Source organism: Pseudomonas fluorescens (assembly GCF_000967965.1).
Classification (GTDB): Bacteria; Pseudomonadota; Gammaproteobacteria; order Pseudomonadales; family Pseudomonadaceae; genus Aquipseudomonas; species Aquipseudomonas grandcourensis.
Genome location: NZ_LACC01000022.1, coordinates 170463 through 227949, shown reverse-complemented (window position 1 = coordinate 227949; position 57487 = coordinate 170463). Strand labels below are relative to the sequence as shown.

The window sequence follows — 57487 nt, the reverse complement described above, 5'->3', positions numbered from 1 at the left end:
TGCCTTCAGCCTTGAGGTAGCGTTTGACGAACGAGAACCGGCCAGTGCCGGGCTCGCCCATGACGAATACGTTGTAACCGGGGCGTGGCATGGCCACACCGAACTGCAAGGCTTCAACCGCACGTTCCTGGCCAAGCACACCGCGAAAGGGCTCCAGATCATTGGTGGTAGAGAAGCTGAACTGTTCAGCGGAAAACGGACGGGTCAGCGCTTCGGGCGCTAGACGCAAGCTGGCAGCAACAGGATCAGGCATCGGGCTTCCTTAACAATCAGGCGGGGCAGATGGCAGCATTCTGGCGCTGCCCATGCCCGACTGGCAAGGAGCGCCGCAGGCCTGAGCATAGTCAATGTGCCAACCCCAGGCGGGCCGGGCTTGCGCCGCCGTTTCCCATGAATGTTTTGCAAAAAATCACGGAACCCCGTGATCGTGCCTAAACTCCAAACTGCGCGGCTGGGCTAATGCCCGGCCCACTGGCACCGGAACGGGCCAGACTCCCTTGTTTATTGGTACGCACACAAAGAGAACAAAGCTATGAAACGGATTCTTCTTGGTACTCTCTTCACCGCTGTATCCATCAATGCCATGGCGCAAGCGCCTGGCGGCCCGGATTGCGGTTGGGGCAACATGCTGTTCGAAGGCCAGCGTGGTACTCCAGCTCACTTCCTGGCATCCACCACCAACGGCACCTCCGGCAACGCAACCTTCGGCATGACCTCCGGCACCAACGGTTGCGCAACCAATGCGTCGCTGACCTATGGCGGTAAATCCTGGTTTGCCATGAATGGCATGATGAACGAGCTGTCCGAAGACATGGCCAAGGGTCAGGGCGAAGCGCTGACCACCTATGCCGTGGTACTGGGCGTGGCGCCGGAAGACCGTGCGCACTTCGCCGCCGTTACTCACGAGCACTTCCAGCAGATCTTCAGCAAGGCTGACGTGACCGCAGAAGACGTGCATACCAATACCCTGGCCGTGCTCAAAGCCGATCCTCGTCTGGCCAAGTACGCGACTCAGGCTTAAGCTCGACCCGTCCCGCTTCTTACGGGAAGCGGGTTTTTTTTTTTGGACCTGCCCCTCTTTGGGTCTTTTTCTCAAGTATTTAAGTTGCCTTCTATGCTCAAACGCCTTGCCTGGCTGGCGCTGTGTGTCTGCGCCCCGCTGTTCGCCGCGCCTCAGATCGACCCACAACGTTTGCAGCAATTGGCCAACGACCCTTTCTGGATATCCCTGGGCCATTACGAAAGCGCCAAGCTCGGCGGCTGGCGCAGCTATGTCAGTGACCGGAAATTCTTCCTCGCCCCTGACGGCAATGAACATCCGGACCATGAACTGGCGGCGACTGTACAAGCCTTGTACGCCCCGGCCAGTGCCGGTGAAACACATGCTCAATGCGTCTACCCGGCCCGCACCCGCTGGCTGAAAGAACAACTCGGCCTGACCGGCCTGCCGACACCGGACTGCGCCGGGTTCAAGCAATGGTTCAAGGACGTCTCGCCCGACAGCACGGTGATGATCTTCCCGGCGGCTTACCTGAACAGTCCGTCCTCGATGTTCGGCCATACCCTGCTGCGTATCGACCAGGCCGAAGTGAAGAGCGACAAGACTTCGCTGCTCAGTTACGCGATCAACTTCGGCGCCTACATCGAGGGCTCGGACAACAGCATCCTCTATGCCTGGAAAGGCCTGATGGGCGGCTATCCCGGCCTGTTCGCGATGGTGCCCTACCAGGAAAAACTCTCGGAATACCGCAGCCTTGAAAACCGCGACCTGTGGGAGTACCGCCTGAACCTGACCCAACAGGAAACCGCGCGCATGGTCGAGCACGTCTGGGAGCTGAAGCAGATCAAGTTCGACTATTTCTTCTTCGACGAAAACTGCTCATACCGCTTGCTGGAACTGCTGCAAGTTGCCCGCCCGGGCCTGCGCCTGACCGCGCAATTCCCGCTCACCGCCATCCCGACCGACACCGTCAAAGCCGTGAAAAATGCCGGCTTGGTGGAGTCCATCCAGTATCGTCCGTCCCGGGAGCGCGAACTGCTCAGCCGCGCCGAGCCGTTAAATCCTGAAGAACAGCAATGGGTGCTGAAAGTCAGCGCCGATCAGAAACAATTGCAGGACCCGGCGTTCAAGGCGCAATCGCGCGACCGTCAGGCGCTGATCATCGATGCCGCCTATCGTCTGGAGCGTTACCGCGCCAACGGCCAGGAACGCGACCCGGCGCGCGCCCAGCGCAGCTTCGAACTGCTGCGGGCAATCAACCAGAACCCGGCGCCGGAGCTGGATATCCCGCAACCGGGCCTGCCTGAAGACGGTCACGAGTCCCGCACCTGGCAGCTCGGCGTCGGCACCCGTGGCGATAAAGCCTTTGGCGAGTACGGCTTGCGCATGGCTTATCACGACCTCAATGACAACAACGAAAGCTTTCCCCTTGGCGCGCAGATCGAAATCCTGCAGTTGAAACTGCGCCAGTACGAAGGCAATGAATGGCAAGTGCAGCAACTGGACCTGGCAACCATTCGCTCCCTGACCCCGCGAAACGAGCTGCTGCAACCGCTGTCATGGCAAGTCACCGGCGGTCTGGAGCGGGTGCCGGGCAAGCACGATGACCAGACCCTGGTCAGCCACGTCAACGGCGGTGGTGGTGGCACCTGGCAACTGGGTGATGACACGCTCGGCTTTGCCCTGGGCACCGTGCGGATCGAGCACAACAACGACTTCGCCGCGTTCATTGCCCCGGCTGCCGGGTTCAACAGCGGTGTGTTGTGGAAAAACCCGCTGGGCAATTTGAGCCTGGAAGCCAAGGGCGACTTTTTCACCAATGGCGAAGTACGCCGTAGCCTAAGCCTGAATCAGCAATGGGAAATATCCCGCAATCTCGGACTGCGCTTGAGCGCCCAGCGCGAGTTCAGCCATTTGGCGACGGCCGAGAACGAAGTGATGCTGGAGCTGAAGTGGTATCACTACTGACCTGACACACCACTCGCTCCCACAGGGGCTGTGTGGTGTTCGACGAAATGCCTGCACACCTTTCACAACCACCCGACGAATCCACTTCTAGACTTTATCTATGGGCCGCGTATCGGCTTGGGAGAGTGAGATGTGGTGGTATGCGGGATGGCTGGGTGTAAAGCCTGGCAGCAGCAGAAAGATCAGGACGCCGCCCGGGCCTATCGCTCGCCATAAGTCGCTTTCAGACATCCAGTGAAACCAAATGCCTGAGACCATGGCCCAAACCCTATACCGGGAGAATTCCATGAGCCGTGCCTTCGTCAATGAAGATAACGCCGCCGCGCAAGCCGATCAGCCTGTCGAACGGCAAGTCAGCGCGCAGCCCAATTACGTCACGCCGCAAGGCCTGAACCTTTTGCAGGGAAAAGTCGCCGAACTGCAAACCCTGCACGCCGAACAATCGGCAAAAGGCGAGCAGGCCGACAAGCAGCGCCTGGCGGATCTCGAACGTGATTTGCGTTACTTCAAGCAGCGCCTGGGCAGCGCTCAGGTGGTACCCGCCGCGACTTCGACCGAGAAAGTGCAGATCGGCAGTTGGGTGACCTACGCCGATGAACACGCCACCGAACGCCGGGTACAACTGGTGGGCGAAGATCAGGCCGATGCCGCCCACGGCCTGATCAATTGGGGTTCACCGCTGGGGCGGGCACTGCTCGGTGCACGACTCAACGATGAAGTGCTGTGGCAGCGTCCCGCCGGGGATCAACTGATTGAGGTGATCCGTATCGAACCGGCTTAGACAATGCCTTGGGCGAGCATGGCATCGGCGACTTTGACGAAGCCGGCGATGTTGGCGCCCTTGACGTAGTTGACCCGGCCGTTCTCCTCACCGTAATGCACGCAAGCGTGGTGAATCGACTGCATGATCGCGTGCAGCTTGCTGTCCACTTCGCCGCCGGTCCATGCCAGGCGCATGGCGTTCTGCGACATCTCCAGCCCGCTCACCGCCACACCACCCGCGTTGGACGCCTTGCCCGGCGCAAACATAATGTCGGCTTCGATGAACAAGTCCACCGCCTCAAGGGTGGTCGGCATGTTCGCGCCTTCGGCCACGCAGTTGCAGCCATTGCGCAGCAAGGTGCGAGCGGCTTCGGCATCCAGTTCGTTTTGCGTCGCGCACGGCAAGGCGATGTCGCAGCTCAGGCTCCATGGCAGCTCACCTGCGCGGAACTCCAGGCCAAAACGGCCAGCCAGTTCACGGATGCGCCCGCGCTGTACATTTTTCAGTTCCAACACCGCTAGCCATTGCTCCTCGGTCAAGCCGCTTTCGCAATACAGCGTGCCTTCGGAGTCGGACAGCGAAATCACTTTGCCGCCCAGGTCCATGACCTTGCGCGCCGCGTATTGCGCGACGTTGCCGGAGCCGGAGATCGCTACGCGCTTACCTTCCACGGCCAGGCCGCGGCGCTTGAGCATTTCTTCGGCGAAGTACACGCAACCGAAACCGGTGGCTTCCGGGCGAATCAGGCTGCCGCCGTAGCTTGGGCCTTTGCCGGTCAGCACGCTGGTGAACTGGTTGCTCAGGCGCTTGTACTGGCCGAACAGGAAACCGATTTCCCGTGCACCGACACCGATGTCCCCGGCCGGCACGTCAACGTCGGCACCAATGTGGCGGTACAACTCGCTCATGAAGGCCTGGCAGAAGCGCATGACTTCCGCGTCGCTTTTGCCTTTGGGGTCGAAGTCCGAACCACCCTTGCCGCCGCCCATGGGCAATGAAGTCAGGGAGTTTTTGAAGGTCTGTTCGAAGGCGAGGAATTTCAGGACGCCCATGTTCACCGACGGGTGAAAACGCAGGCCACCCTTGTACGGGCCGATCGCGCTGTTCATCTGGATGCGGAAACCACGATTGACCTGGACCTTGCCTTGGTCGTCGACCCACGACACACGAAACACCACAGCCCGCTCCGGCTCGCAGATGCGCTCCAGAATGCCCGAGGTCAGGTAATGCGGATTGGCTTCAAGAAACGGCCACAGGGTACGCAGGACTTCTTCGACAGCCTGGTGAAATTCGGGTTGATCCGGGTCGCGTTTTTTCAGGCGCGCAAGGAAGCATTCGACGGATTCGATCATGGAAAAGTCTCGGCAAATTTATTGTCGTTGGAGGAGATTGAGCCGGACTGTAACAAACGATTCGCGCACAGGAACAGCGCAAAATGTCGCACTTATGAAATTAAATGGTGCACAGGATATAAATAATCCTGTTTTTTGAGCATTTTTTGCACCTGAACAGGGATTCGCAATTCAAGTTATGCACCATTAGAAACACCGCTTTCGCGAGCAGGCTCGCTCCCACAGGGGATCTTCTGCTGAATTGAGATTTGTGCCTTTCACAAAACCCTGTGGGAGCGGGCTTGCTCGCGAATGGCGCGACTCGGTGTCATTGAAAAAACGCAAAAAAACGGAGCCCGAAGGCTCCGCTCTTTATGCAACCAACCCGAAATCAGGCCAGTTTCTTGTGCCGTACACGATGCGGCTGGGCAGCCGCTTCGCCGAGGCGCTTTCTACGGTCGGCTTCGTACTCGGTGTAGTTACCTTCGAAGAACACCGCTTGCGAGTCGTCTTCGTACGCCAGGATGTGAGTCGCGACGCGGTCAAGGAACCACCGGTCGTGGGAGATCACAATGGCGGCGCCCGGGAAGTCCAGCAGGGCTTCTTCCAGGGAACGCAGGGTTTCAACGTCGAGGTCGTTGGACGGTTCGTCGAGCAGCAGGACGTTGCCGCCCTCCTTCAGGGTCAGGGCCAGGTGCAAGCGACCGCGCTCACCACCGGACAGGTCCTTAACGAACTTCTGCTGATCGCCACCCTTGAAGTTGAAGCGACCGACGTAGGTACGCGACGGGATCTCGTAGTTGCCGATGCGGATCTGGTCGGAACCGTCGGAAATCTGCTGGAACACGGTCTTGCTGCCGTCCAGGTCTTCGCGGCTCTGATCCACGCAAGCAAGCTGCACGGTTTCACCGACTTCGATGCTGCCCGAATCCGGCGTTTCCTTGCCCATCAGCATGCGGAACAGGGTCGACTTACCGGCACCGTTACCGCCGATCACGCCAACGATGGCGCCTTTAGGCATGGAGAACGACAGGTTGTCGATCAACACGCGATCGCCGTAGCCCTTGGTGACGTTCTTGAATTCGATGACCTTGTCGCCCAGGCGTGGACCAGCCGGGATGTAGATCTCGTTGGTTTCGCTGCGCTTCTGGAATTCCTGCGACTGCATTTCTTCGAAGCGTTGCAGACGAGCCTTGGATTTCGACTGGCGGGCCTTGGCACCTTTGCGCACCCACTCCAGTTCTTCCTTCATGGCTTTTTCGTGGGCCGACTGCTGCTTGGATTCGGCAGCCAGACGATCGGACTTGGCTTCCAGCCAACCCGAATAGTTGCCCTCGTAAGGAATACCCGCGCCGCGGTCGAGTTCCAGGATCCAGCCGGCAACGTTGTCCAGGAAGTAACGGTCGTGCGTGATCGCGACCACGGTACCCGGGAAGTCGTGCAGGAAGTGCTCAAGCCAAGCAACGGAATCGGCATCCAGGTGGTTGGTCGGTTCGTCGAGCAGCAGCATATCCGGAGCGGACAGCAGCAGGCGGCACAGGGCCACGCGACGCTTCTCACCACCGGACAGGAATTCAACCTTGGCATCCCAGGCCGGCAGACGCAGTGCATCGGCGGCGACTTCCAGCTGGCGATCGAGGTTGTGACCGTCGCTGGCTTGCAGGATCGCTTCGAGCTTGGCCTGTTCGGCAGCCAGTTTGTCGAAGTCGGCGTCTTCTTCAGCGTAAGCCGCATAGACCTCGTCCAGGCGCGCCTGGGCGTTCTTGATCACGCTGACCGCTTCCTCGACCACTTCACGCACGGTTTTGGTCGGGTCCAGGATCGGCTCTTGCGGCAGATAACCGATGTTCAGCTCCGGCATCGGGCGGGCTTCGCCGTCGAATTCGGTGTCAACGCCAGCCATGATTTTCAGCAGCGTGGACTTACCCGAACCGTTGAGGCCGAGTACGCCAATCTTGGCGCCAGGGAAGAAGGACAGAGAAATGTTTTTCAGGATTTCCCGCTTCGGCGGAACAACTTTGCCCAGCCGATGCATGGTGAATACGTATTGAGCCATGGAGAACCTAGGGTCAGTGACTGATGAATGATTGGAGCGCAGGCAATGCCCGGCCAGACCGTGCGCGTCGTCCATAAGAGGCGACGCTGAAAAAGTCTGAGTCTAGGAGCTGGAACGCTCCCGCGTAACCGGCAAAGCTACCTTAATGACCGGTGGCAGTCCAGCCGACGGACAGGGGCTGGCACTTCGCCACAACTCAAGGCATGCTAGCCGCCCTTCGGGCGTCCGGCTTATAGTGCACGTCGCGCCAGTCCAGCCAAACCGCAGGATTACAGCTTGTCCATTGTCCCTCCGCCTCTGACTTCCAGTGCGCCGGCCACAGCGCCCGGCTCCCCCCTGCGCGGAACCTTGAAGGGCACCTTGGCGACACTCGTATTATTGCTGCTGGCCCTGCTGTTCTGGCAGTTGCTCGACCAGTTGCGGGAAACCCAGAAGAACCAGCGTCAGTACACCATCGACTACACCGCCGATCTGGCCGCGCAGGTCAGCCTGAACATGGCGCTCAACGCGCAGATCGCCCTCAACCTGTTGCCGATCGTCGAGCAACCGCAGGGCGCCGATGAATTGCAGGCCCTGTTGCGCAAGCTGCAACAATCGCTGCCAGACCTGCGCAGCCTGGCGTTGCTCAGCCCCTCGGGAAGAGTCATCAGTGACAGCGCTCCCGACAGCGATGACAGCGACTACCTGGGTGAACTGGTACGCCGCAGCCACGCCCAGGCGCACTACTTCAGCAATGCCACCGACGGTTCCGTGGTGCATTTATTGTTGCATCAGGCCAGCGGCAGTTCCCGAGGCTATTGGGTCTTGCGCCTGACACCCTCCTTCTTTTCGTCCCTGACCAAGCAACGCGAGGCCGACGGCCGCCCGTTTTGGCTGGTGGAAAACCGCATCAATCATCAGATCATCAGCCGCGACGAAGCGCAGCCCTCGGTCAATCCGGGCACGCTGACCGAGGACGATGTCGCCAACAGCGTGCTGACCGTTCCGCTGAGCAGCAGCGATTGGCAACTGCGCGGTTTGTTCGACCGTCAGCGCGTGCTGGAAGAGCTGCTGCCGGCGTTCATCGGCAAATGCCTGCTTGGCCTGGCGTTTTCCATGCTGCCGTTCCTCGCCTTGCTGAACATGCGCCGGCGTCAGCGTCAGTTGAATGAAGGCCGTCGGCGTTATCAGGACATTTTCGAAGGCACCGGCGTGGCCTTGTGCGTCCTCGACATGTCCGGACTCAAGGTCTTTTTCGACAAGGCGCAACTGCAGGGCAGCGAGCAACTGCAAGCGTGTCTGGCGATCCCGGAGCAACGCCGGTCATTGCTCAAGGAACTGCGGATCACCGAGGTCAACCAGGTAGCGTTGCAACTGCTTAATGTCGATAGCGCCGACAAAGTTTGGAAACTGCTGATCGACGGTAAACCGCAGGACGGCACCGCCATCGGCAACCAGGTGCTCGACGCGATGCTCAACCAGCAGCAACAGCTTGAGCTGGAAATCAAGCTGCAGGACGCCAGCGGCCGCGACCAGCACCTGTGGCTGATGCTGCGCCTGCCGCAAACCCCGGACGACTATAAAGCGGTGATCCTGAGCATCACCGACATCACCAGCCGCAAGCTCATCGAACTGTCGCTGCAGGAGCGCGAAGGGTTTTGGTCGGACGTGGTGCGCACCGTGCCGGATCACCTGTATGTGCAGGATGTGATCAGCCAGCGCATGATCTACAGCAACCACCATCTGGGCCAGACCCTGGGTTACAACCGCACCGAACTGCACCAGATGGGCGAATACTTCTGGGAAATCCTCCTGCATCCCGAAGACGCCGACTATTACCATCGCTCCCGTCAGATCCAGCGCCAGGCCGGTTATCGCCAGTTGATGCAGTGCCAGTTGCGCTTCCGCCATCGGGACGGCCAATGGCGACGCTTCGAGATTCGCGAGCAGGCACTGGCACGGGACAAGAACGACCAGGTCACTCGGATCATCGGCGTGGCCAAGGACATCACCGACCAGATCGAAGCCAGCGAATCCCTGCGCGACAGCGAGCAGCGCTACCGGATGCTGGCCGAAAGCATCAGCGACGTGATCTTCTCCACCGACAGCCGCCTTAACCTCAATTACGTCAGCCCTTCGGTACAAGCGGTGCTGGGTTACGACGCCGAGTGGATTTTCCAGAACGGCTGGCAATCGACCATCGCCAACCCGCAACAGCTGACCGGCATCTACCAACTGATGGACCGGGTCAGCAAAGCACTGGATCAACCGGACCGACTGGCGCTGCTGCGCAGCCAGGTGCAAACCCAACTGTTCCTGTTCGATTGCCTGCGGGCCGACGGGCGCAAGATCCCGATCGAACTGCGCCTGGTATTGGTCTGGGACGAACACGGTACGTTCGAAGGCGTGCTCGGCGTCGGCCGCGACATCAGCCAGCAACGCCGGGCCGAAAAAGACTTGCGCATGGCCGCCACGGTATTCGAACACTCGACCTCGGCGATCCTGATCACCGACCCGGCCGGCTACATCGTCCAGGCCAACGAAGCCTTCAGTCGTGTCAGCGGTTACGCCGTGGAACAGGTCCTCGACCAGTTGCCGAACATGCTGACGGTCGACAACCAGCAGGAAGCCCATCTGCGTTACGTACTCAAGCAATTGGGCCAGCACAGCACCTGGGAAGGCGAAGTCTGGCTCAAGCGTCGCAACGGCGAGCATTACCCGGCCTGGGTCGGCATCACCGCCGTGCTCGACGACGAAGGCGACCTGGCCAGCTATGTGTGTTTCTTCAGCGACATCAGCGAGCGCAAGGCCAGCGAGCAGCGGATTCACCGCCTCGCCTACTACGACGCCCTGACCCACTTGCCCAACCGTTCGCTGTTCCAGGACCGCCTGCACACGGCACTGCAATCGGCCGAACGGCAGAAGTCGTGGGTGGTGCTGATGTTCCTCGACCTCGACCGTTTCAAGCCGATCAACGACTCCCTGGGCCACGCCGCCGGCGACCGCATGCTCAAGGAAATGGCCACGCGCCTGCTCGGTTGCGTCGCCGATGACGACACGGTGGCGCGCATGGGCGGTGACGAATTCACCTTGCTCCTGCAACCGCGAGCCAACCGTGAAATCGCCTTGAACCGGGCGATCCATGTGGCCGAACAGATTCTTGCCAGTCTGGTGAAACCCTTCGTGCTCGAAGGCCGCGAGTTCTTCGTCACGGCCAGTATCGGCATCGCCCTGAGTCCGCAGGACGGCAACGAACTCAGCCAGTTGATGAAGAATGCCGACACGGCGATGTACCACGCCAAGGAGCGTGGCAAGAACAACTTCCAGTTCTATCAGGCGGACATGAACGCCAGTGCGCTTGAACGTCTGGAGCTGGAAAGCGATTTGCGCCATGCCTTGGAACAGAACGAATTCGTGCTGTATTACCAGCCGCAATTCAGCGGCGACGGCAAGCGCCTGACCGGCGCCGAGGCACTGTTGCGCTGGCGCCATCCACGCCGCGGGCTGGTGCCGCCGGGGGATTTCATTCCGGTGCTCGAAGAGCTCGGGCTGGTGGTGGATGTCGGCGACTGGGTGATCAGCGAAGCCTGCCGTCAACTCAAGGCCTGGCATCAGGCCAGGGTACGGGTGCCGAAGGTGTCGGTGAACATCTCGGCGCGGCAGTTCTCCGACGGCCAGCTCGGTACACGGATCGCTACCATCCTCAAGGAAACCGGCCTGCCGCCGGCATGCCTGGAACTGGAACTGACCGAAAGTATCCTGATGCGCGAAGTCAGCGAGGCGATGCAGATCCTCGACGGACTGAAAAACCTCGGACTGAGCATTGCGGTCGACGATTTCGGTACCGGTTACTCATCGCTCAACTACCTCAAGCAGTTCCCGATCGACGTGCTGAAGATCGACCGCACCTTTGTCGATGGCCTGCCCAGCGGTGAACAGGATGCACAAATTGCCCGGGCAATCATCGCCATGGCCCACAGCCTGAACCTGGCGGTGATCGCCGAAGGCGTGGAAACCCATGAGCAGCTCGACTTCCTGCGTGAGCATGGTTGCGATGAGGTTCAGGGGTATCTGTTCGGCCGACCGATGCCGGCGAGTCGGTTTGAGGCGCAGTTCAGTAATGATGCGTTGTTCATGCTTGACTAAGCGCTCTTGTGGCGAGGGAGCTTGCTCCCGCTCGAGTGCGTAGCGCTCGCAAGATTTGGGGCCGCTTCGCAGCCCAGCGGGAGCAAGCTCCCTCGCCACAAACACTAAAAATCCCACGCATGAACACCACTTGTCTGCGACATGATGCCGTTTCATATGCCATCTAAAACCCATTGGGTTAGAATGCCCCCCTTTTCCGCCCCCGATCCCTGAGGACCGCCATGTTCAGCCGTGATTTGACTATTGCCAAGTACGACGCCGATCTCTTTGCCGCCATGGAGCAAGAAGCTCAGCGCCAGGAAGAGCACATTGAGCTGATCGCTTCGGAAAACTACACCAGCCCTGCGGTGATGGAAGCTCAAGGCTCGGTACTGACCAACAAGTACGCCGAAGGCTACCCGGGCAAGCGCTACTACGGTGGTTGCGAGTACGTAGACATCGTCGAGCAGCTGGCTATCGACCGCGCCAAAGAACTGTTCGGCGCCGATTACGCCAACGTTCAGCCGCACGCCGGTTCGCAAGCCAACAGCGCCGTTTACCTGGCCCTGCTGTCGGCCGGCGACACCCTCCTGGGCATGAGCCTGGCCCACGGTGGTCACCTGACCCACGGTGCAAGCGTCTCGTCTTCGGGCAAGCTGTACAACGCTATCCAGTACGGCATCGACGCCAATGGACTGATCGACTACGACGAAGTCGAGCGCCTGGCCGTTGAGCACAAGCCAAAAATGATCGTGGCCGGTTTCTCTGCCTACTCGCAGATCCTCGACTTTCCGCGCTTTCGCGCAATCGCCGACAAGGTAGGTGCTTACCTGTTCGTCGACATGGCCCACGTGGCCGGTCTGGTCGCCGCTGGCGTCTACCCGAACCCGGTTCCATTCGCTGACGTGGTGACCACCACCACCCACAAGACCCTGCGCGGTCCACGTGGCGGCCTGATCCTGGCTCGCGCCAACGCCGACATCGAGAAGAAGCTGAACTCCGCGGTATTCCCGGGCGCCCAGGGCGGCCCGCTGGAGCACGTGATCGCGGCCAAGGCGATCTGCTTCAAGGAAGCGCTGCAGCCTGAGTTCAAGGTTTACCAGCAGCAAGTGGTGAAGAACGCCCAGGCCATGGCCAGCGTGTTCATCGAGCGCGGTTTCGACGTGGTTTCCGGCGGTACTGAGAACCACCTGTTCCTGTTGTCGCTGATCAAGCAGGAAATCTCCGGTAAAGACGCAGATGCCGCTCTGGGCAAAGCGTTCATCACCGTGAACAAGAACTCCGTGCCAAACGACCCACGCTCCCCGTTCGTCACCTCCGGCCTGCGCTTCGGCACCCCGGCTGTGACCACTCGCGGCTTCAAGGAAGCAGAGTGCAAGGAACTGGCCGGCTGGATCTGCGACATCCTGGCTGACCTGAACAACGAAGCGGTGATCGATGCCGTTCGTGAGAAGGTCAAGGCCATCTGCAAGAAGCTGCCGGTGTACGGCGCTTAATCAGCCCGCTAGACCGCAACTATAAAAACCGGCCAGAGATGGCCGGTTTTTTTTCGCCCGTTTAATTATTCAACCGGGGGGAAAGGCTCTATATCGGGCTTATCAATCAACTGGTAAGACCGGTCATGCCAATTTTCTAATTTTTACTTGCGAACACCCAAAAACAGCGCCTAGACTGCGCCTGCACTGGACATACCGGTAAGACCACAATAATTAAGTCCTGAATCTGATGTGCTCCGCACACGGCAGCCAGGACACCGACCAGGATTCCTCCCATGCTCAGATGGTGCTCGCGTTCAATCTTCCTCCAAGTGGTTCTCGGACTGGTGCTCGGCATCGTCTGCGGGCTGACCCTTCCCGAATACTCCGCTCAGCTCAAACCGCTCGGTGACGGTTTTATCAAGCTGATCAAAATGCTCATTGGCTTGATTGTGTTTTGCGTAGTGGTCAGCGGTATCAGCGGTGCCGGCGACCTGAAGAAGGTCGGCCGTATCGGCCTCAAATCGGTGATCTACTTCGAAGTGCTGACCACCATCGCCCTGGTGATCGGCCTGGTGTTCGCCTTCAGCACCGGCATCGGCAGCGGCGCAAACATTCACCTGGAGCAGCTTTCCGCAGCCGACATGGGCGACATTGCCCAGCGCGGCCAGCACATGCACACCACCACACAGTTCCTGATGGACTTGATTCCGACTTCGGTGATTGGTGCCTTTGCCGATAACAATATCCTGCAGGTCCTGCTGTTTTCAGTGTTGTTCGGCAGCGCACTGAATCTGGTGGGCGAGGCGGCGTCGGGTATTTCACGGCTGATCAATGAACTCAGCCATGTGATCTTCCGCATCATGGGCATGATCGTGCGCCTGGCGCCGATCGGTGTGTTCGGTGCGATCGCCTTCACCACCAGCAAATACGGCCTGGACTCGCTGCAGCACCTGGGCAGCCTGGTCGGCCTGTTCTACCTGACCTGTACTGCCTTCGTGGCCTTGATTCTCGGCCTGGTGATGCGCCTCTCCGGCTTGAAGATGTGGCCGTTGCTCAAGTACCTGCGCGAAGAACTGCTGATCGTCATGGGCACCGCTTCGTCCGACGCTGTGCTGCCACAAATCATGCGCAAGCTTGAGCACCTGGGCATCGGCAGTTCGACGGTCGGGCTGGTGATTCCAACGGGTTACTCGTTCAACCTCGACGGTTTCTCGATCTACCTGACCCTGGCCATCGTGTTCATCGCCAATGCCACCGGCACGCCGCTGGCGATGACCGACCTGCTGACGATTCTGTTGGTATCGTTGATCACCTCCAAAGGTGCCCACGGCATTCCGGGCTCGGCGCTGGTGATTCTGGCGGCCACCCTGACAGCCATTCCGGCCATTCCGGTGGTGGGTCTGGTGCTGGTGCTGGCCGTGGACTGGTTCATGGGCATCGGCCGGGCGCTGACCAACCTGATCGGCAACTGTGTGGCGACCGTCGCCATTGCGCGATGGGAAAAGGACATCGATGTGGAGCGGGCGAACAAGGTACTTTCGGGTCAGGCGGGTTATACCTTCCAGCCGAGAAAACCGGTTGCTCAAGCGGCAGCCAAAGAATTCTGAATGACCGCCGTGCCTGCCGACCGCAGGCACGGCTCATGGAGCGAACAAGTGATTACCTCATCAACCGTCGTCAACTCAGTGGTAGAAAAACTTCGGGCCGCTTTGGCCCGTGGTCAGTGGCGCTCCGGCGAAATGCTGCCGGGGCAACGCGATCTGGCCGAACAATTGGGCATCAGCCGCCCGAGCCTGCGTGAAGCAGTCATCGTTCTGGAAACCCTCGGTCTGGTGCGCTCGATGCCAGGCAAAGGCGTCGTCGTACTAGAGGCCAATCTCAGCGATGGCCAGTCCCACGACAGCGCGGTGGCCGCAGCGAGCCTGGAAGACGTGCTGCAACTGCGCTACACCCTGGAGCCATTCATCGTCGGCCTCGTGGCCCAATCCATCAGCAGCAAGGAAGTCGGGCAACTGCGCCTGACCCTGATGGACATGCGCGAAGCCCTGGAGGCCAATGACAGTGAAGCCGGCGTAAGCGCCTACATCGCGTTCCACGAAGAGCTGTTCACGCTGACGTCGAACCCGATCTTCCAGAGCGTGGTCCAGCAAACCAGCAATGCCCTCAAGCAAAGCGCCGAAGTGTTGCGCAACTCCCCGGAGCATTTGGCTGAACGCCTTGAAGAAAACGAAGCCGTGGTGCGGGCGATCCGCAACAAGAACAGCGCCCAGGCCAGCGCCGAGATGCGTCGGCACATTTTGCGCGAAGGCCAGCGCATGGGCATCGAACTGAACATCCCGGAAGACAACCTCGGCAGTTGAAACCTCTTCGAACTGGAGATTGGCCATGAACAGCTTCGCCTCGCCACAAACGCTCGCCACCCTGCCCGCCCGCCCGTCGGTGGATGATCTGTATTCGCGGGTCCTCGACGCCATTTTCGAACAGCGCATCCATTCGGCCAGTCGCTTTACCGAAGAAAGCCTGGCGCAGATGTTCGGTGCAAGGCGCAGCGACATGCGTGATGTGCTGACGCGACTGTCCCATCAGCAGGTCATCATCCTTCGGGTCAACCATCGTCCCCGCGTCGCCGAGCTTGATGTCGAGCAGACCCGGCAGACACTGCATGCCCGGCGCCTGGCCGAGATCATGTTGGTGCGGCTGGCCTGTCAACGACCCTGCGCGCAAGACCTGAAGCACCTGCGGACACTGGTCGAAAACGAGCGTCAATGCGTCGAGCGTGGCCGGGCGATTCGATTGTCGGGAGAGTTTCATCTGCAGTTGGCACAAATGGCGGGGAATGCACCGCTAGCGCATTTTCTTGAGAGCCTGGTTCCGCTGACTTCCTTGGCGATTGCGCAGTTTGATCTGCAGCAGAAGGATTATTGCGTGGAGCACATGGAGATTCTGGATGCGCTGGAACGAGGAGATGCCGCGACGGCGCAAGTCGCGCTCAACCGGCATCTGGATTATCTGGAAGATTTGTTGCTGAGCCCTGCATCGGCAATGGGCCAAAACTGTGCCGCAGGTTAGATCGCTTTCGCGAGCAGGCTCGCTCCCACGGAGGACTGCATTTCAAATGTGGGAGCGAGCCTGCTCGCGATGACGGCTTAAGGCTCGCTGCAGTTTCTGAATTTAATCCGCCGCCACCCGCGCAAAACCCTCGCGAATCTTTTCTTCCGGCAAATCATCGGCAATGAACACGATCACGCTCTCGCGCACGTCGTCCTCCGCCCACTCGGTATCCCAGTCGAAACCATAAAGCTTCAGCACCCCCTGAAACACCATGCGACGGGATTCGCCGAGGATATTCAACACGCCTTTGTAGCGCAGCAATTGCTTGCCATGCTCCTCCAGCAGCTCGTTCATGAACTCACTGAGCTTGTCGATATCCAGCGGTTTTTCAGTGCGCAGCACCAGGCTGGAAATGCGGTCCATGGATGGAGCTGCCTGGCTGACCGGGCGCAAACTCACGCCACCACCGAGGTCGGCGTTGAGGTTGAAGCCGCGCACATCGAGCAACTCGGCCAGGTCGATCTTGCCGTGGTCAACCACGCGGATCGGGGCGCGGCGGTTGATGCGGGTCAGGCGCTCGCTCAACGCGGTGAAGGTCGCTTCGTCCACCAGGTCACGCTTGCTCACCAGCAAGCGGTCGGCGAATCCGATCTGCGCCTGGGCGATGGTCTGGGTCAGGTGCAAGTCGGCATGCGCGGCGTCGACCAGCGTGATGATGCCGTCGAGGATATAGCGCTCACGCAACTCTTCGTCGATGAAAAAGGTTTGTGCCACGGGCGCCGGATCGGCCAGGCCGGTGCATTCGATCACCAGGCGGTCGAAGGCGATGTCGCCCTGGTCCAGACGCTCGAGCAACAGATAAAGCGCTTTGGTCAGGTCGGTGTGGATGGTGCAGCAGACGCAGCCATTGGACAGTGTCATCACCTGTACCGGCTCATCGCCCAACAACTGGGTATCGATACCGGCGTCGCTGAATTCGTTTTCGATCACGGCGATTTTCAGACCGTGCTCGGCCTTGAGCAGGTGACGCAACAGGGTGGTCTTGCCAGCGCCGAGGAAGCCGCTGAGGATCGTGACCGGGATGGGAGAGGACAAACTGGATCTCCTTTTTCACACAGTGAAAAAACAACACAAAACAAATGTGGGAGCGAGCCTGCTCGCGAAGGGGCCGTCAGCTTCAACAAATATGCTGACTGATACACCGCTTTCGCGAGCAGGCTCGCTCCCACAGGTTTTGCTGTTAACCCGCAATCCGGATCAACAGCACTTCGGCCCACCCTTGCCACCGTAACGGGCTTCCTGACGCTCCCGGAAGAACATCTCATAGCTCATCACCGGTTTGTCCGGGTGCTTGGTCTGCATATGCTCGACGTAGTTGTCGTAGTCGGGCATGCCAACCATCAGGCGCGCGGCCTGACCGAGGTATTTACCGAGGCGACTCAAGTCATTGAACATGCTGCAATCCTCTGGTCACGCTTCCGGCAGCGCCTGGAATGGCGATTCTTTATCCGTACGTTCTTTGCTGCCCCAGGCGGAAATACCGACCTTGAGCGCATAGAACAGGATGCTGAACACCACGAACAGGAACAGTGCGGTCAGCGTTGCGTTGGTGTAGGCGTTGAAGATCACGTGCTGCATCTGGGTGATGTCCTTGGCCGGGGCGAGGATCTGGCCGTTGGCCAAGGCATCGCTGTATTTCTTGGCCAGCGACAGGAAGCCGATCGCCGGGTTGGCATCGAACAGCTTGATGAAGCCAGCTGTCGTGGTGCAGATCAACAGCCACACCGCCGGCAACATGGTGACCCAGACATAACGCTGGCGTTTCATCTTGATCAACACGACGGTGCCGAGCATCAGCGCGATACCGGCCAGCATCTGGTTGGAGATGCCGAACAGCGGCCACAGGGTGTTGATGCCACCCAATGGATCGATCACGCCCTGGTACAGCAACCAGCCCCACATGGCCACACAACCGCCAGTGGCGATCAGGTTGGCAGTCCAGGATTCGGTGCGACGCAGGGCCGGCACGAACGAGCCGAGCAAGTCCTGAAGCATGAAGCGACCGGCACGGGTACCGGCGTCGACTGCGGTCAGGATGAACAGTGCTTCGAACAGGATCGCGAAGTGGTACCAGAACGCCATGGTGTTTTCACCCGGCAGAACACTGTGCAGGATCTGCGCGATACCGACCGCCAGGGTTGGCGCGCCGCCAGCACGGGCCAGGATGGTGGTTTCACCGATGTCGTGGGCCACCGCTTGCAGGGCTTCCGGGGTAATGGCGAAGCCCCAGTTGCTGACGGCTGTCGCAACGGCCACCACATCACCGCCGACCACGGCCGCCGGGCTGTTCATGGCGAAGTACACGCCCGGCTCGATCACGGAAGCGGCAACCATGGCCATGATCGCCACGAACGATTCCATCAGCATGCCGCCGTAACCGATGTAGCGGGCGTTGGTTTCGTTATCCAGCAGTTTCGGCGTGGTGCCGGAGGAAATCAGTGCGTGGAATCCCGAGACCGCGCCACAGGCGATGGTGATGAACAGGAACGGGAACAGACCGCCCTTCCATACTGGGCCGGTGCCGTCGATGAACTGGGTCAGCGCCGGCATTTTCAGCTCGGGCATGGTCACCAGAATGCCGATGGCCAAAGCGACGATGGTGCCGATTTTCAGGAAGGTCGACAGATAGTCGCGGGGCGCCAGGATCAGCCACACCGGCAATACCGCTGCGACAAAACCGTAACCGATCAGCATCCAGGTGATCTGGATACCGGTAAAGCTGAATGCCTTGGCCCACACCGGATCAGCAGCGATCTGCCCGCCGAGCCAGATAGAACCCAGCAACAGCAGCACACCGATCACCGAAATCTCACCGATGCGACCCGGGCGGATGTAGCGCATGTAGATGCCCATGAACATCGCGATCGGGATGGTCGCCATCACCGTGAAAATCCCCCATGGGCTCTCGGCCAGGGCTTTCACCACGATCAGCGCCAGCACCGCGAGGATGATGATCATGATCAGGAAACAGCCGAACAGCGCGATAGTCCCTGGAATACGACCCATTTCCTCGCGGACCATGTCGCCCAGGGAGCGGCCGTTGCGGCGGGTGGACATGAACAGGACCATGAAGTCCTGAACCGCACCGGCCAGCACCACGCCGGCGATCAGCCACAGCGTGCCGGGCAGGTAGCCCATCTGCGCCGCCAATACCGGACCGACCAGAGGACCTGCACCAGCGATGGCGGCGAAGTGGTGACCAAAAAGAATGTGTTTGTTGGTTGGAACGTAGTCCAGACCGTCATTGTTGAGCACAGCGGGAGTGGCCCGTCGCGCATCGAGTTGCATGACATTGTTAGCGATGAACAGACTGTAGTAGCGGTAGGCGACCAAATAGATGGCCACGGCAGCGACCACAATCCACAAGGCGTTGATTGCCTCGCCTCGGCGCAATGCCACGACACCCAGGGCGCACGCACCTACGATTGCCAGCACCAGCCAAGGCAAATGGCGTAGCGGGCTATTATTATTTTTCATTTTATTATTCCAGCCAGAGTGGACAAGAAAGACAGCCACCCCGAGTTTAGCGCTCCTGACGGCAAAGACCATACCCCGACATTGGTCTAGACACCTGCACGCGCTGGCAGCCCTTGATCATGCGGGTCTATAGTCAGCGTACATTTCCGAGGATCGCGCCATGAGCGAGCACCCTGCCGAACGTCGCCGCTTCAAACGTATTGCGTTCGATGCCCGAACCGAGCTGAGTCAGGGCGAGTCCACTTGGCCGGTGAAGTTGATTGACCTTTCACTGAAGGGCTTGCTGATCGAGCGACCCGATCCGTGGCTGGGCAATCCGCAGCAGGACTTTCTGGTCGACATTCATCTGAGCGAAGAGGCCGACATCACCATGGATGTGCAACTGGCCCACGACGACCATGGCCAACTCGGCTTTGTCTGCCTGCACATCAGCCTGGAGTCCATCGAGCGCCTGCGGCGATTGATTGAACTCAACCTCGCTGATCCGCAGGAGCTGGAGCGAGAATTGGGGGCGCTGATCGAAATCTAGAAGCCGCCGGCTCCCACAGGGTTGTGTATTAACCTGAAATTATTCGAACAACGCATCCAGCGCCTGCTCCAGACGCGTGACGGCAATAATCTGCAACCCGGCCGGCGCCTCCTTCGGCGCATTGCCCTTGGGCACGATGGCCCGCTTGAAGCCGTGCTTGGCGGCTTCCTTCAATCGCTCCTGACCGCTCGGCACCGGACGCACCTCACCGGAAAGCCCGACCTCGCCGAACACCAGCAGATCGTGGGGTAACGGCCGGTTGCGCAAACTGGACATCACAGCCGCCATCAACGCCAGGTCGGACGCCGTTTCCAGCACCTTGACCCCGCCGACCACGTTGAGAAACACGTCCTGGTCGTGGGTCGGAATGCCGCCGTGACGGTGCAGCACCGCCAGCAACATCGCCAGCCGGTTCTGATCCAGCCCAAGCGTGACTCGACGGGGGTTGGCCAGGTGACTGTCGTCCACCAACGCTTGTACCTCGACCAGCATCGGCCGCGTGCCTTCCCAGGTTGCCATCACCACGCTGCCCGGGACTTCTTCCTGGGCACGGGTCAGAAAAATCGCCGAGGGGTTGGAGACTTCTTTCAGACCCTTGTCGGTCATGCCGAACACGCCCAGTTCATTGACGGCACCGAAACGGTTCTTCACCGCCCGCAGCAGACGCAGGCGCCCGTCGGACTCGCCTTCGAAATACAGCACGGTATCGACCATGTGTTCCAGCACTCGAGGGCCAGCCAGCGCGCCTTCCTTGGTGACGTGGCCGACCAGGAAAATCGCCGTACCGCTCTGTTTGGCATAACGCACCAGCAACGCCGCGCTTTCACGCACCTGGGACACACCGCCCGGTGCCGATTGCAGTTGCTCGGTAAAGATCGTCTGGATCGAGTCGATCACCATCACCTTGGGCTTTTCCTGACGGGCCGTGGCAATGATGGCTTCGATGCAGGTTTCGGTCATGACCCGCAGTTGATCCTGAGGCAACCCCAGGCGCCGCGCACGCATGGCCACTTGTTGCTGGGATTCTTCACCAGTGACGTACAGCGCCGGCATGCTCTTGGCAAGGTTGCACAAGGTTTGCAACAGAATGGTCGACTTGCCGATGCCGGGGTCGCCACCGATCAGCACCACCGAGCCATCCACCAGACCACCACCCAGAACCCGGTCGAGCTCGCTGGAAGCGGTGGAGAAACGCGGAATTTCCTCGACACTGACTTCGGCCAGGGTCCTGATCTGCGCCTGCTGGCCTGCCCACCCGGTACGACCGCTGGGGGCCGCTGCCCCGCCGCTTTCCACCATGGTTTCGGTGAGTGTGTTCCAGGCTCCGCACTCACCGCATTGGCCGGCCCATTTGGGGAAGGTTGAGCCGCACTCGGTGCAGCCGTACATGCGCTTGGCCTTGGCCATCGGAACTCCCGGAAAAAAACGCGATGATAGCTCAGCTGAAGCGCGCGAGTGCGACCAGATACTTCGCAGCCCTTTTGATAATTTTAAACAGCCCCATTAAACTCAGACATATTGATACACACTCACTTACAGGCCTTGTATAAGTTTTTTGTTCCACATAACCAATAAACTCTAGAGACAGACCTTACTATACAACTTGAAAACCTATACACACCTTATTCATTTACACGTTTAAAACTCAACCCCGAAAACACTTACACAACGCACGGTCATCAACCCAGAGAAGCACGTAACTTGCCACCCCCGAAACTAACCAAATAGTCCACATCACTACAACTCCAATAGACTTTCAGTACCGCACGCTGACCACTAACTGCCCGATCAACGTTCAACGTCCCGATTCAGGGATAGTCCCTCAACCTTGCTCGCTCACACAAACGAAGCCATATCGCTGAAAAAACATCGTATACAAAACACCGCAGAAGGCCTGGCCGCCCCACAATTGAAATCCATCGGTGAATTTTTCAACACCACCCGCTGTCGATTGCTGGCAAGCACGGCAGGCAGTTGATTCGAGCAGAATGTGATTTGCTGATTTACACTGCGTTCATCAATCTCATCTGTAACAAGGAAATAACCTATGGGCGTGCTAAATGAGTTCAAGGCCTTCGCGGTCAAAGGCAACGTGGTCGACATGGCAGTCGGCATCATCATCGGTGCGGCCTTCGGCAAGATCGTTACCTCGTTTGTCGGTGACCTGATCATGCCGCCAATCGGCATGCTGATCGGTGGCGTGGACTTCAGTGATCTGGTCATAACCCTCAAGGCAGCGGAAGGCGCGACGCCGGCGGTGGTGCTGGCTTATGGCAAATTCTTCCAGACCATCATCGACTTTGTCATTGTCGCCTTCGCGATTTTCATGGGCGTCAAGGCCATCAACCGCCTGAAGCGCGAAGAGGCCGTGGCCCCTAGCCTGCCGCCGGTTCCAACCAAGGAAGAAGAGTTGCTGGGCGAGATCCGCGACTTGCTCAAGGCCCAGAACAACCGATCTTGATGGCATTAGCAAAAAAACGGCGCCTTCTTAGCGCCGTTTTTTTACCAGAAGTTTTCCACCGCCACCTGACCAGGTCGTCGGCTGAGGCTCAAGTGCATGCCCCGCTGTTTAAGCAGCTTGCGCGTGTCATCGATCATCTGCGGATTGCCGCACAGCATGACCCGAGAATGCTCAGGGGTCAGCGCAACACCCGCGGCGCGCTCCAGTTCGCCGTTTTCAATCAGCGTGGTGATCCGCCCATTCAATGACCCAGGATGCTGTTCACGAGTGACCGTGGTAATGAATTGAAGTTTATGGGCGTACTCCGCCAGATACTCACGTTTCGCCAACCCTGCGATCAACTCCTGATAAGCCAGTTCCCGGGCTTCGCGAACGCTGTAGACCAGGATGATCCGCTCGAATCGCTCCCAGACTTCGAAATCCTGAAGTATCGACAGGAACGGCGCGATGCCCGTGCCTGTGGATAACAGCCACAGATCGCGCCCATCGACAAACCGGTCCAGCGTCAGGTAACCGAACGCCTGGCGGTCGACCAGCAATGCATCGCCAACCCCCAGGCGACTCAGCTCGCTGGTGAACTCACCACCCGGTACGACAATGGAAAAGAACTCGAGGAACTCGTCAAAGGGCGAGGACACCATGGAGTAGGCGCGCCATACCGTGCTGCCGTCAGCCTTGGTGACGCCCAACCGGGCAAACTGCCCCGCCCGAAAACGAAACCCTGCGTCCCGGGTGGCCCGCAAGGTAAACAGGTTCGGGGTCAGCGGATGAACCTCGAGCAAGGTCTGACGGGTAAATTTTTCTTCACTGACGGACATGGAAGGCTCCAATCGAAAGATACCCCAGTGTCCCGCAAAGAAAGCAGCGTAACCACCGACAATTTGTAGTGGCATTAACGAGCACTACTGATCAAATATTAAACGTGACATACAACCATGATTGTAAAATGACATATGGCATTTCATAACTCATATATTGCCTAAGAACCTGAAACACACGTTTACAACAGTCAAAAGAGCAAAATTGTCGAACCATTGCCGTAAGAACTGTCCTACACTGCATGACGTGCCGCATTTCGGATCCAATCTTGTATCTGAACAAAAAACATGGAGATCACCCTATGGAGATCTGGAAGGAGTCACAGCTCAATCATTTGGCGCACACGCAAGAGATCAATACGGCCTATCGAATCGCGCTCAACTTTGCTAGAAACCTTGGATATAAATTTTGTGGTTTTTCAATTACTTCGAACTCAGTCGCGGCCGACGCCAATACGGTGAACCTGAACAATTTTCCCCATGAGTGGAACGATCAATATGAAAAAAACAACGCCACGCAAATAGATCCGGTAATAGCGCATTGCAATCACTCAACGTTGCCGGTTCTCTGGAGCGAAGAGCTTTTTTCCAGGACGCCATGGCTATGGCAGTTGCTACAGCAACAAGGTTTGCAGCATGGCTGGTCCCAGGCGATCCACGATGAGGAAAGCGGTCTGCGCAGTATTCTCAGCCTGGCCAGAAGCCATTGCCCGATTTCAGCCTATGAGCTGTACGAGCATCTTGGATTCTCGGTGTTCATCAGCCGCCATTTGCACGCTCTGGCGATCGCAATGCAACCGAGAAAACCGGCTCGCCCCCAGGCTCCCCCCTTGTCACGGCGGGAACTCGAGGTATTGAAACTGTCAGCCGATGGCAAGACGGCCTATGAAATTGCCAGGATCCTCAGTTTGAGTGAACGCACGGTCAATTTTCATGTGCACAGGGCTATCGAGAAGTTCGGCGTCAATAACAAGATTGCGGCAGTCATCGCCGCGGCCCGGTCCGGAGCCATCTGAAAGCGCCCGACTGCGGGAAAACCTGCGGGTAATCCAGGCAAAAAAAACGTACCATTTGCGGTCCTTCCTGAGTGATGGCGTGTAGACCTTCACGACGCATTACACTCGGACGGCTCCGCCCGCTCCAACGCCTTCGGGCAGCGGGACATCCGTTGATTACCCAGAGCCCCGCCCCATGCCTTTGCTCGAAACACCCTTCGCCAGCCTCGACCTGATCCGCCAGCCCGAACAGCAGAACGAACCGCTGCAAGCTTTCGATGCGGCCGATGAATACCTGCTCAATCATCTGGCCGAACAGCAGCCGGCGTCGGACACCCGGGTATTGGTGCTCAATGACAGTTTCGGCGCGCTGGCGGCCAGCCTGGCGGGCAAGGTGCAGGTGGTCAGCAGCGGTGATTCGTTCCTGGCCTTGCAGGGTCTGGAAAAGAACCTGGTGCGCAACGGCCTGGCCTTTGATGCGGTGCCGAGCGTACCCGCCAGCGAAACCCCAGCCGGGCCGTTCGACTGCGTGCTGATCCGTGTACCGAAAACCCTGGCCCTGCTGGAAGAACAACTGATCCGCCTGCAAGGCCAACTGGCACCTGGCGCCCAAGTGGTTGCCGCAGCCATGATCAAGCATCTGCCCCGGGCGGCGGGCGACTTGCTGGAGCGTTACATCGGTCCCGTGCAAGCCTCGTTGGCGGTGAAGAAGGCGCGGCTATTGATTGCCACGGCTCAGGACAAAACGCCAGCGGTGTCGCCTTACCCAACGCGATACAGACTCGACGAACCGGCCATCGAACTGCTCAACCACGCCAATGTGTTTTGCCGCGAAGGCCTGGACATCGGTACCCGGGCATTTTTGCCACACCTGCCAAAAAGCCTTGGCTCGGCGCGGGTCGCCGATCTCGGTTGTGGCAACGGCGTTCTGGCCATCGCCAGCGCCTTGCAAAACCCCGAGGCCCACTACACGCTGGTGGACGAGTCGTTCATGGCCGTGCAATCGGCCGCCGACAACTGGCGCGCAGCGCTGGGTGAACGGGAAGTGATCGTGCGCGCCGGTGATGGCCTGGCCGGCCAGGAACCGCAATCGCTTGACGTCGTGCTGTGCAATCCACCCTTTCACCAGCAACAGGTGGTGGGCGACTTCCTGGCCTGGAGGATGTTCCAGCAGGCCCGCGAAGCGCTGGTCGTGGGCGGCGCACTGTACATCGTCGGCAATCGTCACTTGGGTTACCACAGCAAGCTGGCGCGATTGTTCCGTGGTGTCGAGCAAGTGGCGGCCAATCCAAAGTTCGTGATCCTCAAGGCGCGCAAGTAACAGGCAAAAAAAACCCTCCGGTCGGAGGGTCGTAAAACCGTGCCCTGAGGCCACGGGAGAGATGTCAGTGCGTGGTCAGGCCGGCCGCGTTCATGAACAGACGCATCAGGCTGGCGACGATGAACAAGGCGCCCACGCTGCCGACCCAGATCAGGGCCAACCAGCCGAGCCGCTGCCACAGCGGCTTTTTTTCGGCTTCTTCAATGTCGTGCAGGGTGTGTTTGCCAGGCATGGCTCATTACTCCATTTAAGGTGGATGGCGTCTGTGAGGACGCCATCGCGAGCAAGCTCGCTCCTACAAAGGTTCGCGGTGCACAGGGCTAGTGGTAGCCGTCTTCATGGGTGACCTTGCCGCGGAACACGTAGTAGCTCCAGAAGGTGTAGCCCAGGATGAACGGGATGATGAACAGCGTGCCCACCAGCATGAAGCCCTGGCTTTGCGGCGGCGCGGCGGCGTCCCAGATCGAGATCGACGGCGGGATGATGTTCGGCCACAGGCTGATGCCCAACCCGCTGTAACCGAGGAAGATCAGCACCAGGGTCAGCAGGAACGGCGTGTAGTGCGCGTTGCGGGCCACGGCGCGGATCAGGCCGTACATCGTCACCAGCACCAGTATCGGCACCGGCATGAACCAGAACAGATTCGGCATGGTGAACCAGCGTGCGGCGATTTCCGTGTGGGCCAACGGGGTCCAGATGCTGACGATGCCGATCACCGCCAACAGCACGAAGGCCAATGGCCGTGCCAGGTCATGCATCTGCTCCTGCAACTTGCCTTCGGTCTTCATGATCAGCCAGGTGCAACCGAGCAACGCATACGCCACCACCAGCGCCGCACCACAGAACATCGTGAACGGTGTCAGCCAGTCCAGTGAACCACCGGCGAACTGCCGGTTGACCACTGGCAGCCCATCGATGAACGCGCCAAGCGCGACGCCCTGGAAGAACGTCGCAGTGACCGAGCCACCGATGAACGCCTTGTCCCACAGATGGCGCTTGTCGTCCCTGGCCTTGAAGCGGAACTCGAAGGCCACACCGCGGAAGATCAACCCGATCAACATCAGTATCAGCGGCAGGTACAACGCCGAGAGCACCACTGAATAGGCCAGTGGAAACGCGCCGAACAACGCCGCGCCACCCAACACCAGCCAGGTCTCGTTGCCGTCCCAGACAGGGGCGACGGTGTTCATCATCACATCGCGATCCGTCTTGCCCGGAATGAACGGGAAGAGAATGCCGATGCCAAGGTCAAAACCGTCCATGACCACGTACATCATGACGCCGAAGATGATGATCACGGCCCAGATCAGCGGAAGATCAATACCCATGATTCAAATCTCCTTGGTCAGGCTGTGGCCGGTATCGGTGTGATCGTCGTCGGCTGCGGACAGCGGACGGGCCGGTGTGCGTTTCTGGCCGGGGCCACCGTCGTTGGTTTCCTTGCCTTCGTCGATCTTCGGCCCCTTGCGCACCAGGCGCATCATGTAGCCAAGACCGGCGCCAAACAGCGCGAAATAAACCACGACAAACAGGATCAGGGTGATGCTCATCTGCACGAAGCTATGGTTGGACGACGCATCCGCCGTACGCATCAGGCCATAGACCACCCATGGCTGACGGCCGATTTCAGTGGTGAACCAGCCGGCGAGGATCGCGATCAGGCCAGACGGCCCCATCCACAATGCCAGGTACAGGAACGGCCGCGACGTGTAGAGGGTGTCGCGCTTGCGCAGCCACAGGCTCCACAAACCGGTGAAGATCATCAGGAAGCCCAGGCCGACCATGATCCGGAACGACCAGAACACGATGGTTGAATTCGGCCAGTCTTCAGGCGGGAACTCCTTGAGCGCCGGCACCTGTTTGTCCAGGGTGTGCGTGAGGATCAGGCTGCCCAGGTACGGGATCTCGACGGCGAATTTGGTTTTTTCCTCCTTCATGTCCGGCCAGCCGAACAGGATCAGCGGGGTCGCCTCGTTGCCCTTGTTTTCCCAGTGACCCTCGATTGCGGCGATTTTTGCCGGCTGATGCTCAAGCGTATTGAGACCGTGGAAGTCACCGATGACAGCCTGGATCGGCGCAACGATCAATGCCATCCACATGGCCATCGAGAGCATTTTGCGGATCGCCGGGTTGTCCTTGCCCCGCAGCAAATGCCAGGCCGCAGAGGAACCGACGAAGAAGGCCGTGGCGACGAACGCCGCCGTGGCCATGTGCATCAGGCGATACGGGAACGACGGGTTGAAGATAACCGCCAGCCAGTCGGTGGGTATGACCTGACCGTTGACGATTTCGAAGCCCTGCGGGGTCTGCATCCAGCTATTGGAAGCGAGAATCCAGAACGTGGAGATCAACGTACCGATGGCCACCATCACGGTGGCAAAGAAGTGCAGGCCACGCCCGACCTTGTTCCAGCCAAACAGCATGACGCCCAGGAACCCGGCTTCGAGGAAGAATGCCGTGAGCACTTCATAGGTCAGCAACGGCCCGGTCACGGAGCCGGCGAAGTCCGAGAAGCGGCTCCAGTTGGTGCCGAACTGATAGGCCATTACCAGGCCGGAAACCACCCCCATGCCGAAGTTGACCGCAAAGATCTTCGACCAGAAATGGTAGAGGTCACGGTAGGTGTCGTTATGGGTTTTCAGCCACAGGCCTTCGAGTACCGCCAGGTAACTCGCCAGGCCGATGGTGATGGCCGGAAACAGGATGTGGAACGAGATGGTGAACGCGAACTGAATTCGGGCGAGATCAAGTGCCTCTAAACCGAACATAAGTCTTCCTCTGTCAGGTAGTACGGCTGCCGGCTTAAAGCCTGCACCCACGGCCCCCACGGATATGGAGTGTGGCGAATCTCTGTTTGTTCTTTTTTTTGCACGCATCACAACGCAGGGAGTCTGGCCTTGCGGCCGCCGGATCAATTCCTTTTGTGGGTTTTGATCTGGATCAATCAACGTTGAAAGAGTAGTCCCAATTTCGGGGAGGAACCGCGTGGTCTTTTGCCGCGTGACAAGTTGCCTCACAGTTGGCGAAATGGCCTGAAACAGATTTTGGATGAAGCAATATCGATGTGGTGAGGGGGCTTGCCCCCGTCAGGTTGCGAAGCGACCTCAGCCCCCGGCAAAAATTCGTTTTGGCAGTTACCCCCTGATCGATCGTTTTTACGGCTGCTGCGCAGCCGAACGGGGGCAAGCCCCCTCACCACAAGGTTTTCGGCGTTTGAAAAATCGATGTCTGGCTAACTAAATCTTTTGTCATGGCAACTTTCTGTTACAGGTTGGTGATAATCTCGTCGTTCCCCTCTCCCCAGATTTTCCCGCAGATGCCCAGCCAAGAGCCCTTGCTGTTACGTCACCATCGCCCTTTTCTCGCGTTCTGGCTGGCCCGGGTATTTACCGCCAGCGGCTTCCAGATGCTCACCGTGGCCATCGGTTGGAACCTGTACCAACTGACCGGCAACGTGCTCGACCTGGGGCTGGTCGGCCTGGTCGAGTTCGCCCCGCGCGTGCTGTTCATGCTGCACACCGGGCACGTCGCCGACCGCTATGACCGGCGCAAGGTCGCTGCGATCTGCCAGTCCCTGCAGGCATTGATCGCCCTGTCGCTGGCCATCGGCAGCGCCACCGACCATGTCACCCGGGAATTGATCTTTATCCTGGCCTTCCTGCTCGGTGCCGCTCGCTCCTTTGAAATGCCCACCACCCAGGCCCTGCTGCCCAGTATCGTGCCGAGCGCGTTGTTTCCCCGCGCAGTGGCCGCCGCGCAATCGGCCCAGCAATCGGCAACCATCGTCGCCCCGGCCCTCGGTGGTTTGCTCTACGCCTTCGGCAGCGTCTGGGTGTATGGCCCGACGGTGCTTTTGTATGTCATCGCCTGTTCGCTGATGCTCAACCTACCGGCCCGGCAAACCCCGTTGAACAAGGGCAAGGCCACTCTGGATTCGCTGCTGGCGGGCATTCGCTTCATCCGCAGTCGTCCGGACATTCTCGGGGCGATCTCCCTCGATCTGTTCGCGGTGCTATTGGGTGGCGCCACGGCGCTGCTGCCGGTGTTCGCCAAGGACATTCTGCTGACCGGCCCGTGGGGGCTGGGCCTGCTGCGCTCGGCACCGGCGGTGGGCGCGCTACTGATGTCGCTGTTCCTGGCGCGCTTTGCCGTGGAGTGCAACGTCGGGCGGGTGATGTTCACCGCCGTAGGCATCTTCGGCGTGGCAACCATCGCCTTCGGCCTGTCGACCTCGTTCTGGTTTTCCCTGGCGGTGTTGGTGGTGTTGGGCGCGGCAGACATGATCAGCATGGTGATTCGCGCATCTTTCGTACAACTGGAAACCCCGGACGAAATGCGTGGCCGGGTCAGCGCCGTGAATGGTCTGTTCATCGGTGCTTCGAATCAGTTGGGCGAATTCGAATCGGGCCTGACTGCCCACTGGTTCGGCACCGTGCCCGCCGTGGTCATGGGCGGGATCGGCACGCTGGTGGTGACCGGGGTGTGGGTCAAACTGTTCCCGACTCTGGCCAGCCGCGATCGTATGCACGTGGCTAAAGATGACGAGAAGGAAGAGGCGAAAGTCTGACACTCTCTAAACCTAAACGAGCAACTCCCCCGCCACTGCCATGCGAGTGGCTTTACCGCAGAGTTGCTCCACCAGCGCCAGGGCAAACGCCAAAGCCGCGCCTGAGCCTTGGGCCGTGATGCAGTTGCCATCGACCACAACCGGTTGATCGACGAAGGTACAACCCGACAGTTGATGGCTGGCCGAGGGCAGGCAGGTCATGCGCCTTTGACGCAATACGCCAAAGGCTTGCAGCGCCACGGCGGGCGCTTCGGCGATGGCGGCGAACAGGCGACCGGCCGCTGCCTGATCCTTGATCAATTGTTGCAGAGGCTGGTGGGCTGACAGGTGCTGCGAACCCACCGCACCACCGGGCAAGGCAATCAGGTCGAAGGGTTGCGCCAGCAAGTCCACCAGCATCGCATCGGACGTCAGGCGAGTGCCGCGAGCGCAGGTGAGCATGCGTCTCCCTTCGATACTGGCCACCACCACTTCTACTTTGGCGCGACGCAGTACGTCGATCAGGGTGACGGTTTGCAGGTCATCGGTGCCCTCGGCGAGGGCAATCAAGGCTCTAAAGGTCATCAGGGACTGTCCACGGAATGATCTTTTAAGCGTAGTCAGCTTTCCCGACCCTTGTTCGAGACCTGTGGTTACTTGATGTAAAGCTGCGTCGACATCGTGTTACCGGGCGCGTTGATCGAGGTATTGCTGAAGGTCAGCGTGCCTTCCTGTTTGCCCGCCAGATCGAGGGCATACAAATAGCCGACGGTTTTTTCCCCGGGGGTGCAACTGGTCAGGTTGCCGTTCTTGAACGCGCAGACCGGTGTCCGTGTGCCGTTCACTTCGAAACCGTCGAGGGCAACATGGGCCTCACGCCCGTAACCCACTTCCAGCACGTACACCATGATGTTCGGGCCATTGTGATCGCAGCGCGTCCGGGTTTGCCCTTCGTCGATGTTTTCGACACCACAGGACGGCGACGCGACCTTGAGCACTTTCAATTGCGTCAGCGGCGCAGCAGAGGCCGCCACGGCCACTTGAGCCCCGAGAAACAACGCCATCCATACTCCGAAGACGGCAACCAGACGCTTTTTCATGCAGGACCCATCCACCCCAGAAAACCAGCGCGCAGTATGGCGCACTTGGCTTTGTCGCAAAACTTCGACGACGATCACCGCCAAAGCAGCCATATTCCCAAGCTACTGGTATGATGCGCGGCTTTTTCCGGCCCACAGTAATTTCCAGGCGCGTTCTGCTGCCTGTGCTTTGCTGTTGAGGTCGATACATTCACGGCGCCCGGCGCGCCACGGGGAGCAGACATGCTGGAAAGGCTGTTTCAACTCAAGGCACACAACACCAACGTGCGGACCGAGATTCTGGCGGGCGTCACGACCTTTTTGGCCATGGCCTACATTCTATTCGTCAACCCGAGCATCCTCGGCGAAACCGGCATGGACAAGGGCGCGGTGTTCGTCGCCACCTGCCTGGCTGCCGCCATCGGCTCGACGACCATGGGCCTGATCGCCAACTACCCGATCGCCCTCGCGCCGGGCATGGGCCTGAACGCCTTCTTCACCTACACCGTGGTCCTGCACATGGGCCATACCTGGCAAGTGGCGCTGGGTGCGGTGTTCATCTCGGCGGTGTGCTTCTTCCTGCTGTCGATCTTCCGCATCCGTGAATGGATCATCAACAGCATCCCGCTGCCGCTGCGCTCGGCGATTGCCGCCGGCATCGGCTTGTTCCTGGCACTGATCGCCCTGCACAACGCCGGTATCGTGGTCAGCAACCCGGCGACCATGGTCGGCCTCGGTGACCTGAAACAACCGGCTCCGATCCTCGCCACCCTCGGTTTTGCCCTGATCGTCGCCCTCGAAGCCCTTGCCGTGCGCGGCGCGGTGCTGATCGGCATTCTGGTGGTGACCATCGTTTCGATCGTCATGGGCTTCACCCCGTTCGGCGGCGTGATGTCGATGCCGCCGTCCCTCGCCCCGACCTTCCTGCAACTGGACATCAAAGGCGCACTGGACATCGGTCTGGTCAGCGTGATCTTCGCCTTCCTGTTCGTCGACCTGTTCGACAACTCCGGCACCCTGATCGGCGTGGCCAAGCGCGCCGGCCTGATGGGCAAAGACGGCCATATGCCGAAAATGGGCCGCGCGCTGATCGCCGACAGCACCGCCGCCATGGCCGGTTCCCTGCTGGGCACCTCGACCACCACCAGCTACATCGAATCTGCTGCTGGCGTGAGTGCCGGCGGCCGCACCGGCCTGACCGCCGTCGTGGTGGCGATCCTGTTCTTGCTGGCGCTGTTCTTCTCGCCACTGGCCGCCAGCGTTCCGGCCTTCGCCACTGCACCGGCACTGCTGTTCGTCGCCGTGCTGATGACATCCGGCCTGGCCGAAATAGACTGGGACGACATTACAGTCGCCGCGCCTGTGGTGATCACCGCGCTGGCAATGCCGTTCACTTACTCCATCGCCAATGGCATCGCCTTCGGTTTCATTTCCTGGACCGCCATCAAGCTGATGTCCGGTCGCGGCCGTGAGCTGAACCCGGCGCTGGTGATCCTGTCGATTCTGTTCGTGATCAAGCTGGGTTGGTTCAACGCATGACTTTTGATTCCCAGGCCTATGCCGTTCAGCTCGAAGAAAAGGTCACGCGTCTGCGTGACCTGCTGGCCCCGTTCGATGCATCGGAGCCAGCCGTTTTCGATTCGCCGCTGAAAAACTTCCGCCTGCGCGCCGAGTTCCGCCTGTGGCGCGAGGCCGGCGAGCGTCACTACGCGATGTTTTCCCAGGAAGACAAACGCACGCCAATCCTGATCGAAGAATTCCCGATTGCCAGCCTGCGCATCAATCAGTTGATGCCGCAGCTGAAGGCAGCCTGGCAAGCGAGTGCGCCCCTGAGCCACAAGCTGTTCCAGGTGGAGTTCCTGACCACTCTGGCCGGCGATGCGATGATCACCCTGTGCTATCACCGCCCGCTGGACGAGCACTGGCATGCGGCGGCGTCGAAACTCGCGGCCGACTTGAACGTCAGCATCATCGGCCGCTCCAAGGGCAAACGCGAAGTCATCGGTCACGATTACGTGGTCGAGAAGCTGGAAGTCGGCGGCCGCACCTTCAGCTATCGCCAGCCCGAAGGCGCGTTCACCCAGCCCAACGGCACGGTGAACCAGAAGATGCTCAACTGGGCATACGATGCGCTTGGCGATCGCTCCGATGATTTGCTGGAGCTGTATTGCGGCAACGGCAACTTCACCCTGCCGCTCGCCACCCGCGTGCGCAAGGTGCTGGCCACCGAAATCAGCAAGACTTCGGTCAACGCGGCCTTGAGCAACCTCAGCGAAAACGCAGTGGATAACGTCACCCTGGTGCGTTTGTCCGCCGAAGAGCTGACCGAAGCCCTGAACGAAGTGCGTCCGTTCCGGCGCCTGCACGGCATCGACCTCAAGAGCTACGAGTTCGGCAGCGTGTTCGTCGACCCGCCCCGCGCCGGCATGGACCCGGACACCTGCGAGCTGACCCGGCGCTTCGACAACATCCTGTACATCTCCTGCAACCCGGAGACCCTGGCGGCCAACATCGCCCAACTGCACGACACCCACCGCATCTCCCGATGCGCAATGTTCGACCAGTTCCCGTGGACCCATCACATGGAATCCGGGGTGATGCTGACCCGGCGTTGATGGCGCCTGCCAGGCACAAAAAAGCCGTCTTCACGACGGCTTTTTTGTGGGCGTTTACAAGACAACATCGACCTTGCGCGGGCGCCCGCCTTTCCTGCCGTTGGCCCGCGCGGCTTCAGACTTTGCGGCGCTGCTCTGACGACCATTGCGCGAAGCGACGACCGAGGCCGCCATGGCCATCAGCGACTTGCTCGCAGAAATCATCCCGGCGATGGATACATGCAGGTCCTTGCCTTCATGGCATAGGGCAGTACCCGCATAGCCGACAGTCAGACTGGCGAAGTCCCCGCCCTCAAAATCATCGAACTCCGGATAGTTGGCCACGGGCAACAATACGCCGCTGCCGTCTTCGAAGCTGACAGCCAGGCAGGGGGGCTGGTAGGTAACCGCTGTCGCCTGCAGGCTATTTTTTCTACGTAATTCGCCACGTTCAATGGCTTTGTCCAGGCTACTTTCCGTTACGGGATTATCGGCCTGAACCTTGGCTTTTATCGTTTTCATAACTCGATCTCCACACCTTCCTGTGTGCCTATCAGGGACAGCAACGTCTTGTTCGATTCGGGTTCGTAGCAAGCCGATCCAATCATGTTGGTGGTACTGACAACCCTTTTCACCACAACGACTTCGTTGCTTTGCCAGTCCCACAATTGATTATCAAGACAGGCCGTTTGTAACTTTCGCCACCAGATGCCCCGGGCGCGCCGCAAATGGGCAGGTTGCTGGAGCGATTGGCGCAATCCCTCAAGCACCGCCAACGGTGGCCGACGCGAAAGCGGAACTACATCCCAGAGCTCGACACCGTTGTGCCAAAAGCAGAACCTGAATCTCGCACTCCACGTACCGGCCTCCACATGCGCATGAGGCGGACAATGCTCGTCTCGCAACATGATCACTACCGACAGTCCTTTGTAATTGCATACCTTCATGCTAACCCATCCGTTAGGTTAATGAATCCGAGGATTCGACATTCTCTGGAAAATCCGACCGTTGGCAATGGCCGTCGAATCACTTCTTCCGTCCTCAGACTAGTGTCCTGCCGTTACCCAGCCCTGCGGAACACCGCGCGCAATGGTAAGGAATCCTTTCATTACGGCGCTGGCACCTGATAAATACTAATCCAGGTACTTCATCTGATCCCCGGTGTAATCAATCATGCAGCGACAATTCGAAGATCTTCAGTTGGGCAGCATTGAGCTGTTTTGCCTGGCCGCCGAGGCCGGCAGTTTTACTGCCGCGGCGCTGGTGGCGGGTGTCACCCCAGCTGCCGTGAGCCGTTCGGTGTCGCGCATGGAGGAGCGCCTGGGCGTGCGTCTGTTTGCGCGCACCACCCGCAGCGTGAAGCTGACCGACAGTGGTCGTCGCTATTACGAGGAGTGCCGCCTGGCCCTGGCGCAACTGATCGAGGCCCAGCGCGAGGTGATGGGCCAGCAGCAAGTGCCGTCCGGCACCTTGCGCATCAGTATTCCGACCACCTACGCGCATCATCGAATCCTGCCTTTGTTGCCCGAATTTCGGGCGCGCTATCCGGCGGTGAAGGTCGAGTCGCACATCAGCAATCGCAACATCGATTTCGTCGGCGAAGGCTACGACATGGCGATTCGCGTGCGAGCCATCCCGGATTCCGGCCTGATCGCCCGCCCGTTGGAAGATGCTGCCCTGGTGATGATCGCCAGCCCCGACTACCTGAAACGGGCCGGCACTCCGCAAACCCTCGACGACCTCGAAAACCACGAGTGCATTCAGTACGAATTGCCCAGCAGCGGCCGGCGTATTGCCTGGTTGTTCAACGATGAAGGCGTACCCCGGGAAATTCTCGCCGAGGGCAGCCTCAGTTGTTCCGACGATGTACTGGGCGGTGTCACCTTGGCCAAACACGGGGCGGGGTTGTTTCAGACCTATCGTTTTATCGTGGAAAAGGAACTGGCCGACGGCTCGCTGGTGGAAGTGCTCAAGCCCTATGGCGGGCGCTCCCGGCCGTTTACCTTGCTGTACCCGCAAAGTCGCCATGTACCGCTACGCTTGAGGGCGTTCATTGATTTTCTGGTGGAGCATTTGCCGCGCTGAACACCGAAAGTGTCCGATCACCGCCCACAACCCGTCAGCGTGCCTTCACTCCAATTGACCAAATTAACTAGTTAGTACAATTTATCTCCACAGGCCGGGATCCTCGGCCGATTCCAAAAATAATAAGTGGAGAGATTCCGATGTCCCCTATCGTTCTGGTGCTCAACGGCCCGAACCTGAACCTGCTCGGCACCCGTGAACCGGCGACTTACGGCCACGAAACCCTGGCAGACATTTCGACCCTGTGCGCACGTAGCGCCGAAGAATTTGGCCTGGCAGTGGAGTTTCGCCAGACCAACCATGAAGGCGAATTGCTCGACTGGATTCACGCCGCCCGCGGTCGCTGCGCCGGGATCGTCATCAATCCTGCCGCGTGGACTCATACCTCGGTCGCCATCCGCGACGCCCTGGTCGCCAGCGAACTGCCGGTGATCGAAGTCCACCTGTCCAACGTGCACGCCCGCGAGCCCTTCCGCCACCACTCGTTCGTATCCGCCATTGCAACGGCGGTGATGGCCGGTTTTGGCAGTCATGGCTATCGCCTGGCGCTGGAACACTTCAGTCATCGTTTGAAGGGGTGCTCGCCGTGACTCAGACCCACGTGATACTGGCCGGGCTGATTGGCGCCGGCATCCAGGCTTCCCGCACACCAGCCATGCACGAGCATGAAGGCGATGCCCAGGGACTGCGCTACCTCTATCGCCTGATCGATCTTGATCAGTTGAAGCTCGACAGCAACGCCCTGCCCGACCTGTTGATGGCTGCCGAGCGCATGAACTACACCGGGCTGAACATCACCTTTCCATGCAAGCAAGCGATCATCCCGCTGCTCGACGAACTCTCGCCGGAGGCCCGCGGTATTGGTGCGGTCAACACGGTGGTGCTCAAGGATGGCAAACGCATCGGCCACAACACCGATTGCCTGGGCTTTGCCGAGGGTTTTCGCCGGGGCTTGAAGGGCGTTGCCGTTGAACGTGTCGTACAAATGGGCGCCGGCGGCGCAGGTGCAGCGGTGGCCCACGCGTTGTTGAGCGAAGGCGTACAACAGCTAAGCATTTTTGACGTGGACATCCGCCGCGCCCAGGATCTGGCTGACAATCTCAATCAGCATTTCGGCGTCGCTCGAGCGGTGGCCGGGTATGACCTGCCCAACGCCATGGCCCAAGCTGACGGCCTGGTGAACACCACGCCGATGGGTATGAAAAAGCTGCCAGGCATGCCAGTGCCGGTGGAGCTGCTGCGGGCCGAACTGTGGGTAGCGGAGATCGTCTACTTCCCGCTGGAAACCGAACTGCTGCGCAACGCCCGCGCCCTCGGTTGCCGGACGCTGGACGGCGGCAACATGGCGGTGTTTCAGGCGGTGAAGGCGTTCGAGTTGTTCAGCGGCGTGGTGCCGGATGCCCAGCGGATGCTTGAACATTTCCAGAGCATGAATGACTGAATGACTGAGGTGAGGGGGCAACCCCCTCACCACGCCTCAGGCTTGCAGGTACCGCAGAACCGACTCGCAAATCATCTCCCGATGACGCTGCTTGATGCATTCATCCGGCAGGTCGATCTGAAAAATCTCACCAAAGGTGTGGCGGTTCGAGACGCGATAGAAGCAGAACGAACTGATCAGCAGATGCACATCCAGCGGATCAAGACCGGTACGGAACAGCCCTTGCTCGGCGCCGCGGCGCAGAATCTCGCCCAGTGAATCGAGGATAGTGTTGTTCATCGCCTTGATCGCATCGGAGCGCTTCACGTACTCGGCGTTGTGAATGTTCTCGATACTGACGATGCGCACAAAATCCACGTTGCGATCATGGTGATCGAAGGTGAACTCCACCAGCCGCCGAATGGCTTCGACCGGCGCCAGTTCCGCCAGGTGCAGGCGATTTTCGGTGTTGCGGATATCGCCGTAGAGTTTCTCCAGCACCTCGACGTAGAGCTGCTCCTTACTGCCGAAGTAGTAATAGATCATGCGCTTGGAGGTGTGGATGCGCTCGGCGATGGCATCGACGCGCGCCCCGGAAAGCCCCTGTTGGACGAACTCGACGATCGCCTCCTGCAGGATGTTTTCGCGGGTCTTTTCCGGGTTGTTCTTGCGACTCTTGCGCGGCTCGATACCAGGTTCTACGGAGGCTGCGGGGAGTTCTGAAGTCATTGTCATTGCGGGCTCACGGCCATCACTGCACAGGCTGGCGATTATGGGCTGCGCGGCACGGCGAAGGAAGCCGCGCGGCCCACGTTTAATCCCGCGTTTACGAATTTCCTACAACTTCGCCTGGCGCAATGCGCCGCTACGGGATTTGGCCATGGCCGCCAGGCGCACCGCGACGTTGGCCGCGCCGTAGCCGGCATAACCGTTTTTACGCTGGATGATCTCGAAGAAGAATCGCCCCTCGAACGGCTCGGTGTACACATGAAACAGCTCACCGCCCTGAGCATCGCGGTCGTACAACACATTGTAGTAGGCCAGTTCGCTGAGGAACTCGTCGTCGAAATCGAACCGCGCCGCCAGGTCATCGTAGTAGTTGAGCGGGATATCCAACAGCGGCACGCCCGCCTCTTTTGCACGGCTGACCTGGGCAAAGATGTCATCACAATCAAACGCGATGTGATGCACACCGGAACCGCGATAACTCGACAGCGCATGTGAGATCGCGGTGTTGCGGTTCTCGGAAATGTTCAGTGGCAGGCGGATCGAACTGTCGCGACTGCGCAAGGCACGGCTCTTCACCAGGCCATAAGGATCCGGCAGCACGACTTCATCGTCCGCCTCGAAATCCAGCAGGCTCTTATAGAACAGTACCCAACTGTCGAGGCTGTCGGCCGGCAGCGCCATGGCCATGTGGTCGATGCGCTTGAGGCCACCGCTGACCGGCGCATCCGCCAGCAGATTGAAGTCGGTGCCGTAGACGTCGGCATCCTGGTCCACCAGATAGATCAGGCTGCCATCCGGCGCACGCACCGCCGCCAGTTCCAGTTCATTGGGGCCCACCAGCCCGCGATAGGGCTGGCCCTTGTAGGCCACGGCGCGGGCCAGCGCGCTGGCGCTGTCCTTGACCCGCACGGCGGTAGCGCACAACGAAGGGCCGTGGGCTTCGAAAAAGCTGTGGCCGAACGAGTAAGGCTCGGAGTTGAGGATCAGGTTGATATCGCCTTGGCGCATCAGACTGACGCTCTTGGAGCGATGCTGCCCGGCCTTGACGAAGCCCAGTCGCTCCAGCCAATGGGCGAGCTTGGCGCCGAGGCTTTCGTCCACGGCAAACTCCAGGAACTCGATGCCGTTGTACTCACTGGCCTTGGGCGTTTCGAACAGAATCTCGGAGTTGGCCGCAGGCGTGGCCTCCTGCGCCAGACGCTCGCGGGTTTTCTCTTCCAGGTACAGCAACGAACGTAAGCCGTCGGCGGCGTTGGCCCGTGGCGGTGCGGCGCGGAAACCGTCGTTGAAGATCTCCAGCGACAGCGGCCCGGTGTAGCCGCTCTTGATGATCGGCGCGAGGAACCCCGGCAAGTCGAATTCACCCTGGCCCGGGAAGCAGCGAAAATGCCGGCTCCACTCCAGCACGTCCATGGCCAGGATCGGCGCGTCAGCCATTTGCACGAAGAAAATCTTGTCGCCTGGAATCTCGGCGATAGCGCTTGGATCGCCCTTGAGCGACAAGGTGTGAAAGCTGTCCAGCAACACGCCGAGGCTTGGGTGATCGGCCTGACGCACGATGTTCCACACCTGTTGCCAGGTGTTCACATGCCGGCCCCAGGCCAGCGCTTCGTAACCGATGCGCAGGCCGCGTGCCCCGGCGTGCTCAGCCAGCAGTCGCAAGTCGTCGACCAGAATCTGTTCATCACCGATGGACTCGGCCGAGGCATTGCTGCACACCAGCACCAGGTCAGTGCCCAGCTCCTGCATCAGGTCGAACTTGCGCTCGGCACGTTCCAGGTTGCGCGACAGGCGATCGCGGCGGCAACCTTCGAAATCGCGGAACGGTTGAAACAGGGTGATGGCGATCCCGAGATCGGCGCACATCTGTTTAATTTCCCGCGGACTACCGTCGTAGTAGAGAAGGTCGTTCTCGAAAATCTCGACGCCGTCGAACCCGGCGGCGGCAATGGCTTCGAGCTTTTCCGGCAGGGTACCGCTCAAGGATACGGTGGCAATGGAACGCTGCATGTTTTCGGCTCCCGGTGGAGGCTTCGGCTACAGGGAATTTGCGCCGCTTTTAAAAGAGTGAGCGGATTATTGAGCTGGGCGATGCATTGAGCAATTTAAAGTGTACTACCCAGTTAGTTTTGTGTTCGATTATCGAACAAAATGGTGATTGGCGAATTGACGATTTTTTGTCCACTGCCCAACATCGTCCTCACATTAAGTCCGGACACGCAGCACCGGCCGCGATGTCCAAAACACCAAATAACAAATTCAAAAAAACGGGTGGTACACATGATTCCTTCCCAAAGCTCACGCATGGCTCCGGCCATGAACGTCACTGCCGGTGGCATCGGCAACAAAATCCGCGGCGCCATGGCAGTCGGCAAAACCCGTTGGGGCATGCTGGCACTGGTGTTTTTCGCCACTACCCTTAACTACATCGACCGCGCCGCCCTGGGCGTGATGCAGCCTATCCTGGCCAAGGAGATGAGCTGGACGGCGATGGACTACGCCAACATCAACTTCTGGTTCCAGGTCGGCTACGCCATCGGCTTCGTGCTGCAAGGCCGCTTGATCGACCGGGTCGGCGTCAAGCGCGTGTTCTTCTGCGCGGTGCTGCTCTGGAGCCTGGCGACCGGTGCCCACGGCCTGGCCACTTCGGCGGTCGGTTTCATGGTTTGCCGCTTCATCCTCGGCCTCACCGAAGCAGCGAACTATCCGGCTTGCGTGAAAACCACCCGCCTGTGGTTCCCGGCCGGCGAGCGCGCCGTGGCCACCGGCATTTTCAACGCCGGCACCAACGTTGGTGCGATGTTCACCCCCATGCTACTGCCACTGATCCTGCACGTCTGGGGCTGGCAGGCCGCGTTCCTGTGCATGTCGGCACTGGGCGGGATCTGGTTGCTGTTCTGGGGCCTGAAGTACTTCAATCCGGAAGACCACCCGAGCGTCAAACAGTCGGAACTGGACTACATCCAGAACGAAGTCGAACCGGAACAAACCCGCGTGCCGTTCTCGAAAATCCTGCGCATGCGCGGCACCTGGGCCTTCGCCCTCGCCTACTCGATGACGGCGCCTGTGTTCTGGTTCTACCTGTACTGGCTGCCGCCGTTCCTCAACCAGCAATACAACCTGGGCATCAACGTCACCCAGATGGGTATCCCGCTGATCATCATCTACCTCACTGCCGACTTCGGTAGCGTTGGTGGCGGCATCCTTTCCTCGTTCCTGATCGGTCGCGGCGTCAACCCGATCAAGGCGCGACTGATGTCCATGTTCCTGTTCGCCTGCTGCATCATCGGCGTGATCATGGCGGCCGGCTCCAGCAACCTGTGGGTCGCGGTGGCCGCCATCTCCCTGGCCATCGGTGCGCACCAGGCCTGGACCGCGAACATCTGGAGCCTGGTAATGGACTACACGCCCAAGCACATGATGAGTACGGTGTTCGGTTTCGGCGGCATGTGTGCGGCGATTGGCGGGATGTTCATGACCCAGTTGGTCGGCCACATCCTGACCGTCACCAACAACAACTACACCGTGCTGTTCACCATGATTCCGGCGATGTACTTCATTGCGCTGACCTGGATGTACTTCATGGCACCGCGCAAGATTCCGAAAATAGAAGACTGATGTTCCCTCGACGCAGGCCCGATCTCGGGTCTGCGCTTTTTTTTGCCTGCGTTTTACCGCAGCTTAGCGGCGGCTTTGTTGCCACGCGGCCACCAACCCGCTGCAGCAGATCACGGCAATGCCGAGCACGGTGGTCAGTGTCGGCGTGTGGGAAAACAGCAGCCAGCCCAAGAGACCGGCGAAGATGATCTGGCAATAGCTGAACGGCGCCAGCAGTGCCGGTGCCGCGAGGCGGAACGCCTGGGTCAGGAATAGGTGAGCCGTCATCCCGCAGGCCCCCAGCGCCAGCATCATCGCGCCATGCACCAGGTTCGGCGTCTGCCAGAAGAACGGCACCAGCGCACTCATCACCAGCGTGTTGCACAAGCCTGCGAAAAAGTTGCTGGTGGTCGGGCTGTCAATCTCGCTGAGCTTGCGCGTCAGCAGTTGATAGAAGCAGAAAAACAGCGCCGAGCAGAACGGCAGCAACACCGCCGGGGTAAACAGATCACCCCCGGGGTGAACGATGATCAGCACCCCGCTAAAACCGAAAATCACTGCCAGCCATTGCCCCCGCGTCACCCGCTCGCCCAGCAGCGGTACCGACAGCGCGGTGACCAGTACCGGAGCGAGGAAGTTGACCGACGTGGCCTCGGCCAGCGGGATGTACATCAGCCCCGTGGTGAAAAACAGACTGGTGCCCAACAGGCACAGCGCCCGGATCACCTGCAGCAATGGCCGTTTGGTACGCAGCACCCGCAGCCCGGACTGCGGCAGGAAAATCCCGGCCATCAACAAGGTGTGAACCACGTAGCGCGCCCAGACCACCATGACAATGGGATAGAAACCGGAGAGGTATTTGGAAAAGGCGTCGTGGCTGGAAAACAGGAAGGTTGCGACAACGATCAGCAGGATCCCTTTGAAGGGCTGATTGACGCCGGAAAGCGGGGTGCTGACGGTCATGGGGTTTCCTTACTTGAAATCAAAAGCATCACGGGCAAACCACGCTTCCACTCAGCCAGCATAGAACCTGTGGGAGCATGGCTTGCCCGAGACAGGTGCGCCGCACCGATTACAGCCGCGCCAACAACTCCCGGGTTTTATCCAGCGCCATCTGCGCCCGATCCAGTCCACTCACGCCCTGCTCCAGCAACTGCACGGTGGGAATCTCCAGGCTCAACGGAATGTCAGCCGGCAAACCGCGCAACAACCCCGGCAGGTCACAATCGCCATCGCCGGGGAAACGCCGTTCGTTACGCGCCTGGCGCAAGATCTCCGCCATATCGGCCGGCCGAGGTCCTGCGACGTCACACAACTGTGCATACCGTAACCGTGAGGGGGCAACTTTGGCCAGATCTTCCAGCCGCGATCCAGAGCGGTCGAAGTGAAAGGCGTCGACCAATACGCCGCCGTTTTCACGCCCGGCGTTTTCCACGATACGCGTGGCTTGTTGAAGATTGCGCGCATCGGTCCAAGGCATGAACTCCAGGTGCGGGTGCAGCCCATAGGCTGCCGCCAGATCACAGAGCTCGGCAAAACGCTGCGTCAGCCGCTGTTCGTCCGGATCGTTGCCGGCCACCAGCAACTCACTGGCGCCGAACTCGGCACCCACCGCGAGGATCTTTTCGAACTCGGCTACGACGGTTTCCGGCTTGAGCCGCAGGATTTCGACGTCCAGCACCCGAATACCGGTATCGCGCAGACGCGCCAGGGTCTGGCGCCGCAATTCGTGGTCGGCCACCAGGGCAAAATGGTGCTCCTCCGGGGTCGCCGGCACCAGACGCAAGCCGACATGGCTGTAACCGGCCCGCGCGGCGACCTCGACCATGTCAGGTGGTGACAACTCCAGCACGGTCAGGCTGGCCAGGGAGAAGATACGCTCGCTCATGCTCAACCCTCGATCAAGGATGGCGCGCAGGCACGCCCGGTTTCGGTAGCTTCGCGGATGGCTTCGATCAGCGCTAACGTACGCGCGGCATCGGCGGCACTCACCAGCGGCTCGACCTCCCGGCGCGCAACGCGCACGAAGTGCTGCAACTGCAAACGCAGGGCTTCATCGGCACTGAAGCTTTCCTGGGTTGCCAGCAACGGTTGATGCCAGCCGCCATCGACTTCGTTGTAGTGCCAGCGTTTAAGCTGCGGAATGCTCAGCGCCCCACCCGTTCCGGCCAGCAAGTAACACGGTTGATCAGGATGGCGCGGATACACCGGGTTCTCCCCCGAATCCAGCTCCCAGCTCCAGGGCGCGGCCACCGCATCGGAGCCGGTCAGGCTGCCCAGTGTGCCGTTGTCGAATTGCAGCAACACCGCCGCGCAATCCTCATTGGCAAACCCGCGAATGGCATTGCTGGTGATGGCCTGCACCTGACGCACTTCACCGCATAAGTGCCGCAGCAGATCGAGGTCGTGGATCAGGTTGGTCAACAACATCCCCGCACCGGCCTCGCGGCGCCAGGGTGTTTCGAAATAGCTGTCGGGCTTGCGCAACTGCCAGAGCGCTGTGACCGTGGTCAACCGACCCAGTGCGCCGCTGTGGACAAGTTCGTGGGCGCGGGCGATCAGCGGGTTGTGCCGACGGTGATGTCCGACCAGTACCGGAACGCCACTGGCCTTCGAGGCAGCCACCAGCTCCCTGGCTTCATCCAGGTGCACGCCAACCGGTTTTTCCAGCAGTACCGGCACGCCGGCCGCGAGGCAATCGAGGGCCGTGCTGACGTGCTGCGTGTTCGGGTTGGCGACGATGACAGCGTCTGGCTTCGCCTGCTCCAGCATCTGACGATGATCGGCGAAACAGGCTACGCCCCATTGCGCCGCAAGACTGGCCGCCTGCGGTCCGGGATCGGCCACGGCGCACAACGTCGCTTCAGTCAGGGATTGCAGATGTTGGTAGTGCTGCTGGCCCATGTTGCCAGCACCGATCAGGGCGATGCGAAGTGGCGAATTCAAGATACGGTCCTCTTGTGAGTGTTATTGGAGCGATGAATTCCAATAATTTAGAACCTGGTTCCAGATTCTTACACAGACCTGTCCTGAAAGTGTTCGAACAGCGCACAGCTTCTCAAGCTGTACATAGAGCTCGCTCCTACAGAGGTTTTTTTGCGAGGGTCTTAAGCAAACAACTCCGACGCCAAACTTGCCGCCGACAACTCCTCGGTATATGCCAGCAACAACGGCGCCAGCTCATGCAGCCGCGCCCCCGGCATCCGTGCACTCGGTCCGGCGATGCTGAGCACGCCGATCACCCGTCCATCGGCGAGATGGCGCACCACTGCCGCAATCGCCGAAGTGCCGACCGCCGAGCTCTCCTCGACCCAGGCGTAACCCTGCTCCCGCGCCAGACGCAGGCGTTCGAGCAATTCGATGTTCGAGCGCGGCGCGTTCGGTCCCACATGTTCCGGCACCTGCGCGCCCTGCCGTTCCACCAGCGACAAGGCCTCGGCATCGCTCATGCACGCCAGCCACGCATGCCCCGAGGCTGTGTAGAACAACGGCGCATCGCGGCCCATATCCGGGTCGTAACGCAGACCGGAACGCGCGCCCTGGGACTTGGCAATCCAGGTCTGACGCTCACCGTCGATCACCCCGAGACGTACCAGTTCGCCGGTTTCCTGCGCCAGGCGGTCAAGCACCGGCTGCACGATGTCGGCACCGCTGCTCGACAGGTAACGGAAGCCCATCGCCACCAGTTTGGTCGAGAGGTGATAACGCAAATTATCCGGATTCTGCCGCACATAACCGAGGCGGATCAGCTCGGCCAGCAGGCGATGGGTCGCGCTCTTGGGGATGTCCAGTTGCTCCGCCAGGGTCTGCATCGGCAGACCACGGGGATCGCTGGTGAGGCTTTCGAGCACACTGAAAACACGTTCGATCTGACTGCCGGCCATGGTCGCTTCCACGCAAAATTTGCTCGATTCTAAAAGACAACCGCACGAATGCGAAATCTGGAACTGACCGTTCGATAACCGCCCGCTTTACGCCCTCCAGACTTGTTCGCTCTCACCTGATTCTTATATTTTTTGGAACCAGATTCCAAAACAATAAAACACCGGAGTTCAAACAATGCCTGCCGAAGCGCACTTTCTTCCCGACATCGACTGCGATGTGCTGATCGTTGGCTCCGGTGCGGCGGGACTGTCGGCGGCCGTGACCGCCGCGTGGCACGGGCTGAAAGTCATAGTGGTGGAAAAGGACCCCGTGTTCGGCGGTGCCACGGCCTGGTCCGGTGGCTGGGCCTGGGTGCCCTGCAACCCGCTGGCCCGGCGCGCGGGCATCGTCGAAGACGTTGAACTGCCGCGCACTTACCTGAAACACGAACTGGGCGAGCGTTTTGACCCGGCGTTGATCGACGCTTTCCTGGAGGCCGGCCCGCGGATGGTGTCGTTCTTCGAGCAGCACACCTCGCTGCAGTTTTCCGATGGCAACGCCATTGCCGACATTCATGGCGACACGCCCGGGGCCGGTACCGGTGGACGCTCGGTGATCGCTGCCCCTTACGACGCACGAAAAGTCGGCACACTGCTCAAGCGCCTGCGCAAAACCATGCGGGAAACATCGTTCATGGGCATGCCGATCATGGCGGGAGCGGACCTCACGGCATTCCTCAACCTGACCCGTTCGCTGTCGGCGGCCTGGCATGTTACGCGGCGTTTCAGCCGTCACCTGTTTGACCTCGCCATGCATGGCCGGGCGATGCAACTGGTCAACGGCGTGGCCTTGGTGGCACGCCTGGCGAAATCCGCCGAAGACCTCGGCGTGTTGCTCTGGGAATCCGCGCCGGTGAGCCGATTGCTGCGCGAGAATGATCAGGTACGAGGTGCCGTGGTCATCACCACCAAAGGCTCGGTGCGCATCCATGCACGCAAGGCCGTGGTGCTCGCCGCGGGTGGTTTCGCCAATGACATAGAACGCCGCAAGGCACTGTTCCCCCGCACACCGACCGGGCATGAGCATTTGGCCTTGCCGCCCCTCGGCGTTTGCGGCGATGGCCTGCGCCTGGGGGAAAGTGCCGGTGCCCGGGTCAATAGCGACATGGCGTCCGCCGTCGCCTGGGCGCCGGTGTCGCAGGTGCCGCACAGCGACGGCAGCACGGGACACTTCCCGCACATCATCGAGCGGGGCAAACCCGGCATCATCGGTGTGCTGAGCAACGGCCAGCGTTTTGTCAATGAAGCCAACGGCTACTACGACTACGTCACGGCCATGGTCGCCGCCGCCCCGCCGGGTGAAGAAGTGGCGTCGTGGCTGATCTGCACCCATGGCTTTCAGCGTCGATATGGCCTGGGCATCTCTCGGCCATTTCCGGTGCCGCTGTCATCCTTCATCCGCAGCGGCTATCTGAAAACCGGCAACACCCTTGAGGAATTGGCTGCCGCCTGCGGCATCGACCCGGTTGGCTTGCGCACCACCGTGTCGAACTACAACCGCCACGCGCGCAACGGCGAGGACCCGCAGTTCGGTCGTGGCTCCACGCCCTACAACCGCAAGCAGGGTGACGCACGGCAACAACCCAACCCATGCGTCGCGCCGATCGAACAAGGCCCCTTCTATGCCGTGAAAGTCCAGCCGGGCTGCTTCGGCACCTTCGCCGGACTCAAGGTGAACCAACACTCCCAGGTCCTGGATGACGCGGCGCAACCCATCGCCGGCCTGTACGCGGCGGGCGGCGACATGGCCAGCATCATGGGCGGCCACTACCCCGCTGGCGGCATCAACCTCGGCCCGGCGCTGACCTTCGGCTACATCGCTGCGCGCCATATCGCAGGCGTCACTGCGTATGAAAAGGAGATCGACCATGCAGCACATCGTTAACCCACAGGGTTTGAACATGCCGAAACTCGGCCTCGGCACCTGGCCAATGCTCGGCGAAGAATGCACCCGTGCCGTGGAGCAGGCTCTGGCCCTGGGTTACCGGCACATCGACACGGCTTCGGCCTACAACAACGAAGACGCTGTCGGACAGGCGCTGGCGAACAGTCCGACACCCCGCGAGCAGATCCATGTCACGACCAAAGTCTGGTGGGACCAACTGCAACCCGACGCCATGCGCCACTCCATGGACCGTAGCCTCAAAGCCCTGCGCAGCGAATACGTCGACCTGTTCATGCTCCATTGGCCAACCACCGATTGGGACTTGCCGCGCACCATAGAAACCCTGGTATCGTTCAGGGAGCAAGGCCTGGCGCGCAACATTGGCGTGGCGAATTTTCCACTGCCCTTGCTACGCAAAGTCGTCGAAGAGCTGGGGGCGCCGCTGTCGGCGATCCAGGTCGAGTACCACGTGCTGCTCGGACAAAACGCCCTGCTCAACTACGCCCGTCAACAAGATCTTGCGCTGACAGCCTACACGCCACTGGCGCGCAACAAGGTGTCGCAGATTCCGGCCATCCAGCAAATCGCCGCGAAACACGGCGTACTACCGACCCAGGTCGCGCTCAAATGGCTGCTCGATCAACCCAACGTGGCCGCGATCCCGAAGGCCAGCAGCGAGTCCAATCAATTGGCCAACCTCGCGGCGCTGGATGTGCGACTGGATGATGAAGACCGTGCCTTGATCGCCAACCTGTCCAAACGCGAGCGTCAGGTCAGCCCTGACTTTGCGCCGGTATGGGATGCATTCGACGAATAATCCGCAGGACCGGCGATCGCCCTCACAATAAAAACCCATCGCCCGACGGAATTCGATGGGTTATCTGTGTTCAATACAAGCCTGAAACCTTCTCGGCAGCCCCTCGCGGGGTGCCGGGAATCAGCCTGTGCGCAAGAAAAAGACGGACGACCGGACTGGCGCCGCTCCCACTTGGCAGCAACACTCATCGCACGGAGCTTTACCCGGAACAGAAGAGGATTCCCACATGCTATGGAAAAAAGGCCGACGCAGCGACAACGTGGTCGACGCCCGTGGCGATGATGTCGGCGGCGGTGGCGGCGGCATGCGTTTTGGCGGTGGCAAGGGCTTGAGCCTGACGGCGATCCTCCTGATTGTCGGCATCGGCTGGATCACCGGCCAGGATCCGCTGCAGATCCTCGGACAACTGACCGGGCAAATGGAGCAGCAATCGGCGCCCGCCACCAACCAGAGTCGCCAGGCACCGCCGGCCAACGATCAGAGCGCGGAATTTGTGCGTTCGATCCTCGGCGACACCGAAGACACCTGGGGCGCGATATTCCAGCAGGCCGGCCGTCAATATAAGGACCCGACCCTGGTGTTGTTCAGCAACCGCGTGAATTCGGCCTGCGGTCTGGCCACCTCGGCGACCGGCCCCTTCTATTGCCCGGCCGACCAGAAGGTCTACCTGGACATGGCGTTCTTCCAGGAAATGTCCCAACGCTTTTCCGCCGCGGGCGACTTCGCCCAGGCCTACGTGATCGCTCACGAAGTCGGACACCACGTGCAGACCTTGCTCGGGGTTTCCGCGAAAATTCAGGCAGCGCGCCAACAAGGCCGGCAAATGGAGGGCGACGGCGGTTTGCTGGTTCGCCAGGAACTGCAGGCCGATTGCCTGGCCGGCGTCTGGGCCAACAATGCGCAGAAGCGCCTGAACTGGCTGGAACCGGGCGACATCGAAGAAGCACTGAACGCAGCGAACGCCATCGGTGACGATCGTTTGCAACAGCGGGGACAGGGCCGTGTAGTCCCGGACTCGTTCACCCACGGTACGTCGGCGCAACGGGTGCGCTGGTTCAAAACCGGTTTCGCCCAAGGCCAGGTTGGCCAGTGCGATACCTTTGCGGCGAAAAATCTGTAAATGAAGAAGTGGTTGTTGGTTGTTCTGTTTACTTGCGCAACGTCCCAGGCCGCCGAGCATGGGGTCAAAGACCTCAGCTCAGGGCGCCTGTTGTTGAAATCAGGTGAAATCGCGGTGGGCATCAGCCCCGCCCCGGCAAAAATCGAACGGGTGCTGATCATCCTCCACGGTCGCTTGCGCAACGCGCAAACCTATCTGCAGAGCGGTGAGCACGCGGCCGAACTGGCCGGGCAAAGCGCTACGACCCTGGTGATCGCCCCGCAATTCCTCAATGAAACCGATGTTGCTGTCCATCCGGTGGCCGACTCCGTTTTGCGCTGGCAAGGCAATGAATGGATGGCCGGCGGCGAATCCACGGCACCGTTTCGGCTGAGTTCCTACGCGGCGCTCGACGAAATCATCGCCCGCCTTGGTGACCGCCAGCAGTTTCCGGATGTGAAGAAAATCGTCATCGCCGGGCACTCCGGCGGCGCGCAGGTGGTTCAGCGCTATGCGTTGCTCGGTCACGCGCAATCCGAGCTCGATGCGGCCGGCGTGCAGGTGCGCTACGTAATCGCCAATCCGTCCTCCTATGCTTATTTCGATGAGCGTCGGCCCGTGGCGTTCAGCCACGCCGGTTGCCCGAATTTCAATCGCTGGAAGTACGGGCTGACGGATTTACCGGCCTACGCCGAAGGACAAACCGCCGCGCAGTTGCAGGAAAGTTACCTCAAGCGTGAAGTTGTTTATCTGCTGGGGCAGCAGGACATCGATCCGAATCATCCGGCGCTGGACAAGAGCTGTGAGGCCAGGGCGCAAGGGCCGTATCGATTGGCCCGCGGGCGTTACTACTTTGATTATCTGAAGCGGCTGCAACCGCAAGGGTTGAAGCAGCAACTGATTGAAGTACCCGGGGTCGGGCATGACGGGGATGGGATGTTTACATCGCCGGAGGGGCAGAAGGCGTTGTTTGGGCAGTAGGTTATGCAGTGCCTGATCTGACGCCATCGCGAGCAAGCTCGCTCTCACAGTGGTTCTCTAGTGATATTCGATATCGAGTCCACACAGACCTATTGTGGGAGCGGGCTTGCTCGCGAAGGCGTCGGATCAGACAGCCTATTCTTCAAGCCAACAGCATCTGCCGCAACTCAACACAATCCGCCGCATGCCAATCGGTCAATTCCGGCCATGGATTATCCGGCAGATTCACCAGCACCGTGCGTGCACCCGCCGCTCGCCCGCAATCGAGATCGAAGCGGTAGTCACCCACCATCACCATCTCGCTCGCCGGCACCTTCCACGCTTCGGCCAGTTTCAATAGCCCGCCCGGATGCGGCTTGGGCGGCGCATCATCACGACCCAACACATCCTCCAGCGCAAAGCAGTCGGCCAGGCCAATGGCCTCCAGTGTGACATGTGCCAGCTCCCGGGCATTGCGCGTGAGAATGCCCAGGCGATAACCGCGCCCGGCCAGTTCGCGCACCAGCTCCACCGCGCCCGGTGCCGGTTGCGAACCGAGGGCCAGGTCCCGCTCATGCTCCAGCAGCCACGCATGTTTGGCCGCAGCCTCCTCGGCCGGCAGTGCGGCGAGGTGGGTCAGGATGTCGTGTTCGGCAGGGATCGCCAACGCCACGCGAATCGCCGCGAAGTCGTGCACGGCCACCGTCAGGGTACCGTCCATGTCGAACACCCAGTGACGCACGTCGGCCAGGCTCATGCCCAATCCTTGCGGTGACGGATCAAGCCTTCCTGGGTGACCGAGGCCACCAGTTGTCCGGCGCGGTTGAACACGCTGCCACGGGAGAATCCACGGGAGTTGCCGGCCCACGGACTGTCCATCGCGTAGAGCAACCAGTCATCGGCGCGCAGATCCTGATGGAACCACAACGCGTGATCAAGGCTGGCGACCTGCATGTCCTTGTGCCAGACCGATTTGCCGTGGGGTTGCATCGAGGTGACCAGCAGACCGAAGTCCGATGCATAGGCCAGCAGGTATTTATGCAGCGCCGGCGAATCGGCCAAAGCCCCATCGGCGCGGAACCAGACGTACTTGACCGGGTCGGAGGGCAGCGGGTTGTAGGGATCTTTCTCGGTCACCGGGCGAAATTCGATCGGCTTCGGGCACAGCAGTTTTTCGCGCATTTTTTCGGGGATCAGGTGTGCGCGCTGCTGAGTGATCTCCAGCTCCGATGGCAGGTTTTCCGGGCCGACCACTTGCGGCATTTCGGTCTGGTGCTGGAAGCCTTCTTCGTCGTACTGGAACGACGCACTGCATGTGAAGATCGGGTGGCCCTTCTGGATCGCCGTCACCCGACGCGTGCTGAAACTGCCACCGTCACGCACCCGGTCAACCTGATACACCACCGGCAACCCGGCATCGCCCGGACGCAGGAAATAGCCGTGCATCGAATGCACATGGCGCGCCTCTTCAACCGTCTGACTGGCCGCCGACAGCGACTGACCGAGCACCTGACCACCGAACAACTGACGAAAACCCAGGTCCTGGCTACGGCCACGGAACAGGTTTTCTTCGATCGGCTCCAGGGTCAGCAGGTCGACCAGATCATCCAACACTTGGCTCATTCAGATGCTCCTCACGCAAAACATTGTCGCGCAGCCTTGGCTGCAACGCTCGATTCAGTTTCTGGACTCTGCCCACGAGGGCCATTGTAAACGTCCGTGTCAGGTTATCCATGCAAGGTTTGCAGCCATTGCTCGCGGCTGATGCGATACAGCACATGCCGCCGCAACGGATGATCGGCTTCGAGTCGCGGGTGATCGAAGTCATTTTCCGGATCATGGTGCATGCCGATGGCCTGCATGACTTTCTCTGACGGCAGATTGGTTTGCGTCGTGAAGGCCACGACCTCTTTCAGCGGCAAGCGGTCGAACCCGCAGCGCAGAGCGGTCCACGCCGCTTCACTGGCGTAACCGAGGCCCCAGTGCTCGCGGGCCAGGCGCCAGCCGATTTCCGTGGCGGGGGTAAAAGGCGCGTCGAATCCGACCACGTTGAGCCCGGTAAACCCGATGAACTGGCCAGAGTCCTTTCGCTGCAAGGCCCAGAGACCATAACCGTGCTCGGCGAAATGACCACGGATTCGCCCGATCAATGATGCGCTTTCCAGCCGGCTCAAGGTTGCCGGGAAATAGCGCATCACCTGCGGATCGGCACACATCGCCGCAAAGTCCGCTAAATCTTCGTCGCGCCACTGGCGCAACAGCAGCCGAGCGCTTTCAAGTTCCAGTATTGGCTCCATCGTGCCCCGCCCCTCCATTTCAATGTCGCCAGTCTACAACGCTGGTAGGATCCTTCTCTCATTCCTACATGAAATGACCATGCCACTGCCGCTGATTTATCACGAAGACTACAGTCCCGAGTTTCCGGCGGACCACCGCTTCCCCATGGACAAGTTCCGCCTGTTGCGCGATCACCTAGTGGACAGCGGCCTGACCCGCGACGCCGACCTGTTGCGCCCGGAACTGTGTCCGGCAGATATTCTCGCCCTCGCCCATGACCCTTCGTATATCGAACGCTACATGAGTGGCGAATTATCCCGCGAAGACCAGCGCCGCCTCGGCCTGCCCTGGAACGAAGCCCTGGCCCGGCGTACGGTGCGGGCGGTCGGCGGTTCGTTGCTGGCGGCCGAGCAGGCACTGGAGCATGGTCTGGCCTGCCACCTGGCGGGCGGCACCCACCATGCGCACTACGACTACCCGGCCGGGTTCTGCATCTTCAATGACCTGGCGGTGATCAGTCATTACCTGCTGGAAAGTGGTCGGGTGAATCGGGTGCTGATCTTCGATTGCGACGTGCATCAGGGCGACGGGACCGCACGAATACTGCACAACACTCCGGAGGCGGTAACCGTTTCCTTGCACTGCGAGAAGAACTTTCCCGCACGCAAGGCCGAAAGTGATTGGGACATTCCGCTGCCCAACGGCATGGGCGATGCCGACTACCTGAAGGTGGTGGACGGTGCACTCAACTACCTACTGCCGCTCTACCAACCGGACCTGGTGCTGTATGACGCCGGGGTCGATGTGCATAAGGACGACGCCCTGGGTTATCTGAAGCTGACAGACGAAGGCGTCGCCGCCCGCGATGAAAGCGTGATGCGCCATTGCCTGGGCCGTGACATTCCGCTGGTCGGGGTGATCGGCGGCGGCTACAGCAAGGACCGCCAGGCCCTGGCCCGCCGTCACGGCATCCTCCATCACAGCGCGCAGCGGGTCTGGCAGTCATCAGGTTGTCATTGAGCTGTGGATGCTTTACCCACAATGCCTGTGGAACTGCCTGTGGATAACCTGAGTGAAAGGGCCTGCAGCCCACACGGTGTATAGGCTACAGTGATGTGGTCGTTTTTTAACCACCCTTCAAAGACACCTCTAAACCCTGTAGGAGTGAGCCTGCTCGCGATAGCGGTCTGTCAGGCCCACAGATGTTGAATGTACCGTCGCCATCGCGAGCAGGCTCGCTCCTACAGGGGGCGGGGCTGATAGAATGCCCGGCTTATCCCGTCAGACCGCAGCGCATCCCATGACCCAATCCTCGTCAGCCCTCCCCCCTCACGTCGCCATCATCGGCGGCGGCCCCGCCGGTCTGATGGCGGCCGAAGTGTTGAGCCAGGCCGGGATCAAGGTCGACCTGTACGACGGCATGCCCTCGGTCGGGCGAAAATTCCTCCTGGCCGGCGTCGGCGGCATGAACATCACGCACTCCGAAGCCTACCCGGCGTTTCTCTCGCGCTACGCCGAACGCGCCCCGCAGATCGCCCCGCTGCTGCGCGGCTTCGGCGCCGAAGCGTTGTGCCAGTGGATTCATGACCTGGGCATCGACACCTTCGTCGGCAGCTCCGGCCGGGTATTCCCCACCGACATGAAGGCCGCACCGCTGCTGCGCGCCTGGCTCAAGCGCCTGCGCGACAGCGGCGTAGTTATCCACACCCGCCACCGCTGGCTCGGCTGGGACCAGCGTGGCGGATTGCGCATCGACAGCCCGGAAGGCGAAACAACCGTGCAAGCCGATGCCACCCTGCTCGCCCTCGGTGGCGGCAGTTGGTCGCGGTTGGGCTCGGACGGCGCGTGGATGCTGGCACTGGAGCAACACGGCGTAGGACTGGCGCCGTTGCAACCCAGTAATTGCGGCTTCGAGGTGCAGGCCTGGAGCGAGTTGATGGTCAGCAAATTCGCCGGCGCGCCGCTGAAAAACATCGCCATCGGCCTTAACGATGACGTTCCGCGGCTCGGCGAATGCGTGATTACCGCCACCGGGATCGAGGGCAGTTTGATCTACGCCCTGTCGGCAGCGATCCGCGAAGCGATCAACCGGCACGGTTCGGCAACGATTCATCTGGACCTGTTACCGGGCCGGCCTGTGGATAAAGTTATGGCGGCGTTGAGCAAACCCCGGGGATCGCGCTCCATGGCCAAGCACCTGCACAGTCAGTTGGGTATCGATGGGGTCAAAGCGGCGCTATTGCGTGAACTGACCAGCGCCGACTGCTTTGCCGACATGGCCTTGCTGGCCAACGCGATCAAGGCATTGCCACTGACGCTGGTGAAAACCCGCCCACTGGACGAGGCCATCAGCAGCGCTGGCGGTGTGTTGTTCGAGGCGATGGATGAGCGATTGATGCTCAAGCAACTACCCGGCGTGTTCTGCGCCGGGGAAATGCTCGATTGGGAAGCGCCGACCGGCGGCTATCTGCTGACCGCGTGTTTCGCCAGTGGGCGGGCGGCCGGACTTGGAATGATTGAGTGGTTGCAGCGTAAGGGCTGAAAACCGAGGTGCCGCCATCGCGAGCAGGCTCGCTCCTACAGGGGGTCTGCGTTGTTCACAAATCCCCTGTAGGAGCGAGCCTGCTCGCGATGGCGGCTTAACAGACGCCGCAGTTAATCAAGGCTTACGCTTACGCGGCCCGGTGTTGAACACCGGCACCTTGCGCACAGGCTTGATCGAAGGCTCCGCCGGCGCAACCTCTCCGCTATCAACCCACCGACCCAGATTGCGTTTACCACCACCGCCACCGGAAGCCTTGGGCTTCTTCGGTTTTTTCGGTTTCTTGACGACCTGGCCGCTGGCATCGGTGTCCGGTACGCGGTGCTCAGGCTCAAAGTCAGGCTCGTTCTGCCGCTTCAAGGTCTGGCGGGTCAGCATCTCGATGGCCGACAGCAGATTCACTTCATCAGCACACACCAGGGAAATCGCCTCACCGGTCGAACCTGCGCGGCCGGTACGACCGATGCGGTGGATGTAGTCTTCAGCGACGATCGGCAAGTCGAAGTTGACCACCAACGGCAAGTCTTCGATATCCAGGCCACGGGCCGCCACATCGGTAGCGACCAGAATCTGCACTTCGCTCGCCTTGAAGCGGTCCAGTGCGCGCTGACGAGTCGCCTGGGGTTTGTCGCCGTGGATGCCGTCGGCATTGATGCCCAGGCCCTGGAGTTTATCCACCAGCGCATCCACGCCGTTGCGGGTCTTGGCGAACACCAGTACCTGCTTCCACTTGCCCTTGCGCATCAGGTGCACGAACAGCTCCGGCTTGCGCTTCTTGTCCACCGTCACGATCCATTGCTTGACCGTATTGGCCGCAACGTTGCGCGGGCTGACTTCAATGCTCAGCGGGTCGTTGAGCATCTGCCCGGCCAGCAGGCGGATGTCGTCGGAGAAGGTCGCGGAGAACAGCAACGTCTGACGTTTCTTCGGCAGCGCGCGGTAAATGTTCGCCAGCTCCTCGGAAAAGCCCAGGTCGAGCATGCGGTCGGCTTCGTCCAGCACCAGGGTTTGCAGCTGGTTGAACTTCAGCGCGTTCTGGCGGAACAGGTCGAGCAAACGGCCCGGGGTCGCCACCAACAGGTCGACACCGCTGCGCAGCTTCATCATCTGCGGGTTGATGCTGACGCCGCCGTATACCGCGTAGGTGCGCAGCGGCAGGTTTTCGGCGTACTGGCGCACGGCTTCGTGAACCTGCTCGGCCAGTTCGCGGGTCGGCACCAGGATCAGCGCACGGACCGAGTTGGCGGTGACTTTCGGCCCTTCCATGGCCAGCAGTTGCAACAGCGGCAGAGCGAAACCGGCGGTCTTGCCGGTGCCGGTCTGGGCGGCGGCCATCAGGTCGCGACCGGCCAGCACCGCCGGAATGGCTTGCGCCTGAACCGGCGTCGGAGTCTGGTAGCCGAGCGTCTCGAGGGAGCGCAGCAAGGGTTCGATCAGGCCAAGGGTGGCGAAAGTCATGGGAGTACCGTAGGAAAATTCAGCGCGGGTTTTTCAAAACAAGTGTGCAAAACAAGATGCAATGGCGCGCAGTTTACCCTAATTCACACGGGATTCTGTCGGTACTGCCGTCGCCACCACTGGCCGCTCTGGCGTGCGACGCCACTGCGGCAGGCCAATCAGCACCACGGCGCTGATGATCACCGCCATCGCCAGGGCTTCTTCGATACCAATGGTTTCGCCGACGAACACGATCCCCAGCAACACCGCCACCGCCGGGTTGACGTAGGCATAACTGGTGGCCGCGGCCGGACGCACGTGCTTCAACAGGTACATGTAGGCGTTGAAGGCGATGATCGAACCGAACACGGTCAGGTACGCCAAAGCGGCCCAGCCTTCAATCGGCGGTACCTTTTCGAGGTGCTCACCGCTGACTGCGCTGGCAATCAGCAACACCACACCGCCCACCAGCATTTCCACAGCGCTGGCCATTGCGCCCTGAGGCAATGGCAGGTGCTTGCTCCATACCGAACCAAAGGCCCAGGTCGCCGCCGCGAATATCAGCAACGCCGCGCCCAACGGGCTCGATTGCAGGTTGGAACCCAGGTTGAGCATGGCGATGCCGATCAAGCCGAGCACAATCCCGGCCCATTCGAGACGGGTATTGCGCGCGCCCCAGAAATATCCGCACAGCAAGGTAAACAGCGGCACAGTCGCCACCGCCAAAGCCGCCACCCCGGAGGCCACGCCCGTATGCTCGGCCACGCTCACCGCGCCGTTGCCGCACGCCAGCAGCAAAATCCCGATGATTCCGGCTGCTTTCCATTGCGTCCAGGTCGGCGCTGGCGCCCCGCGCCAGCGCAGGAAGGCGTACATCAAGGTCCCGGCGATGACGAAGCGGATGCCGGCGAGCAGCAGTGGCGGCCAATATTCCACGCCGATGCGTATCACCAGGTAGGTCGAGCCCCAAATCACATACAAGGCGAAGAAGGCAGCGATCAAGGGTAAGGGAAAGCGACGAAGGCCGGACATGGGGCAGCTCACAGGCAAGGACAAGTGAACGGCTATTCTAGAAAGGCCAGCGC

The 57487-nt window shown here is 60.3% G+C and carries 51 protein-coding genes (1 of these 51 running past the window's edge); 25 read left to right on the top strand and 26 right to left on the bottom strand.

What is annotated here, in order from left to right:
* On the bottom strand, positions 1–253 hold the 5' portion of the coding sequence (locus VC35_RS17955) for a Lon protease family protein (protein WP_046041766.1). Its footprint begins 2186 nt before the window's first position; only the first 253 of its 2439 coding nucleotides appear in the window; it begins with the start codon at positions 251–253; the stop codon falls past the left edge of the window.
* A gap of 279 nt (positions 254–532) precedes the next feature.
* Here VC35_RS17955 and VC35_RS17950 point away from each other — a divergent pair, with 279 nt between their 5' ends.
* The 3 genes from VC35_RS17950 to VC35_RS17935 all read left to right on the top strand — a co-directional run bounded on the left by VC35_RS17950 (position 533) and on the right by VC35_RS17935 (position 3749).
* Positions 533–1021 (top strand): DUF3015 domain-containing protein, encoded by a 489-nt coding sequence (locus tag VC35_RS17950; protein WP_007970900.1) that lies wholly within the window; start codon positions 533–535, stop codon positions 1019–1021.
* Between the two features lie 93 nt (positions 1022–1114).
* A complete protein-coding gene (locus VC35_RS17945) occupies positions 1115–2968 on the top strand; it encodes an Lnb N-terminal periplasmic domain-containing protein (protein ID WP_046041765.1) in 1854 nt (617 codons plus the stop codon).
* A 286-nt stretch (positions 2969–3254) separates the two neighbouring features.
* Positions 3255–3749, top strand: a complete 495-nt coding sequence (locus tag VC35_RS17935) for a GreA/GreB family elongation factor (RefSeq protein WP_046041763.1) — start codon at positions 3255–3257, stop codon at positions 3747–3749.
* On the opposite strand, the gene gdhA is transcribed toward VC35_RS17935, so the two are convergent.
* Positions 3746–5083 carry an NADP-specific glutamate dehydrogenase gene (gdhA, locus tag VC35_RS17930; RefSeq protein WP_046041762.1) on the bottom strand — a complete coding sequence of 446 codons (1338 nt, stop codon included), beginning with the start codon at positions 5081–5083 and terminating at the stop codon, positions 3746–3748. The genes VC35_RS17935 and gdhA overlap by 4 nt on opposite strands.
* A 370-nt stretch (positions 5084–5453) precedes the next feature.
* Positions 5454–7118, bottom strand: a complete 1665-nt coding sequence (ettA, locus tag VC35_RS17925; protein ID WP_046041761.1) for an energy-dependent translational throttle protein EttA — start codon at positions 7116–7118, stop codon at positions 5454–5456.
* Between the two features lie 276 nt (positions 7119–7394).
* Here ettA and VC35_RS17920 point away from each other — a divergent pair, with 276 nt between their 5' ends.
* The 5 genes from VC35_RS17920 to VC35_RS17900 all read left to right on the top strand — a co-directional run bounded on the left by VC35_RS17920 (position 7395) and on the right by VC35_RS17900 (position 15769).
* Positions 7395–11243 (top strand): sensor domain-containing protein, encoded by a 3849-nt coding sequence (locus tag VC35_RS17920; RefSeq protein ID WP_046041760.1) that lies wholly within the window; start codon positions 7395–7397, stop codon positions 11241–11243.
* Between the two features lie 221 nt (positions 11244–11464).
* Positions 11465–12718 carry a serine hydroxymethyltransferase gene (gene glyA, locus VC35_RS17915; protein WP_046041759.1) on the top strand — a complete coding sequence of 418 codons (1254 nt, stop codon included), beginning with the start codon at positions 11465–11467 and terminating at the stop codon, positions 12716–12718.
* A gap of 275 nt (positions 12719–12993) precedes the next feature.
* Entirely contained in the window at positions 12994–14307 is a 1314-nt protein-coding gene (locus VC35_RS17910) for a C4-dicarboxylate transporter DctA (protein WP_046041758.1), read from the top strand.
* Positions 14308–14355: 48 nt separating this feature from the next.
* Positions 14356–15060, top strand: a complete 705-nt coding sequence (locus tag VC35_RS17905; RefSeq protein WP_046041837.1) for a FadR/GntR family transcriptional regulator — start codon at positions 14356–14358, stop codon at positions 15058–15060.
* A 25-nt stretch (positions 15061–15085) separates the two neighbouring features.
* Positions 15086–15769: a GntR family transcriptional regulator gene (locus VC35_RS17900; protein WP_046041757.1), complete on the top strand. Its 684-nt coding sequence runs from the start codon at positions 15086–15088 to the stop codon at positions 15767–15769.
* Between the two features lie 102 nt (positions 15770–15871).
* On the opposite strand, the gene yjiA is transcribed toward VC35_RS17900, so the two are convergent.
* The 3 genes from yjiA to VC35_RS17885 all read right to left on the bottom strand — a co-directional run bounded on the left by yjiA (position 15872) and on the right by VC35_RS17885 (position 19288).
* Positions 15872–16846: a GTPase gene (yjiA, locus tag VC35_RS17895; RefSeq protein ID WP_046041756.1), complete on the bottom strand. Its 975-nt coding sequence runs from the start codon at positions 16844–16846 to the stop codon at positions 15872–15874.
* A gap of 162 nt (positions 16847–17008) precedes the next feature.
* The gene (locus VC35_RS17890) at positions 17009–17206 is read right to left on the bottom strand and encodes a YbdD/YjiX family protein (protein WP_007895266.1); all 198 of its coding nucleotides are present in this window, start codon (positions 17204–17206) and stop codon (positions 17009–17011) included.
* A 15-nt stretch (positions 17207–17221) separates the two neighbouring features.
* The gene (locus VC35_RS17885; RefSeq protein ID WP_046041755.1) at positions 17222–19288 is read right to left on the bottom strand and encodes a carbon starvation CstA family protein; all 2067 of its coding nucleotides are present in this window, start codon (positions 19286–19288) and stop codon (positions 17222–17224) included.
* A 160-nt stretch (positions 19289–19448) separates the two neighbouring features.
* On the opposite strand from VC35_RS17885, the gene VC35_RS17880 reads away from it, so the two are divergent.
* Entirely contained in the window at positions 19449–19817 is a 369-nt protein-coding gene (locus VC35_RS17880; RefSeq protein WP_046041754.1) for a PilZ domain-containing protein, read from the top strand.
* Positions 19818–19856: 39 nt separating this feature from the next.
* On the opposite strand, the gene radA is transcribed toward VC35_RS17880, so the two are convergent.
* Positions 19857–21224, bottom strand: coding sequence for a DNA repair protein RadA (radA, locus tag VC35_RS17875; RefSeq protein WP_046041753.1), 1368 nt, complete (start codon positions 21222–21224; stop codon positions 19857–19859).
* Positions 21225–21864: 640 nt separating this feature from the next.
* Here radA and mscL point away from each other — a divergent pair.
* The gene (gene mscL / locus VC35_RS17870) at positions 21865–22278 is read left to right on the top strand and encodes a large-conductance mechanosensitive channel protein MscL (RefSeq protein ID WP_046041752.1); all 414 of its coding nucleotides are present in this window, start codon (positions 21865–21867) and stop codon (positions 22276–22278) included.
* A 41-nt stretch (positions 22279–22319) separates the two neighbouring features.
* On the opposite strand, the gene VC35_RS17865 is transcribed toward mscL, so the two are convergent.
* Positions 22320–23096, bottom strand: a complete 777-nt coding sequence (locus VC35_RS17865) for a ferredoxin--NADP reductase (RefSeq protein WP_046041751.1) — start codon at positions 23094–23096, stop codon at positions 22320–22322.
* Positions 23097–23398: 302 nt separating this feature from the next.
* Between VC35_RS17865 and VC35_RS17860 the strand changes: the two genes are divergently transcribed.
* Entirely contained in the window at positions 23399–24112 is a 714-nt protein-coding gene (locus VC35_RS17860; protein WP_046041750.1) for a helix-turn-helix transcriptional regulator, read from the top strand.
* 175 nt (positions 24113–24287) lie between these two features.
* Positions 24288–25412 carry a methyltransferase gene (locus VC35_RS17855; RefSeq protein WP_046041749.1) on the top strand — a complete coding sequence of 375 codons (1125 nt, stop codon included), beginning with the start codon at positions 24288–24290 and terminating at the stop codon, positions 25410–25412.
* Between the two features lie 64 nt (positions 25413–25476).
* Here VC35_RS17855 and VC35_RS29015 read toward each other — a convergent pair whose 3' ends face one another.
* The 3 genes from VC35_RS29015 to VC35_RS17845 all read right to left on the bottom strand — a co-directional run bounded on the left by VC35_RS29015 (position 25477) and on the right by VC35_RS17845 (position 28180).
* Complete coding sequence (locus tag VC35_RS29015) at positions 25477–25644, bottom strand: DUF2474 domain-containing protein (RefSeq protein ID WP_080925332.1); 168 nt, start codon at positions 25642–25644, stop codon at positions 25477–25479.
* 88 nt (positions 25645–25732) lie between these two features.
* Positions 25733–26740: a cytochrome d ubiquinol oxidase subunit II gene (gene cydB / locus VC35_RS17850; protein ID WP_046041748.1), complete on the bottom strand. Its 1008-nt coding sequence runs from the start codon at positions 26738–26740 to the stop codon at positions 25733–25735.
* 3 nt (positions 26741–26743) lie between these two features.
* On the bottom strand, positions 26744–28180 hold the full coding sequence (locus tag VC35_RS17845; RefSeq protein WP_046041747.1) for a cytochrome ubiquinol oxidase subunit I: 1437 nt from the start codon (positions 28178–28180) through the stop codon (positions 26744–26746).
* Positions 28181–28728: 548 nt separating this feature from the next.
* On the opposite strand from VC35_RS17845, the gene VC35_RS17840 reads away from it, so the two are divergent.
* A complete protein-coding gene (locus VC35_RS17840) occupies positions 28729–29979 on the top strand; it encodes an MFS transporter (protein ID WP_046041746.1) in 1251 nt (416 codons plus the stop codon).
* Positions 29980–29991: 12 nt separating this feature from the next.
* Here VC35_RS17840 and VC35_RS17835 read toward each other — a convergent pair whose 3' ends face one another.
* Together VC35_RS17835 and VC35_RS17830 are read right to left on the bottom strand one after the other, a co-directional pair.
* Positions 29992–30543 carry a DJ-1 family glyoxalase III gene (locus tag VC35_RS17835; protein ID WP_046041745.1) on the bottom strand — a complete coding sequence of 184 codons (552 nt, stop codon included), beginning with the start codon at positions 30541–30543 and terminating at the stop codon, positions 29992–29994.
* 68 nt (positions 30544–30611) lie between these two features.
* On the bottom strand, positions 30612–31058 hold the full coding sequence (locus VC35_RS17830; RefSeq protein ID WP_046041836.1) for a DUF4879 domain-containing protein: 447 nt from the start codon (positions 31056–31058) through the stop codon (positions 30612–30614).
* Positions 31059–31280: 222 nt separating this feature from the next.
* On the opposite strand from VC35_RS17830, the gene VC35_RS17825 reads away from it, so the two are divergent.
* Together VC35_RS17825 and trmA are read left to right on the top strand one after the other, a co-directional pair.
* Positions 31281–32576, top strand: a complete 1296-nt coding sequence (locus VC35_RS17825; RefSeq protein WP_046041744.1) for an NCS2 family permease — start codon at positions 31281–31283, stop codon at positions 32574–32576.
* Complete coding sequence (gene trmA / locus VC35_RS17820; RefSeq protein WP_046041743.1) at positions 32573–33652, top strand: tRNA (uridine(54)-C5)-methyltransferase TrmA; 1080 nt, start codon at positions 32573–32575, stop codon at positions 33650–33652. Before VC35_RS17825 ends, trmA begins: the two co-directional genes overlap by 4 nt.
* Positions 33653–33706: 54 nt before the next feature.
* Here trmA and VC35_RS17815 read toward each other — a convergent pair whose 3' ends face one another.
* Positions 33707–34153, bottom strand: a complete 447-nt coding sequence (locus VC35_RS17815) for a DUF2442 domain-containing protein (protein ID WP_046041742.1) — start codon at positions 34151–34153, stop codon at positions 33707–33709.
* Entirely contained in the window at positions 34150–34578 is a 429-nt protein-coding gene (locus VC35_RS17810; protein ID WP_046041741.1) for a hypothetical protein, read from the bottom strand. Before VC35_RS17810 ends, VC35_RS17815 begins: the two co-directional genes overlap by 4 nt.
* 226 nt (positions 34579–34804) lie before the next feature.
* On the opposite strand from VC35_RS17810, the gene VC35_RS17805 reads away from it, so the two are divergent.
* The 3 genes from VC35_RS17805 to VC35_RS17795 all read left to right on the top strand — a co-directional run bounded on the left by VC35_RS17805 (position 34805) and on the right by VC35_RS17795 (position 37157).
* Positions 34805–35716 carry a LysR family transcriptional regulator gene (locus VC35_RS17805; RefSeq protein WP_046041740.1) on the top strand — a complete coding sequence of 304 codons (912 nt, stop codon included), beginning with the start codon at positions 34805–34807 and terminating at the stop codon, positions 35714–35716.
* A gap of 140 nt (positions 35717–35856) precedes the next feature.
* Entirely contained in the window at positions 35857–36306 is a 450-nt protein-coding gene (aroQ, locus tag VC35_RS17800) for a type II 3-dehydroquinate dehydratase (RefSeq protein ID WP_046041739.1), read from the top strand.
* Complete coding sequence (locus tag VC35_RS17795) at positions 36303–37157, top strand: shikimate dehydrogenase (RefSeq protein ID WP_046041835.1); 855 nt, start codon at positions 36303–36305, stop codon at positions 37155–37157. Before aroQ ends, VC35_RS17795 begins: the two co-directional genes overlap by 4 nt.
* A gap of 36 nt (positions 37158–37193) precedes the next feature.
* Here the strand turns inward: VC35_RS17795 and VC35_RS17790 are convergent, their stop codons facing one another.
* Together VC35_RS17790 and quiC are read right to left on the bottom strand one after the other, a co-directional pair.
* On the bottom strand, positions 37194–37871 hold the full coding sequence (locus tag VC35_RS17790; RefSeq protein WP_046041738.1) for a TetR/AcrR family transcriptional regulator: 678 nt from the start codon (positions 37869–37871) through the stop codon (positions 37194–37196).
* A 102-nt stretch (positions 37872–37973) separates the two neighbouring features.
* Positions 37974–39875 (bottom strand): 3-dehydroshikimate dehydratase QuiC, encoded by a 1902-nt coding sequence (gene quiC, locus VC35_RS17785; RefSeq protein ID WP_046041737.1) that lies wholly within the window; start codon positions 39873–39875, stop codon positions 37974–37976.
* Between the two features lie 270 nt (positions 39876–40145).
* Between quiC and VC35_RS17780 the strand changes: the two genes are divergently transcribed.
* Positions 40146–41483: an MFS transporter gene (locus VC35_RS17780; protein WP_046041736.1), complete on the top strand. Its 1338-nt coding sequence runs from the start codon at positions 40146–40148 to the stop codon at positions 41481–41483.
* Between the two features lie 63 nt (positions 41484–41546).
* Here VC35_RS17780 and VC35_RS17775 read toward each other — a convergent pair whose 3' ends face one another.
* The 4 genes from VC35_RS17775 to VC35_RS17760 all read right to left on the bottom strand — a co-directional run bounded on the left by VC35_RS17775 (position 41547) and on the right by VC35_RS17760 (position 45346).
* Entirely contained in the window at positions 41547–42425 is an 879-nt protein-coding gene (locus VC35_RS17775) for a DMT family transporter (RefSeq protein WP_046041735.1), read from the bottom strand.
* A gap of 109 nt (positions 42426–42534) precedes the next feature.
* Positions 42535–43350, bottom strand: coding sequence for a sugar phosphate isomerase/epimerase family protein (locus VC35_RS17770; RefSeq protein ID WP_046041734.1), 816 nt, complete (start codon positions 43348–43350; stop codon positions 42535–42537).
* 2 nt (positions 43351–43352) lie between these two features.
* A complete protein-coding gene (locus tag VC35_RS17765) occupies positions 43353–44408 on the bottom strand; it encodes a Gfo/Idh/MocA family protein (protein ID WP_046041733.1) in 1056 nt (351 codons plus the stop codon).
* Between the two features lie 161 nt (positions 44409–44569).
* Positions 44570–45346, bottom strand: a complete 777-nt coding sequence (locus VC35_RS17760) for an IclR family transcriptional regulator (protein WP_046041732.1) — start codon at positions 45344–45346, stop codon at positions 44570–44572.
* Between the two features lie 175 nt (positions 45347–45521).
* Here VC35_RS17760 and VC35_RS17755 point away from each other — a divergent pair, with 175 nt between their 5' ends.
* The 4 genes from VC35_RS17755 (at position 45522) to VC35_RS17740 (ending at position 50167) form a co-directional block, all read left to right on the top strand.
* The gene (locus tag VC35_RS17755) at positions 45522–47270 is read left to right on the top strand and encodes an FAD-dependent oxidoreductase (protein ID WP_046041731.1); all 1749 of its coding nucleotides are present in this window, start codon (positions 45522–45524) and stop codon (positions 47268–47270) included.
* Positions 47254–48087 carry an aldo/keto reductase gene (locus tag VC35_RS17750; RefSeq protein WP_046041730.1) on the top strand — a complete coding sequence of 278 codons (834 nt, stop codon included), beginning with the start codon at positions 47254–47256 and terminating at the stop codon, positions 48085–48087. The genes VC35_RS17755 and VC35_RS17750 overlap by 17 nt, the downstream gene beginning before the upstream one ends.
* Positions 48088–48313: 226 nt before the next feature.
* On the top strand, positions 48314–49207 hold the full coding sequence (gene ypfJ / locus VC35_RS17745) for a KPN_02809 family neutral zinc metallopeptidase (protein WP_046041729.1): 894 nt from the start codon (positions 48314–48316) through the stop codon (positions 49205–49207).
* Positions 49208–50167: an alpha/beta hydrolase gene (locus VC35_RS17740; RefSeq protein ID WP_046041728.1), complete on the top strand. Its 960-nt coding sequence runs from the start codon at positions 49208–49210 to the stop codon at positions 50165–50167.
* Between the two features lie 142 nt (positions 50168–50309).
* Here the strand turns inward: VC35_RS17740 and VC35_RS17735 are convergent, their stop codons facing one another.
* From VC35_RS17735 to VC35_RS17725, 3 genes are all read right to left on the bottom strand, one after another.
* Entirely contained in the window at positions 50310–50903 is a 594-nt protein-coding gene (locus VC35_RS17735; protein WP_046041727.1) for an HAD family hydrolase, read from the bottom strand.
* On the bottom strand, positions 50900–51769 hold the full coding sequence (gene tesB / locus VC35_RS17730) for an acyl-CoA thioesterase II (protein WP_046041726.1): 870 nt from the start codon (positions 51767–51769) through the stop codon (positions 50900–50902). The genes VC35_RS17735 and tesB overlap by 4 nt, the downstream gene beginning before the upstream one ends.
* Positions 51770–51873: 104 nt before the next feature.
* A complete protein-coding gene (locus VC35_RS17725; protein ID WP_046041725.1) occupies positions 51874–52443 on the bottom strand; it encodes a GNAT family N-acetyltransferase in 570 nt (189 codons plus the stop codon).
* A 79-nt stretch (positions 52444–52522) separates the two neighbouring features.
* Between VC35_RS17725 and VC35_RS17720 the strand changes: the two genes are divergently transcribed.
* Both VC35_RS17720 and VC35_RS17715 read left to right on the top strand, forming a co-directional pair.
* The gene (locus VC35_RS17720) at positions 52523–53443 is read left to right on the top strand and encodes a histone deacetylase family protein (protein ID WP_046041724.1); all 921 of its coding nucleotides are present in this window, start codon (positions 52523–52525) and stop codon (positions 53441–53443) included.
* Between the two features lie 280 nt (positions 53444–53723).
* On the top strand, positions 53724–54965 hold the full coding sequence (locus VC35_RS17715; RefSeq protein ID WP_185754806.1) for a TIGR03862 family flavoprotein: 1242 nt from the start codon (positions 53724–53726) through the stop codon (positions 54963–54965).
* Between the two features lie 117 nt (positions 54966–55082).
* On the opposite strand, the gene VC35_RS17710 is transcribed toward VC35_RS17715, so the two are convergent.
* Positions 55083–56423 (bottom strand): RNA helicase RhlE1, encoded by a 1341-nt coding sequence (locus VC35_RS17710; RefSeq protein ID WP_046041722.1) that lies wholly within the window; start codon positions 56421–56423, stop codon positions 55083–55085.
* A 78-nt stretch (positions 56424–56501) separates the two neighbouring features.
* Positions 56502–57434, bottom strand: a complete 933-nt coding sequence (gene yedA / locus VC35_RS17705) for a drug/metabolite exporter YedA (RefSeq protein ID WP_046041721.1) — start codon at positions 57432–57434, stop codon at positions 56502–56504.
* Positions 57435–57487 lie beyond the last annotated feature (53 nt).

Bases quoted from the DNA above. Each gene is read 5' to 3' on its own strand.
- VC35_RS17835 (WP_046041745.1), bottom strand. From the start codon at position 30,543: ATGACCTTTAGAGCCTTGATTGCCCTCGCCGAGGGCACCGATGACCTG.
- VC35_RS17865 (WP_046041751.1), bottom strand. From the start codon at position 23,096: ATGTCCGTCAGTGAAGAAAAATTTACCCGTCAGACCTTGCTCGAGGTT.
- gdhA (WP_046041762.1), bottom strand. From the start codon at position 5,083: ATGATCGAATCCGTCGAATGCTTCCTTGCGCGCCTGAAAAAACGCGAC.
- VC35_RS17845 (WP_046041747.1), bottom strand. From the start codon at position 28,180: ATGTTCGGTTTAGAGGCACTTGATCTCGCCCGAATTCAGTTCGCGTTC.
- VC35_RS17900 (WP_046041757.1), top strand. From the start codon at position 15,086: ATGAACAGCTTCGCCTCGCCACAAACGCTCGCCACCCTGCCCGCCCGC.
- tesB (WP_046041726.1), bottom strand. From the start codon at position 51,769: ATGAGCCAAGTGTTGGATGATCTGGTCGACCTGCTGACCCTGGAGCCG.
- radA (WP_046041753.1), bottom strand. From the start codon at position 21,224: ATGGCCAAGGCCAAGCGCATGTACGGCTGCACCGAGTGCGGCTCAACC.
- trmA (WP_046041743.1), top strand. From the start codon at position 32,573: ATGACTTTTGATTCCCAGGCCTATGCCGTTCAGCTCGAAGAAAAGGTC.
- cydB (WP_046041748.1), bottom strand. From the start codon at position 26,740: ATGGGTATTGATCTTCCGCTGATCTGGGCCGTGATCATCATCTTCGGC.
- mscL (WP_046041752.1), top strand. From the start codon at position 21,865: ATGGGCGTGCTAAATGAGTTCAAGGCCTTCGCGGTCAAAGGCAACGTG.
- VC35_RS17720 (WP_046041724.1), top strand. From the start codon at position 52,523: ATGCCACTGCCGCTGATTTATCACGAAGACTACAGTCCCGAGTTTCCG.
- VC35_RS17885 (WP_046041755.1), bottom strand. From the start codon at position 19,288: ATGAAAAATAATAATAGCCCGCTACGCCATTTGCCTTGGCTGGTGCTG.
- VC35_RS17840 (WP_046041746.1), top strand. From the start codon at position 28,729: ATGCCCAGCCAAGAGCCCTTGCTGTTACGTCACCATCGCCCTTTTCTC.
- VC35_RS17770 (WP_046041734.1), bottom strand. From the start codon at position 43,350: ATGAGCGAGCGTATCTTCTCCCTGGCCAGCCTGACCGTGCTGGAGTTG.
- VC35_RS17735 (WP_046041727.1), bottom strand. From the start codon at position 50,903: ATGAGCCTGGCCGACGTGCGTCACTGGGTGTTCGACATGGACGGTACC.
- VC35_RS17750 (WP_046041730.1), top strand. From the start codon at position 47,254: ATGCAGCACATCGTTAACCCACAGGGTTTGAACATGCCGAAACTCGGC.
- ypfJ (WP_046041729.1), top strand. From the start codon at position 48,314: ATGCTATGGAAAAAAGGCCGACGCAGCGACAACGTGGTCGACGCCCGT.
- VC35_RS17945 (WP_046041765.1), top strand. From the start codon at position 1,115: ATGCTCAAACGCCTTGCCTGGCTGGCGCTGTGTGTCTGCGCCCCGCTG.
- quiC (WP_046041737.1), bottom strand. From the start codon at position 39,875: ATGCAGCGTTCCATTGCCACCGTATCCTTGAGCGGTACCCTGCCGGAA.
- VC35_RS17775 (WP_046041735.1), bottom strand. From the start codon at position 42,425: ATGACCGTCAGCACCCCGCTTTCCGGCGTCAATCAGCCCTTCAAAGGG.
- VC35_RS17710 (WP_046041722.1), bottom strand. From the start codon at position 56,423: ATGACTTTCGCCACCCTTGGCCTGATCGAACCCTTGCTGCGCTCCCTC.
- VC35_RS17810 (WP_046041741.1), bottom strand. From the start codon at position 34,578: ATGAAGGTATGCAATTACAAAGGACTGTCGGTAGTGATCATGTTGCGA.
- VC35_RS17935 (WP_046041763.1), top strand. From the start codon at position 3,255: ATGAGCCGTGCCTTCGTCAATGAAGATAACGCCGCCGCGCAAGCCGAT.
- VC35_RS17760 (WP_046041732.1), bottom strand. From the start codon at position 45,346: ATGGCCGGCAGTCAGATCGAACGTGTTTTCAGTGTGCTCGAAAGCCTC.
- VC35_RS17780 (WP_046041736.1), top strand. From the start codon at position 40,146: ATGATTCCTTCCCAAAGCTCACGCATGGCTCCGGCCATGAACGTCACT.
- VC35_RS29015 (WP_080925332.1), bottom strand. From the start codon at position 25,644: ATGCCTGGCAAACACACCCTGCACGACATTGAAGAAGCCGAAAAAAAG.
- VC35_RS17815 (WP_046041742.1), bottom strand. From the start codon at position 34,153: ATGAAAACGATAAAAGCCAAGGTTCAGGCCGATAATCCCGTAACGGAA.
- VC35_RS17880 (WP_046041754.1), top strand. From the start codon at position 19,449: ATGAGCGAGCACCCTGCCGAACGTCGCCGCTTCAAACGTATTGCGTTC.
- VC35_RS17910 (WP_046041758.1), top strand. From the start codon at position 12,994: ATGCTCAGATGGTGCTCGCGTTCAATCTTCCTCCAAGTGGTTCTCGGA.
- ettA (WP_046041761.1), bottom strand. From the start codon at position 7,118: ATGGCTCAATACGTATTCACCATGCATCGGCTGGGCAAAGTTGTTCCG.
- VC35_RS17755 (WP_046041731.1), top strand. From the start codon at position 45,522: ATGCCTGCCGAAGCGCACTTTCTTCCCGACATCGACTGCGATGTGCTG.
- aroQ (WP_046041739.1), top strand. From the start codon at position 35,857: ATGTCCCCTATCGTTCTGGTGCTCAACGGCCCGAACCTGAACCTGCTC.
- VC35_RS17740 (WP_046041728.1), top strand. From the start codon at position 49,208: ATGAAGAAGTGGTTGTTGGTTGTTCTGTTTACTTGCGCAACGTCCCAG.
- VC35_RS17830 (WP_046041836.1), bottom strand. From the start codon at position 31,058: ATGAAAAAGCGTCTGGTTGCCGTCTTCGGAGTATGGATGGCGTTGTTT.
- VC35_RS17855 (WP_046041749.1), top strand. From the start codon at position 24,288: ATGCCTTTGCTCGAAACACCCTTCGCCAGCCTCGACCTGATCCGCCAG.
- VC35_RS17860 (WP_046041750.1), top strand. From the start codon at position 23,399: ATGGAGATCTGGAAGGAGTCACAGCTCAATCATTTGGCGCACACGCAA.
- VC35_RS17890 (WP_007895266.1), bottom strand. From the start codon at position 17,206: ATGTTCAATGACTTGAGTCGCCTCGGTAAATACCTCGGTCAGGCCGCG.
- VC35_RS17725 (WP_046041725.1), bottom strand. From the start codon at position 52,443: ATGGAGCCAATACTGGAACTTGAAAGCGCTCGGCTGCTGTTGCGCCAG.
- VC35_RS17825 (WP_046041744.1), top strand. From the start codon at position 31,281: ATGCTGGAAAGGCTGTTTCAACTCAAGGCACACAACACCAACGTGCGG.
- VC35_RS17805 (WP_046041740.1), top strand. From the start codon at position 34,805: ATGCAGCGACAATTCGAAGATCTTCAGTTGGGCAGCATTGAGCTGTTT.
- yedA (WP_046041721.1), bottom strand. From the start codon at position 57,434: ATGTCCGGCCTTCGTCGCTTTCCCTTACCCTTGATCGCTGCCTTCTTC.
- VC35_RS17715 (WP_185754806.1), top strand. From the start codon at position 53,724: ATGACCCAATCCTCGTCAGCCCTCCCCCCTCACGTCGCCATCATCGGC.
- glyA (WP_046041759.1), top strand. From the start codon at position 11,465: ATGTTCAGCCGTGATTTGACTATTGCCAAGTACGACGCCGATCTCTTT.
- VC35_RS17790 (WP_046041738.1), bottom strand. From the start codon at position 37,871: ATGACAATGACTTCAGAACTCCCCGCAGCCTCCGTAGAACCTGGTATC.
- VC35_RS17950 (WP_007970900.1), top strand. From the start codon at position 533: ATGAAACGGATTCTTCTTGGTACTCTCTTCACCGCTGTATCCATCAAT.